Below are 57,671 nucleotides of genomic sequence, written 5' to 3'. Positions count from 1 at the left end.
GTTGCGAGAGTAGTTGGCAGCCGTCGTCGCGTAATACTGTGCTGTAGAAATGCGCATGTTCTACGGCTCCTTAAAGGGCATTGATCAGAGTGCTGAAAATTTCCTGCGCAGTCTTGATGATCTGCGAAGACGCCGTGTAGTACTGCTGATACTTGGTCAGGTTACCGGCCTCTTCATCGAGATCGACCCCCGATACCGAGTCACGGGCGTTTCGTGCCCCGGTCAGGATGGTGTCAGTGGCCGTGCCGTCCATCTGAGCCTGCTTGGTCCGGGAGCCGACGCTCGACACCAGGCCACCATAAGCCTCGGTAAAACTCACACCCGGGCTAGTGGCAGTGGCTCCCACCGTTGCCTTGGTTTGCAGACCGAGCAAGGCCGCAGCGTTGCGGTTGTCGGTGCTGCCGGCCGCGGTCATGGAAATGTTGAAACTGTCGCCCGAAGCCGGGCTGCCGCTGACGGTCATCCCTACACTGAAGGTTTTGGCATTGCCGCCGGCATCGGTGTAAGGCACGGAAATGTTCAGGTCGTTGTTCTGGCCCGGGACGATGTTGCCGGTACCGATGCTGTTGCCCTTGGCATCGAACACTTCATAGGCCGATGCGCTGGTCATGAGCATGCGAACCGGCATCGATGTCTTGACCGCCGTCTGCACTTCCAGACGCTGGACCGGATCGTAGATATCCAGGGCAGTGTTCAGTGTCGGCTGGCTGACAGCACCCGTGCCGTCATTGCCCGAGGTCTTGGAAGAGGTCAGCGGAGCAGCCGTGGCCAGGGTTTTGGCGTCGGTCATGACCGTGGTCATGTCCGCGGCGGAGCTACGCGTCGGGGTAATCTTGAAGCTGTCACCGGCGGTAACCGAGCCAGCGTTGAGGCTCAGGCTGAAGCCATCGATGACCGGATCAGCAGCAGGAGGCGTAGCGAAAGCGAAGTTGCCCATGTCGGTGTTATCCGACAAGCGACGCACGTTGTAGCCCGTGGCTGTGACATTCACCTGATAGTCACTGGCCTGCAGCTTGCTGGTGTCCTTGATGGTGACGTTCAGGTTGCCGGAGGCCGGGTTGTTGTTCGCATTGGCGATGCTGCGCTGACTGATGGCCGCCGCGCTGTTGATGTTGTTGAACAGTGCCGCGCCGAAGTTGCCGTTCTGGTCCAGGCCCTGCCCCAGCTGTTTGTTGACCTGATCCGCCACAACCATGGCGATGCGACCCAGGCTATTGGCCGCCGGCGTCAGCACTTCAGAGCGATAGCGCAACAATCCACCCATCTGGCCGCCGCTCATCACGCTCGTGATGTCGATCGACGAACTACCACGGTCCATGATGATCGAGGAACGGGTTGGGTCGCTCGGGTCGGCCGCCACGCGCAATTTATTGACCGTGTCACCGACAACCAATGGTTGGCCGCTACCCAGGTAGATATCCAGCCGACCTTCAGTTTCGGTGACCTGAGTGCCGACCAGCTCGTTGAGTTGGCGAATGGTTTCGTTGCGCTGGTCCAGCAGTTCGTTGGGCGCGCCACTCGAATTGCTGACTTCACTGATTCTCTTGTTGTACGCCGCGACAGTCGACGCCAGCTTGTTGACCTGTTCGGCCATCGAGCCCAACTGATCGTTGATGTAGGTGTTCTGCTGCGTCAACTGCTGGGACATGGCGTTGAAGCGGCTGCTCAAGCCCTGGGCATTGGTCAACAGCGCCTGGCGTGCAGCGTTGTCGTTGGAGCTGGCGGAGAGCGTCTGCAACGACGAGAAGAACGACTGCAGTGTTTTGCTGATGCCGGTGCCACTGTCGGACAGCAGTTTGTCCACCTGAGTGGCCTGCCCCAGATAAGCCTGCGCGTCACCGTTGAGCGAAGTGGTGGTCTGCAGCTGTGCATCGAGGTAGCTGTTGTACACCCGACGCACATCGGCCAGCGTCGTGCCGGTCCCGATGAACACATTGCCGTACTGAATAGAGCCTTTGCTGCCCTGTACAGTTTGTTGGCGCGAGTACCCGGCGGTATCGACGTTGGAAATGTTATTACCGGTAGTCACCAACGAAGCGTGGCTAGCGGACAGCCCCGACATCCCGATATTGAGCAAACTCATGATTCGACCTTATACCTTGTGCCTATAAAGGCGTGGTGGAAACGCCCGCCGCAGCGTAGTTCTGGTAACTCGTCATCTGCTTGGCTATCTGCGAAATCTTGCTTGCGTAGTCCGGGTCGGTTGCGTAACCGGCCTTCTGCAACTCGCGTACAAACTGTTCTGGGTTATCGGCCGACTTCACGACATCTTGATAGCGATTGTTGGTCTGCAGCAAAGTCACAAGGTCATGGAAACTGTCCTTGTAGGAGTCGTAGGAACGGAACTCGGCCGTCTCCTTGACCATCTGCCCGTTCCTGAATTCGCTGGTGATCGCCCGCGCCGAATTGCCCTGCCAGCTGGTGCCGGCCTTGATGCCGAACAGGTTGTGGCTGCTGCTGCCGTCCTGGGCACGCATGACCGACTTGCCCCAGCCGGTTTCCAGGGCCGCCTGGGCCACCAGGTAACGTGGATCGACACCGATCCGGGCGGCCGCTTCTTTGGCCATCGGCAACATGGTGTTGACGAACTGATCGGCGGAACTGAAGGCTTTTTTCGCCGGCGCCAGCGGAATCTGCGCCATGGCGCGACCGTAGATCTGCATGCCGCCCGTGGAGGATTGTTGCGCGCTCGCCAGCCAGTCGCCGTTGTACAGCGGTCCTGTGCCGGTGGTCGTTGTGCGCTCTGGCAATTGCGTTTTGTTGACCGTCGCAGCCGTAGTCGTCGCCGAAGGCACTAGCCCTGCCAACAGCCGATCAGCCAGCTTCGGCGGCAATGCCAGGCGTCGCTGGTTGATCAGCGCCATGTCATTGCGGTGCGTGCCCTCGCCCGCCTCTTGCGGCGTATGGACCGATCGCGAAGCCCACAATGGACGCTGGCCATTGACCCGCGACAACGGGCCATTGATCGCCACCGTGCCTGCCGCTACCGGCGTTTGCACGGCGGCTTTGGCGGCCTCCTGCTTGGCGAGCGACGCAGCGGCCGCTTCGCCCGGCGCCATGGGCTTGTTTTTTGACATCTGGCGCATCAGCACGTCCGCCAGGCCAATACCGCCGCCTTCGCGGGACATGGAAACGGCCAGTTGCTGGTCGTACATTTCCTGGTACTGCTTGGCCGCCGGCGTGTTCATCGGATTGTCCTGGCCAAGCGCTTCAGTGGCCGAGCGCATGGACTTGAGCATTTCCCCGAGGAACAGCGATTCGAACTCCTGCGCGACCTTGCGCATATTGCCGTCACTGTTCTTGTCGCCGACCTTGAGCTGATTCAGACGATTGAGGTCCGAGTAGGAGCCCGAATCGCTGCTGCTGACCAGACCGCTCTTGCGCATATCCACGATGGCCGTCCTCAGATCACGATCAGGTCGGCTTGCAGGGCGCCGGCCTGCTTCAGCGCTTCAAGAATGGCCATCAAGTCACCCGGTGCCGCGCCGACCTGGTTCACCGCCCGCACGATCTCGTCGAGGGTGGTGCCAGGGCCGAACTTGAACATCGGCTTGGCTTCCTGCTGGGCATTGACCTTCGAACGCGGTACGACAGCCGTCGTGCCATTGGACAGAGGGCCGGGCTGGCTGACGATCGGGTCTTCGGTGATGGTCACGGTCAGGCTGCCGTGGGTCACGGCGGCCGGAGAAACCTTGACGTTCTGGCCGATCACGATGGTGCCGGTACGGGAGTTGATGATGACTTTCGCCACCGCCTGGCCCGGATCGATCTCAAGGTTTTCCAGGATCGACAGGTAGTCCACCCGCTGGCTCGGATCGAGCGGCGCGGTGACGCGAATCGAACCGCCGTCGATGGCCTGGGCCACGCCAGGGCCGAGCATGTTGTTGATCTTGTCGACGATGCGCTTGGCGGTGGTGAAGTCGAATCGGTTGAGGTTCAGCGTCAGGCTGTTGCCCTGGTTGAAACCGCTCGGCACCGCGCGCTCCACCGATGCACCACCGGGGATGCGGCCGGCCGACGGAACGTTGACGGTGATCTTCGAGCCGTCGCGACCTTCCGCATCGAAACCACCAACCACCAGGTTGCCTTGGGCCACCGCATAGACGTTGCCGTCGATACCCTTGAGTGGCGTCAGCAGCAAGGTGCCTCCACGCAGACTCTTGGAGTTGCCGATGGACGATACGGTGATGTCGACCTGCTGACCCGGCTTGGCGAACGCCGGCAGATCGGCACTGATCGACACCGCCGCAACGTTCTTCAACTGCACGTTGCCCGAGCCCGGCGGCACCTTGATGCCGAACTGAGAAAGCATGTTGTTGAAGGTCTGCAGGGTGAACGGGGTTTGCGTCGTCTGGTCACCGGTGCCGTTAAGCCCGACCACCAGGCCGTAGCCGATCAACTGGTTGGAACGCACGCCGGAAATGCTGGCGATGTCCTTCAGGCGCTCGGCTTGAGCGTTGAAAGCCGCGGACAGCATCAGAGCGGCAACGATGAGACTTCTGAAATTCAACGTAGCCACCTAGAAAGGGAACAGCGGGCTGAGGAAGAAACGGTCGAACCAGCCTGGCTGACTCGCATCGGCAAACGAACCGGTGCCCGAGTAGGTGATGCGCGCATCGGCGACACGGGTCGACGACACGGTGTTGTCGGTAGAGATGTCATCGGCGCGAACCAGGCCGGCAATCCGCACCAACTCATCGCCGGTGTTGAGCGTCATCCACTTCTCGCCGCGCACCGCGATGATGCCGTTGGGCAACACATCGGCAACGGTCACGGTGATCGAGCCGGTCAGGGTATTGCCCTGCGCCGCCTTGCTGTCACCCTTGGTCGCACGGTCGCCTTCATAGCTGGCGTCCAGGCTCAGGTCACCACTGCCAAACGGATTGTTGGTGTTGGGGGTGGAGCCGAACAGCGAGGTCAGGCCGATGCTGGTCTTGCTGTTCTTGCCAATTTGCGAGTTGGCGTTTTTGCTGGCCTGGGTCTTTTCGTTCAGGGTGATGGTGATGATGTCACCGATCCGGAACGCCTTGCGGTCGCTGTAGAGGTTCTGTTCGAAACCGGCCTGATAGATCGAGCCATTGTTCGCCGCCGCCGGCAACGGCGTGCGCGGCAACACCGGAGCGTAGTAGGGATCATTAGGCTTGGGCGTCGCAGGGACGCAACCTGCGAGCGCGGTGATCCCACTCAGTGCCAGAACAGATACAAAGCGATTCATGACCCTACCTCATGGTGTAGCAGGCGGCCTCATGGCCGCCCCATAGACTTGATTACAGATTCTGCGTTACGAACGAGAGCATCTGGTCGGCGGTGGAGATCACCTTGGAGTTCATCTCGTAGGCGCGCTGGGTGGTGATCATGTTGACCATCTCCTCAACGGTGCTGACGTTGGAGGTTTCCAGGGTGTTCTGCAGCGTGGTGCCGAAACCGTTCAGGCCCGGTGTGCCGACTTGCGGCGCGCCACTGGCAGCGGTTTCCAGGAACAGGTTGTTGCCCACGGCCTGCAGGCCGGCCGGGTTGATGAAGTCGGCGGTTTGCAGGTTGCCGATCACCTGGGCAGCCGGGTTGCCGGCAATGGTGATGGACACGGTGCCGTCGCGGCCGACCGTGAAGGTCTGCGCGTCGTTCGGAATGACAATGGCCGGCTCCAGGGCAAAGCCGCTGGCGTTGACGATCTGGCCGTTGGAGTCCAGGTGGAAGGTACCGTCACGGGTATAGGACGTGGTGCCGTCCGGTTGCAGGATCTGGAAGAAACCGCGACCGTCGATGGCCATGTCCAGTGGCTGCTCGGTGGTTTGCAGGCTGCCGGCGGTGAAGTTTTTCTGGGTGCCGACGATGCGCACACCGGTACCCAGTTGCAGGCCCGACGGCAGTTCGCTGTCCTGGGTCGACTGGGCGCCTGGTTGACGCTTGATCTGGTAGAGCAAGTCCTGGAACTCGGCGCGGTCACGTTTGAAACCCGTGGTCGACACGTTCGCCAGGTTGTTGGAAATGGTGGTCAGGTTGGTGTCCTGGGCGGACAGGCCTGTTTTGGCAACCCATAGAGCCGGAAGCATTCGATTCTCCTCGTGCGCCTGTTTTACGGCGCGACGTTCTGGTAATTAGCTGATCTGCAAGACCCGAGCCATGGCCTGGTCATCGTCTTTGGCGGTGTTCATCATCTTGATGTGCAGCTCGAACTGCTTGGACAAGGCCAGCACCGAGGTCATCTCTTCCACGGCATTGACGTTGCTCGACTCGAGGAACCCGGACACCAGCTTGACGCCTGCATCAGCCTGCGCCGGCTGGCCGTCCTTGGTGTGGATCGAACCATCCAGGCCCTTGGTCATGTTCTTGAGGTCCGGGTTGACCAGCTTGATGCGGTCGACTTCAGCCATCACCCGGGGACCTTCGCCCATCGCGCGGATGCTGATGGTGCCGTCTTCACCGACTTCGATCTGCTGCTCCGGCGGCACGGCAATCGGCCCGCCATTGCCCATGACCGGCATGCCGTTGCCGGCGCGCAACACGCCCAGGGCGTCAACGTTCAGGCTGCCGGTGCGCACGTAGCTTTCAGCGCCATCGGGATTCTGCACGGCAATCCAGCCGCTGCCTTGCACGGCAACGTCGAGGTCGCGGCCGGTTTCCACTAGCGAGCCAGGGGAGAAATCGGTGGCCGGGCGTTCGGACATGGCAAACGCACGCGCCGGAAAGCTGTCACCGAACACCGGCATCGAACGGGCCTGCTCCAGGTCTTTCTGGAAGCCGTTGGTGGAGATGTTCGCGAGGTTGTTGGCATGAGCCTTTTGCGCCAGTGCATTCTGGCTGGCGCCGGTCATTGCCACATAAAGGTACTTGTCCACACTCTTTCCTCTGCCTGCCGGACGTTTGCCGTCCACTGCTGTACTGCGCAGGCTGTAGCAAATTGCAGACCAACTTGCTTGCAGAGCTATGAAGCCCCTTTAAACATGGGACTTGAGGACAATCAGGAGCCTCTGGGGGATTGTGTCAAAGACGAAAAACCGGCGCGATCATGCCGCTTGGCGGCAACACCGCAAACGACTGGCCGGATCGGCTACCAGCCTTTGACTCCGCTCATGTCGGGCAACTTGTGGGCAATGCCTTTATGGCAGTCGATACAGGTCGCCTGACCGCTGGCCAGTGACGTGGAGTGCATGTTGGCAGCGCGCTTGCCCTGGCGGGTGAAATCCATGAATTCGAAGTTATGGCAATTGCGGCACTCTCGGGAGTCATTGGCCTTGAGCCTTGACCATTCGTGCTCGGCCAGTTCGCGCCGCATGTCGAGAAACTTGTCGCGGGTGTCGATGGTTCCGAAGACTTTGCCCCAGACCTCTTTTGAAGCCTGCATCTTGCGGGCAATCTTGTGCGTCCATTCGTGGGGTACGTGACAGTCCGGGCAGGTCGCCCGTACGCCCGAGCGATTGGTGTAGTGGATGGTTTCCTGTAACTCGACGAACACGTTGTCACGCATCTCATGACATGAAGTGCAGAATTTCTCGGTATTGGTCGCTTCCAGCGCGGTATTGAAACCACCCCAGAAAATCACCCCGGCGATGAACCCGCCGAGGGTCAGAAAACCCAGGCTGTAATGCACGCTGGGTCGACGCAGCACACTCCAATAATCCTTGAGCAGGACAAGCAAAGATTTCATGGCCTCTCCTTAACGTTTCTGCTGGCCGTCGATTTCGTCTTGCAGCACCTGGTCAATATTCTTGAAGCTGTTTTCCACCAGCGGCTTCACGTCTTTCTGTGGCACATGACACTGGTTGCAGAAGTAACGACGCGGTGAAACAGCAGCCAGCGCCTGGCCATCGCGATCCATGTAATGGGTAATGCTGATCATCGGTGCCTGCGTGCGAGCGCTGTTGGCGCGACTATGACAGGACAGGCATTTGTTACTGTTCTTGTCGATTTGATAGCCGCGAATACTGTGGGGGATGGTAGGCGGTTGCTCGGGATAATTGCGCTCGCGCTTGAGGTCTTTGTTTTCGTCTTCGGCAATCGGCGGTGCCGGCAATTCCTGGGTCAGGGTGCCACCGGCTCGCCGACCATCCGGCGCTGGCGCATCCAGAGGATAAGCAGGCTCTGCCGCCAGGGCCGCCGGCAACCACATCAGCAAAATGGCCAGCAAGGACAGCGATCGACCATTCATCAAAGCTCTCCTTATGCCGTCTTGATCAGCTCGATCCGGATTGCACACTTCTTGTAATCAGTCTGCTTGGAGATCGGGTCCGTCGCATCGAGCGTGACCTTGTTGATCAGCCTGTTGGCATCGAAGAACGGCACGAACACCAAACCTTGCGGTGGCTTGTTGCGCCCGCGGGTTTCGATGCGCGCACGCATTTCACCGCGTCGACTGATCAGCTTCACTTCGCTGCCTCGGCGGGCATTCAAAGCCTTGGCATCGGCGGGGTGCATATAGACCAGCGCATCAGGGACTGCCTTGTAGAGTTCTTCGACGCGCTGGGTCATGGTCCCGGTGTGCCAATGCTCAAGCACCCGGCCGGTGCTCAACCAGAACGGGAAGTCCGCGTCCGGAGATTCCGCCGGTGGTTCATACGGCAAGGCGAAAATGATCGCCTTCTTGTCGGGGTAGCCGTAAAACTGCACACCACTGCCCTTCTCGACATACGGGTCATAGCCCTCACGGAAACGCCAGCGCGTCTCCTTGCCCTCGACCACGGGCCAACGCAACCCGCGTTCGGTGTGATAAAGATCAAAGGGGGCAAGGTCATGACCATGGCCACGGCCGAACTGGGCATATTCTTCGAACAGGCCTTTTTGCAGATAAAAACCGAAATCCCGGGCCTCGTCGTTCTGATAACCCGCCGCCAGTTGATCTGTCGGGAATTGATCGACCTGACCATTTTTGAACAGCACTTCATACAGGGTTTTGCCCTTGTATTGGGGTGCCGAGGCCAGCAACTCCGCCGGCCAGGCCTCATCCGTGGTGAAGCGCTTGGAAAATTCGACCAACTGCCAGAGATCCGACTTGGCCTCACCCGGCGCCGAGACCAGTTGATGCCAGAACTGCGTACGCCGTTCGGCATTGCCATAAGCGCCCTCTTTCTCGACCCACATCGCGGTGGGCAGAATCAGATCGGCGGCCTGCGCCGAGACCGTAGGGTACACATCCGACACCACCACGAAGTTCTCGGGGTTGCGCCAGCCGGGCAACACTTCCTGCATGATGTTCGGCCCGGCCTGCATGTTGTTGCTGGCCATCGTCCAATACACATTGAGCACGCCATCCTTGAGCATGCGACTCTGCTGCACGGCATGGAACCCGACCTTTTCCTTGATGGTACCCGGCGGGAGCTTCCAGATTTTTTCCGCCGTGGCGCGATGCGCCGGATTGGTGACCACGAGGTCGGCAGGCAAACGATGGGAAAACGTCCCGACTTCCCGCGCTGTCCCACAGGCTGATGGCTGGCCCGTCAGCGAGAACGGGCTGTTGCCCGGTTCACTGATTTTCCCGGTCAGCAGGTGAATGTTGTAAATCAGGTTGTTCGCCCACACTCCCCGAGTGTGCTGGTTGAAGCCCATGGTCCAGAACGAGACCACCTTGCGCTTGGGGTCGGCATACAGTTCGGCCAATGCCTTGAGGCGCTCGGCCGGAACCCCGGTTTCCTTCGCGGTACGTTCCAGGGTGTAAGGTTTCACGAAAGCGGCAAATTGATCGAAGTCGATATCGCTCCAGGTGTTCGCCTTGTCGGCATTGCGCGCGTTCTTCTCCAGCGGATTATCCGCGCGCAAACCGTATCCGATGTCTTCCGCCCCCTTGGCGAACCGTGTGTGTTTGCTGACAAAATCCTTGTTGACCGAGCCGCTTTCAATGATGTGGTTGGCGATGTAGTTGAGAATCAGCAGGTCAGTCTGCGGCTTGAACACCATCGGAATATCGGCCAGCTCGAAACTGCGATGCTCGAAAGTCGAGAGCACGGCAACTTTCACGCTGGGTTGGCTTAAACGGCGATCGGTCACCCGACTCCAGAGAATCGGGTGCATCTCGGCCATGTTTGAACCCCACAGGACGAACGCGTCGGTGACTTCAATGTCGTCATAACAGCCCATCGGCTCATCCATGCCGAAAGTCCGCATGAAGCCCATGACCGCAGAGGCCATGCAATGGCGCGCATTGGGGTCAATGTTGTTCGAGCGAAAACCGGCCTTCATCAACTTGTTGGCCGCGTACCCTTCCCAGACTGTCCACTGCCCTGAACCAAACATCGCAATTGAATCGGAGCCTTTGTTCTTCAGCGCTTCCTTGAACTTTGACTCCATGACATCAAACGCCTGGTTCCACGACACGGGGTGAAACTCGCCCTGTTTGTCGTATTGCCCGTTCGTCATACGCAACAGAGGCTGAGTCAGGCGATCAACGCCGTACATGATCTTTGACAGGAAGTAACCTTTGACGCAGTTCAACCCCCGATTGACTTCGGCTTTCACGTCGCCATGGGTCGCGACCACCCGATTGTCCTTGGTCGCCACCATCACACTGCACCCGGTACCGCAAAAGCGACAGGGTGCCTTGTTCCAGTCCAGAGCAACCCGGTCTTCCTCGGTGATCAGATTGCTCGCGGAGGTAAATACCGGCAGCCCCGCAGCCGCCGCCGCAATCCCGGCAGCCTGGGCTTTGACAAACTCACGCCGCGTCATAGGCATGCGCTTTCTCCCGTCACATCGAGAATTTCGTGATAAACCAGGGCTGCATTGAGCACGCCGGGCAGGCGGTTGATCTGATCGATGCGCTGAAGAATCTGGCTTTCGTGCTCGGTTTCCAACACCACCACCAGTTTGCCGGCGGGACTTTCCTGGTGAAGTTCAACGCCCGTTAACAGACGCAAGTTAGCCTTCACCGCTTCGAAAAGGGCAGGACGAGCAAGGACTACGAGACTGGCAATATGCAGCGTCTTTTCCATGACCAGCACTCCGCGCATGTCAGAAAGAAGCAGCGATCAGTGAGGTGGCCCGGGGGGACCGAGCAACATTTGCAGGAACCAGACAATAAAACCGTACCCGCCCACTACCGCTACCGATAGCGCAGGAAACAGAACGACAATCAGAAAATAGAACAGGCGAGTTTCTTTACGAACTCGCTGGGAGGCGTCATCCGCTGAAGGCATGGTTCTCGCTCCTGCCAAACTTTGAACTGAGCTTAGATGGCTTGTTTGGCAAGCTCTCTGATTCAGATCAACGGCGCGAGTAACAAGCACTTCAAACAAGGTGAAGAAGTGCCAGGAACAACCATCACCTACGAACCATTTTTGTTTGAATTCGGCGAAACAGCATTAACGCTCAAGTTTGCCTATTTCGTATTCACGCAATTTATTGGCAATTGTTGTGTGAGAAACGCCCAGGCGCTTGCCCAATAGTCGACTGCTGGAATGCTCCGAGTAGAGGCGCTCCAGTACTGCTTTTTCGAAACGCCCGACAATCTCGTCCAGCCCGCCCTCCAGCGAAAAATCGCCAAGCGGCTGACGCACGCCATAATCCGGCAGGCGAATATGCTCGGCCTTGACCGTGCCGCCGTCGCACAGGGAGACCGCCTGGAACAGCACGTTCTCCAGTTGCCGCACGTTACCCGGCCAATGGTAGTGACTGAGCCGCTCCATGGCCGCCGGCGCCAGCTTTGGCAACGGGCAGCCGATCTGCCGACTGGCCTGATCGAGGAAGTGTTCCACCAGTGGCGTCAAACCGTCGAGACATTCGCGTAGCGGCGGGATGTGCAGCGACAACACGTTCAAGCGGTGATAGAGGTCCTGACGGAACTCGCCGCGAGCACACAATTCGGACAGGTCGACCTGGGTCGCGCAGATCACTCGCACGTCGAGGTAGACCTCTTCATCGCTGCCCACACGACGGAAGCAACCGTCCTGCAGGAAGCGCAGCAATTTCACCTGTAAGCGTGGGCTCATTTCCCCAACGCCATCGAGAAACAGCGTACCGCCCGCCGTCAGCTCCAGCAGCCCGAGCTTGCCTTCGGCCCGCGCCCCTTCAAAGGCACCCGGGCCGTAACCGAACAGTTCCGTCTCGGCCATGGACTCCGGCAGGCCGGCACAATTGAGCGCCATCAACGGCGACTGCCCACGCGGGCTGGCCAGATGGCAGGCCCGCGCGAGCAACTCTTTGCCGGTGCCGGTTTCCCCTTCGATCAAAAGCGGCGCATCCAGCGGCGCCATGCGCCGTGCTTCACGCACCACCGCGGCCATCACTTTCGAACTTTGAAAGATGCTGTCGAAGCCCCGCAGTTCCTGCTTGCGCACGTTGTAGATGCGCTCGCCCACCCGGTCGGCGCGGTGCAACGTCAACACGGCACCGGCCATGGCCTCGCTGTCGTCGTGCTCCGATTGCAAGGGCGCGATGTCGGCCAGAAACACATCCCCCTTGACCTTGACCCGCAGCCCGTTGATCCGCGATTTGTTGGCGCGCACCAGTTCCGGCAAATCGAAGTCTTCGGCGTAGCGCGACAGGGGAATACCCGGCACCTCGTCGACCCGCACGCCGAGCAGCTGCGCCGCTGCCCGGTTGGCCGCGACAATGGAACCGCCCATGTCGATCGACAGCACCGGAAACTCCAGTGCACCGAGCAGTGCATTGAGCTCCATGTGCCGACGCTCGCTGGGCATCAGGCCTACACGCTTGACGCCAAAGACCCCGGCAATCGCTTCGAATTTCGGGCGCAAGGCCTGGAACTGAATGTTGATCAGGTTCGGGCAATGCAGGTAGATGGCGTTGCCATGCTCACCGCCCACCTCACCGCGGGCCACGTTGATCCCGTACTCCACCAACAGGTTGAGAATGTCGCGCAGGATGCCGATGCGGTTCTGGCAGTGGACTTTGATACGCATATATAAGGCCCGAAAAACGATGAATGGGGTGCGCAACCTGTAGGAGCGAGCCTGCTCGCGATCGACGTTAACGAAAACGCGTTGTTCCTGAATAAACGCGTTGCGCTCGAGTCCATCGCGAGCAAGCTTGCTCCTACAGGGATAATTTTCTGCTGAGGTGCACAGATAGTCGTCAAGATTATGTGACAGGCACGATGCTTTTCAAACTCGAAAAACTCAACACCTGCGCCATAGAGACCAATCTGTAACGAATATTATACGAAAAGCAGCAGGTTTTCCTGCGCTTCACTGGAATCACCTGCTGCAACGCTGCAATTGATGGGGTATTTCTAGGTCCATAGCAGTACATAACAAGAACGAATTCCCCTAGCAGGAGAGCAGCATGAAGCAGACGCAATACGTGGCTCGCGAGCCCGATGCGCAAGGTTTTATCGACTACCCCGCCGAAGAACACGCGGTGTGGAACACGCTGATCACTCGTCAACTGAAAGTGATCGAAGGGCGTGCGTGCCAGGAGTACCTGGACGGTATCGAAAAACTCGGTCTGCCCCACGACCGCATTCCTCAACTCGGCGAAATCAACAAGGTCCTCGGTGAAACCACCGGCTGGCAGGTTGCCCGGGTTCCGGCACTGATTCCCTTCCAGACCTTTTTCGAATTGCTGGCCAGCAAGCAGTTTCCAGTGGCGACCTTCATTCGCACCCGCGAAGAGCTTGACTACTTGCAGGAGCCGGACATTTTCCACGAGATCTTTGGCCACTGCCCGCTGCTGACCAACCCCTGGTTCGCTGAATTCACCCACACCTACGGCAAGCTCGGCCTCAAGGCGACCAAGGAAGAACGCGTATACCTGGCGCGCCTGTACTGGATGACCATCGAATTCGGCCTGCTCGACACCCCGCAAGGCCAGCGCATCTACGGCGGCGGCATTCTGTCTTCGCCGAAGGAAACTGTTTACTGCCTGTCGAACGAGCCTGAACACCAAGCCTTCGACCCACTGGAATGCATGCGCACGCCGTACCGCATCGACATCCTGCAACCGCTGTATTTCGTTCTGCCGAACCTCAAGCGCCTGTTCGACCTGGCCCACGAAGACATCATGGGCATGGTCAAGCAAGCGATGCAGATGGGTCTGCACACTCCGAAATTTCCGCCAAAACCAAAAGCTGCGTGAACCGCGACTTTTGCTGACAAGTGAGTCTGTCAGTCACCGTCGCTTTGGTTTAGCGTGACGGAACTGTCGACCGATATAAAAACACTCGATTTCAGGAACCACACCATGTCCACTTTGAACCAAGCCCATTGCGAAGCCTGCCGCGCCGACGCCCCACAAGTCAGCGATGAAGAACTGCCGATCCTGATCAAGCAGATCCCGGACTGGAACATCGAAGTACGCGACAGCATCATGCAGCTGGAAAAGGTCTTCCTGTTCAAGAACTTCAAACATGCCCTGGCCTTCACCAACGCCGTCGGTGAAATCTCCGAAGCCGAAGGCCACCACCCGGGCCTGCTGACCGAGTGGGGCAAAGTCACCGTGACCTGGTGGAGCCACTCGATCAAGGGCCTGCACCGCAATGACTTCATCATGGCCGCGCGCACCGACGAAGTGGCGAAGGACGCCGAGGGCCGCAAATAATGCACTTCGACGCCATCGGTCGAGTACCTGGCGACCCGATTCTGGGCCTGATGGAGGCCTATGCGCAGGACCCGAACCCGCGCAAGTTCGATTTGGGCGTGGGCGTCTACAAGGACGCCCAGGGCCTGACGCCGATTCTTGAATCGGTGAAACTTGCCGAGCAACGCCTGGTGGAGCGTCAGGCCACCAAGACCTACATCGGTGGCCATGGCGAGCCGGCGTTCGGCAAGGCCATCAATGAACTGGTGCTGGGCGCCGATTCGAATCTGATCGGCGCACAACGCGCTGGCGCCACCCAGACGCCCGGCGGCACCGGTGCGCTGCGCCTGAGCGCGGACTTCATCGCCCAGTGCCTGCCAGGGCGCGGCGTGTGGTTGAGCAACCCGACCTGGCCGATCCACGAAAGCATTTTCGCGGCCGCCAAGGTCAAGGTCAGCCATTACCCCTACGTTGGCAGTGACAACCGTCTCGACGTCGATGGCATGCTGGCGGCGCTCAATCAAGCCCCCAAGGGTGACGTGGTCTTGCTGCACGCCTGCTGCCACAACCCGACCGGTTTCGACCTGTCCCACGACGACTGGCACCGGGTGCTGGAGGTCGTACGCAAGCGCGAATTGCTGCCACTGATCGACTTCGCGTATCAGGGGTTCGGCGATGGCCTGGAACAGGATGCCTGGTCGACCCGGCTGTTCGCCGCCGAGTTACCGGAACTGCTGATCACCAGCTCCTGCTCGAAGAACTTCGGCCTGTACCGCGACCGCACCGGCGCGCTGATTGTCTGCGCGAAAACCGCCGACAAACTCACCGACATCCGCAGCCAGCTGGCCAACATCGCCCGCAACCTGTGGTCGACGCCGCCGGATCACGGTGCGGCCGTGGTCGCGACCATCCTCGGCGACCCGGAGCTGAAAAGCCTCTGGGCTGACGAAGTGGAAAGCATGCGCCTGCGCATCGCCCAACTGCGCAGCGGTCTGGTGGAGGCGCTGGAACCTCACGGTTTGCGCGAGCGCTTTGCGCACATTGGCGTGCAACGCGGGATGTTCTCCTACACCGGTCTGTCGCCGGATCAGGTCAGGCAATTGCGCGAGCACCACAGCGTGTACATGGTCAACTCCGGCCGGGCCAACGTGGCTGGCATTGATGCCACGCGCCTGGACCTGCTGGCCGAAGCTATCGCCCAAGTCTGCAAATAGTAGATCCCTTGTGGGAGCGAGCCTGCTCGCGAAAGCGGTGTATCAGTCGACACTATCTCGACAGTTACGGCCTCTTCGCGAGCAGGCTCGCTCCCACATTTGTTTTGCGTCACCCATACAAACCTGTCTAGACAATCCCATCCGTCGAAACAAATGGATATAAAAGTCTGTTTGTCATTTTCAGTGCTGTATCCTGCCAAGGCTTTTTTAAAGCGCGGATCTACCAGATCTATCAACAGACTTAGCGAGGAGCGCAACCATGCACGAGATTCCCAATCTCCCCTTCCCAAGCCTGCACGTACCTGAGCAGACGCCCACGCAGCAAGCCGGAGCCCGACAGCCCGAGCCGAAAGAAGCCACTGACAGCCGCAAGGCTGACCGCAAAGACTGAAACACCCGCCGTACAGACCGTGTGGAAAGCGCTAACATGCGCTTTCCACACTGCCTGAAAGAACCTGACCATGACCGACGAATTCAGCGAAGCACAGGCCAGCGTCCTGATCGGCACTGCCGAGAAAATGATCGAAATCTGGAATCGCCTCTCCCCCGAGAAACAAGCCGCTTTGCTCGCCCGCTTCGGCAGCGAAGAAAATGCGCTGGCCGCCCTGGTCACCACGCAACTGGTCGCTCCCGTCAAACCTGAGTGACATCTCCCGGCAAATAGTTTTACTTTTTCATAACCTGCGACCGTCCACACCGCTATCATAAGCAGCCTATCTATCCTGCTTTACCGTGGACCTTTACCCATGCCTGAAAACCAGCGCCCCCTGGCGGTCACGCTGCAAGTTGTTTCCATCGTCCTTTTCACCTTCATCGGCTACCTGAACATCGGCATTCCCCTGGCCGTATTGCCCGGTTACGTCCACAGCGACCTGGGCTTCGGCGCGGTGATCGCGGGCCTGGTGATCAGCGTGCAATACCTGGCCACTCTGCTCAGCCGCCCCTATGCCGGGAAGATCATCGACAACAAGGGCAGCAAACTGGCAGTGATGTATGGCCTGGCCGGTTGCGGCCTGAGCGGTGTGTTCATGTTGATCTCGGCCTGGACCCAGAGCCTGCCGACCTTGAGTCTGATCAGCCTGTTGATCGGCCGCCTGGTGCTCGGCAGCGCGGAAAGCCTGGTGGGCTCGGGCTCGATCGGCTGGGGTATCGGCCGGGTCGGTGCAGCGAACACCGCCAAGGTCATCTCCTGGAACGGTATCGCCAGCTACGGCGCACTGGCCGTCGGCGCGCCTCTGGGCGTGTTGATCGTCCATCAACTGGGCTTGTGGAGCATGGGCGTCAGCATTGTCTTGCTGGCCGTGCTCGGCCTGCTGCTGGCCTGGCCGAAAACCGCCGCGCCGATCGTTGCCGGTGAGCGCCTGCCGTTCATGCACGTGCTCGGGCGAGTCTTCCCCCACGGCTGTGGCCTGGCCCTCGGCTCCATCGGTTTTGGCACCATCGCCACCTTCATCACCCTGTATTACGCCACGCGACACTGGGATAACGCCGTGCTGTGCCTGAGCCTGTTCGGTGCCTGTTTCATCGGCGCGCGCCTGCTGTTCGGCAACCTGATCAACCGCCTCGGCGGCTTTCGCGTCGCCATTGCCTGCCTGTCAGTGGAAACCCTGGGATTGCTGTTGCTGTGGCTGGCACCGGACGCGCATTGGGCGCTGGCGGGTGCGGCGCTGAGCGGCTTCGGTTTTTCGCTGGTGTTTCCGGCACTCGGAGTGGAAGCGGTCAACCTGGTACCGGCCTCCAGCCGTGGCGCAGCCGTTGGCGCCTATTCGCTGTTCATCGACCTGTCGCTAGGGATCACCGGACCGGTCGCCGGGGCCATTGCGGCCGGGTTCGGTTTCGCTTCGATTTTCCTGTTCGCCGCCCTTGCCGCGTTGAGCGGATTGACGCTGAGCGTTTACCTGTACCGGCAGGCACCGAAGCAACGCGAGGCACGGGACGCCGGTTAAAAGTCGACCTTGCCGCGCCCAGCCTTGATGTTGCCGCGCTTGCTCTTGGATTCGAGGCGACGGGTCTTCGAGCCGAGGGTCGGCTTGGTCGGACGGCGCTTCTTCTCGACCTTGGTGGCACTGAGGATCAACTCGGTCAGCCGCAACAGCGCATCGGCGCGGTTCTGCTCCTGCGTCCGGTACTGCTGGGCCTTGATGATCAACACACCGTCACTGGTGATGCGGCTGTCGCGCAGTGCCAGCAGCCGCTCCTTGTAGAACTCGGGCAAGGACGACGCCGGAATGTCGAAGCGCAGGTGCACGGCACTGGAGACTTTGTTGACGTTCTGCCCACCCGCCCCTTGGGCGCGAATGGCCGTCAATTCGATCTCGGCATCCGGCAGATGCACGTTGTTGGAAATCACCAGCATGGAAAAGCGTCCGTGTTCAGAGTGTGCAGGATACCGCGAAAGGGGTAATCCACATGCGCTCCCACAGGGATTTGTGTGGGCCATGAAAACAACAAACCCGGCACATGGCCGGGTTTGTTGTTACTGCGCTCTGCGTTTACTTCACCGAAGCGCCGGCAGCGTGCATGACCTGTTGCGCACTGCGCTTGTTCTTGATGCCGTAGCACACCCACATGAACACGATCCACACCGGAATCGCGTACACCGATTGATTGATCCCGGGAATCAACAGCATCACGCCGAGGATGAACACCACGAACGCCAGGCAGATGAAGTTGCCGTACGGATACCACAAGGCCTTGAACAGCGGCGTCTGGTTGGTCTTGTTCATGTGCTGGCGGAACTTGAAGTGCGAGAAGCTGATCATCGCCCAGTTGATCACCAGGGTGGCCACCACCAGCGACATCAGCAGTTCCAGCGCATTTTGCGGCATCAGGTAGTTCAGCAGTACCGCGATCAGGGTCACTGCCGCCGAAGCCAGGATCGAACGCACCGGCACGCCGCGCTTGTCGATCTTCGCCAGGCCTTTGGGCGCATCGCCCTGCTCGGCCATGCCCAGCAGCATGCGGCTGTTGCAGTAGGTGCCGCTGTTGTACACCGACAGGGCAGCGGTCAGGACCACGAAGTTGAGGATGTGCGCAGCGGTGTTGCTGCCCAGCATCGAGAACACCTGCACGAACGGGCTGCCGCTGTAGGAATCACCGGAAGCGTTCAGGGTCGTCAGCAGGCTGTCCCACGGGGTCAACGACAGCAGGATGACCAGTGCACCGATGTAGAAAATCAGGATCCGATAAATCACCTGGTTGATGGCTTTCGGGATCACGGTTTTCGGCTTGTCGGCCTCGGCTGCGGTGAAACCGAGCATTTCCAGGCCGCCGAAGGAAAACATGATGAAGGCCATGGCCATTACCAGACCGCTGACGCCGTTCGGGAAGAAGCCGCCATGGGACCACAGGTTGCTCACCGCTGCTTGCGGGCCGCCATTGCCGCTGACCAGCAGATAGCTGCCCAGGGCAATCATGCCGACGATTGCCACGACCTTGATGATCGCGAACCAGAACTCGGCCTCTCCGAACACCTTGACGTTAGCCAGGTTGATCGCGTTGATCAGCACGAAGAAGGCAGCGGCAGATACCCAGGTCGGGATGTCCGGCGCCCAGTAGTGGATGTACTTGCCGACGGCCGTCAGCTCGGACATGCCTACCAGAATGTACAGGATCCAGCAGTTCCAGCCCGACAGGAAACCGGCAAAGCCGCCCCAGTAGGTGTGCGCGAAGTGACTGAAGGAGCCGGCCACCGGGTCTTCGACGATCATTTCGCCCAGTTGGCGCATGATCAGGAACGCAATGAAGCCGCAGATGGCGTAGCCGAGGATCATCGACGGACCGGCGGACTTCAGTACCCCGGCCGAGCCGAGGAACAAGCCGGTACCGATCGCGCCACCGAGGGCGATCAATTGAATGTGGCGATTTTTCAGGCCGCGTTTCAGCTCGCCTGATTGCGGGTGTTGTCCACTCATGAAAAGGGTCTCACGCAAGGTTTGATAATGTTCAGTAGACGTTGCTGCTCAGGAAATCCGTTAAGCGGCACCGATCAAACCCCAGCGCAAGCACCAGGAGTTCAGCGTATTTACAACGGTCATGCGTCACCTGTTTGTTTTTATCTGTGACGAAATCGGACCCGACACGCTCGTGACGTGGCGGAGTGAACAAGGCGGATAGCCTTGAGGTTTGCGCAGATGCGCAGGAGGTCACAGGTAAAACGCGGCGCATTGTACACCTGTAACCCCCTGCTGCCAGACCCGCTGGACAAGCGTGTCTATGGCCGGGATTGCCTGTGTCCGCCCCGAGAGGTTCGGGCGGCTGCAAAAAATGGGTCAGATCCTTGCGGATCATCGACGGGAAAGGCAGGAAAACCGCCTCTCGCAGAGAGATGGAAACGGATTGTGGCGTTCATTGCGCCTCCTTTTTGTTATGCACCTGCACGACAGGCATGGCGCGCATAACACCCTGCATGGAGCAGTGAAACAAGCGGGCCAGAGCGTTGAGAGCAGGAGCGAAAGACAACTGAGCGGAAGAATTTTCTTACAGTTGCCGAGAGATAACGAATCCACAGGGTTAATCGATGGATTTCGTCAGGTTTTCTTTACGCGGCGTAATTCTGGCTTTCCACTTCGGACATCCCGGTGCAGCGACTGACGCCTTCGCGAGCAGGCTCGCTCCCACTTACTGCGAAACAACCCGATCTCCTGTGGGAGCGAGCCTGCTCGCGAAGGCGGCCCCCAAAACGACACAGACATAAAGCCCGGCAAAAAAAAACGCCAACCCTAAGGTTGGCGTTTTTATGAAGCGCTCAGCCGATTATTCCGGCTTGCGCCGACCAAAGCCAGGACGCTGGCCGGAACCGGCCGGTGCGCCACGGCGCTTGCCCGATGGCGTGTCACCGTCGACCAGCTTGATCCCCGGACGCTTCGGCGCAGGTTTGGCCGGACGCTTGGTGTCGACCGGACGATCGGCTACCGGCGTACCACGACCTTCGCCACGCTCAGTACGGCCATTGGCCGGACGTGGCGTACGCGGACCGCGTTCGCCGTCCTGACGCGCTGCAGGCTTGCGACCTGGACGCTCGCCTTCGATCTGCGGCTCGCGGTTTTCACGCGGGGCTGCAGGTCCACCATTCGCTGGACGCAGGGTGCGTACACGTTCGGTCCTGGCCATCGGCCGCGAAGACTTGCGCTGCATCCGGTCGAGCTTGTCCTTGCTCTTGGCGTTCAGTTGCGGCATGGCCACCGGGGTCAGGCCGACTTCCGCGCTGAGGACGTCGACTTCGTACTGGCTCATTTCGCGCCAGCGGCCCATCGGCAGGTCAGAGTTGAGGAACACCGGACCGAAACGCACGCGCTTCAGACGGCTGACCACCAGGCCCTGGGATTCCCACAGGCGACGGACTTCGCGGTTACGACCTTCCATCACCACGCAGTGGTACCAGTGGTTGAAACCTTCGCCGCCCGGTGCCTGCTGGATGTCGGTGAAACGCGCCGGGCCGTCTTCGAGGACAACACCGGCCTTCAGGCGCTCGATCATCTCGTCATCGACTTCACCGCGCACACGCACGGCGTACTCGCGATCCATCTCGAAGGACGGGTGCATCAAGCGGTTGGCCAGTTCACCGTCGGTGGTGAACATCAGCAAACCGGTGGTGTTGATGTCGAGGCGGCCAATGTTGATCCAGCGACCTTCCTTCGGCTTCGGCAATTTGTCGAACACGGTTGGCCGGCCTTCCGGGTCAACACGGGTGCAGATCTCGCCATCGGGCTTGTTGTACATGATCACGCGGCGGACCGATTCGGCGGCCTCTTCGCGCTTGATCACCTTGCCATCGATGGTGATGGCGTCGTGCATGTCGACGCGCTGGCCAAGGGTGGCGTCTTTGCCGTTGACCTTGATGCGGCCATGGCTGATCCAGGCTTCCACGTCACGGCGCGAGCCGACGCCGATACGGGCGAGGACTTTCTGCAGTTTTTCGCCTGCTGGGCCGATTGGCTGGTCGTCTTGCTGGTCTTTGATACTCATCTGGGCACCTCCCGGTGTGGTCTGAAAACGGGGTACTTTGGCGAAGGGATCGCCGAAGGGTCGCGAATCATACGCGCATGAGGGCGTTTGCGCATCAGAGACTAGCTGATCGATGCAAGGTTATTTGCTTTTCCGCCGGCCGGTGGTTCGCAGCTGGCTTGCAAACACAAAACCCTGTGGGAGCGAGCCTGCTCGCGAATGCAGTGGATCAGGCAGCAAGGATGTTGACTGACACTCCGTCTTCGCGAGCAGGCTCGCTCCCACAGGGGGTCTCACAGTTATCAGGATTCGTATCAGTCTTCGAACTGGCGGCGTTCTGCTTCGATGGCTTCCGCCAGGGCCTGGGCCTCGGCCTCTTCGTCCGACAGCTCTGGCTCAGGCTTCGGCTGTTCGAGGGCTGCCACGGCGGCCAAGAGCTTTTCCCGGGCTTCGGCAACGCCGAGGATGTCGTCTTCCTGCTCCGGCTCGTCTTCAGGCTCGGGCTCCGGCTCGGTCTGCGCAACGCCGGATTCCGGCTCATTCGGCTCCGGTGCCAAGTCGGTCGGGAACTCGGCCCCATCACGCAACAAATCGTCGAAGTCGGTCTTGAGCCCCTCCTCCATGCTGTCCAGCTCCAGCAACAGCGTGTGGAAACTGGTTTCTTCCTTCGGCTCTTCCGGCTCGGCGCTGGCGTCGGCCAACGCTTGCAGACCGGCGGGTACGGGGGCGTCGTCGAAATCGAGTACCGGGTCCGGTTCCAGCTCGCGCAGTTCCGCCAGCGGCGGCAGGTCGTCGAGGTTTTTCAGGTTGAAGTGATCGAGAAATGCCTTGGTGGTGGCGAACATCGCCGGTTTGCCGGGTACGTCACGGTAGCCGACGATGCGGATCCACTCGCGCTCCATCAGCGTCTTGACGATGTTGCTGTTGACCGCCACGCCCCGCACGTCTTCGATTTCGCCCCGGGTGATCGGCTGGCGATAGGCGATCAAGGCCATGGTTTCCAGCATGGCACGGGAATACCGCTGCGGGCGCTCTTCCCACAGACGCCCGACCCACGGCGCAAATTTCTCGCGAATTTGCAGGCGATAGCCCGAAGCCACTTCCTTCAGTTCAAAGGCGCGGCCGTCGCAGGACTTCTCCAGAATCGCCAGGGCCTTCTTGAAGACCGGCGGCTCGGGGCGCTCGCCTTCTTCGAAGAGTTCGAACAGGCTTTCCAGAGATTGCGGCTTTCCCGAGGCCAACAGAAAGGCTTCAAGCAATGGTGCCAGCTCGCGGGGTTCAGTCAGGTTCATGATTCAACTCGTTATTCGGCTCGGGCTCGCACGTGGATCGCGGCAAATGGCTCATTCTGCACCAGCTCGACCAGGGATTCCTTGACCAATTCAAGGATCGCCATAAAGGTCACCACCACGCCCAGGCGCCCTTCTTCAGCGGTAAACAGCTCGACAAACGGCACGAAACCACCGCCCTTGAGGCGTTCCAGCACATCGCTCATGCGTTCGCGGGTCGACAACGCCTCGCGGCTGACCTGATGGCTTTCGAACATGTCGCCTCGACGCAACACCTCGGCCATGGACAGCAGCAACTCGGACAGGCGCACGTCCGGCAGCAGCTTGCGTGCACGGGCTTCCGGGGCGTCAAGCTTGGGCACCACCACATCGCGACCGACGCGACTCAGGCCATCGATGCCTTCGGCGGCAGCCTTGAAACGCTCGTATTCCTGCAAGCGACGGATCAGTTCGGCGCGCGGGTCTTCCTCTTCGTCTTCGACGGTTTCGGCCCGAGGCAACAGCATCCGCGACTTGATCTCCGCGAGCATCGCGGCCATCACCAGGTACTCGGCGGCCAATTCCAGACGCACCGACTGCATCAACTCGACGTAGCCCATGTACTGGCGAGTGATTTCCGCCACCGGGATATCGAGGATGTTGATGTTCTGTTTGCGGATCAGGTACAGCAGCAGGTCAAGCGGGCCTTCGAACGCCTCGAGGAAGACCTCGAGGGCATCCGGCGGGATGTACAGGTCCAGCGGCATTTCCATGACCGCCTGGCCATAGACCATGGCGAAGGGCAGCTCCTGCTGGGCTCCGGCCTGACTGTCGACGGGTTCTACTGCGGACATCTAGGCCTCGATCATGAACGGCGCAGGGTCGCCGCAACCAACGCGAATGACTTCCGGCTCGCCGTCGGCGAGGTTGATCACGGTGGACGCCTTGATCCCGCCGAAACCACCGTCGATGATCAGATCGACCTGGTGTTCGAGCAGTTGGCGCATTTCGTAAGGGTCGGTCATCGGGTCGGTGTCGGGCGGGATGATCAGGGTCACGCTCATCAGCGGCTCGCCCAGTTCTTCGAGCAGCGCAAGGGCGATCGGATGGCTGGGTACCCGCAGGCCGATGGTGCGTTTTTTCGGGTGCAGCAACAGCCGCGGCACTTCACGGGTGGCATTGAGAATAAACGTATAGGGCCCCGGCAGATGGGCCTTGAGCAAACGAAACAGTCCAGTGTCGATCTTGGCGAACAGGCCCAGTTGCGACAGATCGCTGCAAATCAGCGCGAAGTTGTGCTTTTCGTCCAGCCCGCGCAAACGTCGCACACGCTCCACAGCCACTTTGTCGCCGATCTGGCAACCAATGGCGTAGGAAGAGTCCGTGGGATAAATCACCACCCCGCCCTTGCGGATGATCTCGACCGCCTGTTTGATCAGGCGCGCTTGCGGGTTTTCCGGATGAATCTGGAAAAATTGACTCACATTCTCTACCTGTTCAGACGGCGGCAATAACTGGGTCATGTTTGAATCGACACCATAGTGGTGGCAGATCCTCAGGGAGTGGCCGGTATTCACCGATTTCCGACCAGCCTCCCGGGCCATGAAAATCACTGCCGGCACTGACCAGCAGACCGAATTCGCGGGCCAGAATGGCCAGGCTGCCCACTTGCTCGGCAGGCTGATAACCATTGACCACTTCGATGGCGTGGCCCCCTGCTTGAATATAGTCGGCAATCAGGCGACGACGTTTGCTTCGGGTGAATTCGTAGTGCCAGGGGTGTGCCAGGCTGACCCAGGCCTGGGCCGCGCGCAGGGTTTCGACGGTTTCTTCCAGGGTCGGCCAGTGCTGCTTGACGTCGCCCAGCTTGCCGGCACCCAACCATTTGCGGAACGCCTCGGCGCGGTCTTTGACGAAACCTTCACGCACCATCCAGTCGGCAAAATGTGGGCGGGCCGGCGCATTACCGCTGTCGCCCAGCTCCTGCTGGATCTCGCGGGCGCCTTCCAGCGCCCCCGGCATGCCCTTCAATGCCAGTTTGCGGCTGATTTCCTCGGAGCGCAGCCAACGGCCATCATGCAATTTGGCGATCGCCTCGACCAACGGCGCGGCGTTCACGTCAAAACCGTAGCCCAGGACATGAATGGTTGCGCCGCCCCAGGTGCAGGACAATTCGACGCCATTGACCAGTTGCATCCCCAGCGCGGTAGCCGCGTGCCGGGCCTCGTCGAGGCCTTCAAGGGTGTCGTGATCGGTCAAGGCCAGGACTTGCACGCCCTTCTCGAACGCCCGCGCCACCAGAACCGCAGGCGCCAGGGCGCCATCGGAGGCCGTGCTATGGCAGTGCAAATCAACATTCACAGGGCTTTGTAACCTCAAATCAGCTGGCGCTATCGCGCGCCCATATGTTTGTTATTATGCCGCCACATCCTGCTTCTGGCTGCCACTGTGAAACAATTCATCGATTTCATCCCGCTCCTGCTGTTTTTCATCGTCTTCAAAACCGATCCACGGGTCGTCGACTTCGCCGGCCATGAGTTCACTGTAGGCGGAATTTACAGCGCCACCGCGATGTTGATCGTCAGCTCCCTGGTGGTCTACGGCGCTCTGTTCATCAAACAGCGCAAGCTGGAGAAGAGCCAGTGGCTGACCCTGATCGCCTGCCTGGTCTTCGGCAGCCTGACCCTGGCGTTCCATAGCGAGACGTTCCTGAAGTGGAAAGCTCCGGTGGTCAACTGGCTGTTCGCCCTGGCGTTCATCGGCAGCCACTTCGTCGGTGACAGCCTGCTGATCAAGCGCATCATGGGCCACGCGCTGACCTTGCCGGAGCCGGTCTGGACGCGCCTGAACATCGCCTGGATCGTCTTCTTCCTGTTTTGCGGCGCCGCCAACCTGTTTGTCGCGTTCACCTTCCAGAGCTACTGGGTCGACTTCAAGGTCTTCGGCAGCCTGGGCATGACTTTGCTGTTCCTGGTCGGCCAGGGCATCTACCTGTCCCGCCATCTGCACGATGCCGACACCACTACGCCAAAAACCGAGGACTGACATGCTTTACGCAATCATTGCCACAGACGTCGCCAACTCCCTGGAAGCCCGCCTGGCCGCACGGCCTGCGCACCTGGAGCGCCTGCAAGCGCTCAAGGGCGAAGGTCGCATCGTATTGGCCGGCCCGCACCCGGCGGTCGACAGCAATGATCCGGGCGCGGCGGGTTTCACCGGCAGCCTGATCGTTGCCGAGTTCGACTCCCTGAGCGCCGCCCAGGCCTGGGCAGACGCTGATCCGTACATCGCCGCGGGCGTCTACGCCAACGTTCTGGTGAAGCCGTTCAAGCAAGTCCTGCCGTAAATTTTTCCCCGTAATGCCCCCACGCGATGAACCTTGTCGGTTCATCGCGTTCTCAATCGCTCATTATTCTCGTTTGCCGGCCGACAACCTGCCCAATACTCGTATTGGAATCAGGAGTCGCGATGCGCAAGGGTCCGTTGTGTCTGATGTTGGTCACGTTGTCGGTCGTGGCGCCCGCCCACGGTGAAGAAAACGCCGAGGGTGGAAACTCGACCCCGCTTTCCTTGAGCGCCGGCAGCCAGATCACCGAGTTGCAGCAACGCTTGAAAGAAAGCGAACGGCAACGGGAAGAACTGAACAAACAACTGCAAACTGCCGATGGCGAACGCGAAAGCCCGCTACTGGCCCGGTTGCGCCAGGAGAACCAGCGTTTGAAGCTGCAACTCAAGGAAGCCCAGGCCAGCAGTCCGCTGCCGCGCCTGCTGACTGACCAGCAACAATGGTTTGTCGTTGGCGCCGGGGTAGCGCTATTGGCTCTGCTCTGCGGTATCTTCGCCAGTGGAGCAAGTCGAAAACGTCGACAATGGCTAAATTGAGTGAGTCATGAGCGAGCTGTTACTGATTGATGATGACCAGGAGCTGTGTGAGCTCCTGAGCAGTTGGCTGAGCCAGGAAGGGTTTCAGGTGCGCGCCTGTCACGACGGTCAGAGCGCACGCCGCGCGCTGGCCGAAACCGCGCCCGCAGCCGTGGTGCTGGATGTGATGCTGCCCGATGGCAGCGGGCTGGAACTGCTCAAGCAGTTGCGCAGCGATCACCCGGATTTGCCGGTGCTGATGCTTTCGGCACGGGGCGAGCCCCTGGACCGGATCCTCGGCCTGGAACTGGGCGCCGACGATTACCTGGCCAAGCCCTGCGATCCACGGGAACTGACCGCCCGCCTGCGCGCGGTCTTGCGTCGCAGCCACCCGGCTGCGGTGTCCAGCCAGATGGAACTGGGGGACCTGTGTTTCAGCCCGGTGCGCGGGGTGGTCAGCATCGACGAGCAGGAGTTCACCCTCACCATTTCCGAAAGCCGCCTGCTCGAAGCCCTGCTCAAGCAACCCGGCGAGCCCCTGGACAAACAGGAACTGGCGCAGATCGCCCTCGGCCGCAAGCTGACCCTGTACGACCGCAGCCTGGACATGCACGTCAGTAACCTGCGCAAGAAGATCGGCCCACACCCCGATGGCCGCCCGCGCATCGTCGCCCTGCGCAGCCGCGGTTATTACTACAGCTTGTAGGAGCAGCCGGTCGACGCTCGATCGCTCGCGATGGACTCACAGTCAGCGCGTTTTTCCAGACAGCACGCGTAATCGTTCAACTCCATCGCGAGCGAGCTCGCTCCTACAGTCAATCAGCCATTCGCCCGGACGTTTTGTCAGGATCGCTGAAAACCGTCTTTACCCAAGCTTTACGCTCCGCTGACCGCCGCTGACCTTGACCTGCGTAATCTGTACTCATCCGGAACGTACCGGGAACGAGACAAGGAGATACACCATGCGCAAGACTCTTATCGCTCTGATGTTCGCTGCTGCCCTGCCGACCGTTGCCATGGCCATGCCTGAAGGCACAGGCCCGATGGACGGACCGATGGACGGATCGCGTCACGGCGGTCAGATGCACGGCATGCACGGCAAGGGCCCGTACAGTCAACTGGACCTGAGCCGCGAACAGCGCGAGCAGATCCGCAAGATCATGGGCGAGCAGATGCACGAACGTAAGCAACTGGTCGAGAAGTACCTGGAGAAACTCTCGCCAGCCGACCAGAAAGCCTTGAAAGATGAAATGATGGCCAAGCACCAGAAAGCCGAAGCTGACGTGCGCGCCGTACTGAAACCGGATCAACAGAAGAAATTCGACGAGATCCAGAAAAAACAGGCTGAACGTCGCGCCGAATGGGCTGAGTTCAAAGCCTGGAAAGCGCAACAACCGCAAAAAGCGCAATAATGTGCTGACCCAGGACCCGACGGCTGAACACCGTCGGTGTCTGACACCACACCAATCCTGTAGGAGCGAGCTTGCTCGCGATTGACGTCAACGATAACGCGCGGCATCAGGCGGCACGTGTCGTCCATTCGTTTTTCGCGAGCAAGCTCGCTCCTACATAGAGGGTTACGTTCGCTTGAGGATTTTCCGTGCGTTCATTGTTCTGGCGTATCCTGGCCAGCTTCTGGCTGGCCATCGCTCTGGTTGCAGGGCTTTCCATTCTGCTCGGACACATGCTCAACCAGGACGCATGGATTCTCAGCCGTCACCCGGGCCTCAACACGCTGGCCGAAGAGTGGACGCAAACCTACGAAAGCCAGGGCGAAGACGCCGCCCAGGACATTCTCCAGCAACGTAAACGCCAGTATCACATCGACGTTCAGGTGCTTAACGAAAGCGGCGATCCAGTCGTACGCGGCACCTTCCCGAAACGTGCGGCAGCCTTTGAGGCGCGCCAGAACAACGAAGACCGGCGCCTGCCATGGCGGCGTCTGACCGATGAATTCACCAGCGAAAAAACCGGCGACACCTACCTGTTCATCTACCGCATTCCACACCCGGAACTGAACGCCTGGCACCGCGAGAGCCTGCTCTGGCCACTCAGCGCACTGGGGATCGCCCTGGTGGTACTGACCCTGTTCAGCCTGCTGGTGACCTTTTCCATCACCCGCCCGCTCCGCCGCCTGCGCGGAGCGGTGCACGACCTGGGACAAACCGCTTATCAACAGAACAGCCTGGTCAAACTGTCCAACCGTCGCGACGAGTTTGGCGTGCTGGCCAACGACTTCAACCGCATGGGCGCGCGCCTGCAGAGCCTGATTGGCAGTCAGCGGCAATTGCTGCGGGATGTGTCCCACGAACTGCGTTCGCCCCTCGCCCGCCTGCGTATCGCGCTGGCGCTGGCCGAACGGGCCACCCCGCAGGAGCGGGAACAGCTCTGGCCGCGCCTGACCCGTGAGTGCGACCGGCTGGAGGCGCTGATCAGCGAAATCCTGGTGCTGGCCCGGGTCGACTCCGATAACGCCAGTGCCGAAGAGGTGGATCTGAATGCCTTGCTCAATACCCTGCAAAAGGATGCGCAACTCGGCTCACCCGAGCAACTCGTCCACCTCGAAGCCGAGTCGCAATTGAACCTGAAGGGCTGGCCGACCATGATCGAGCGGGCCGTCGACAATTTGCTGCGCAATGCCCAGCGCTTCAATCCGGAGGGAGGCCTGCCGATCGAAATGCAGGCGCTACGTCAGGGGGAGCGGATCGTCGTGACCGTGCGCGACCACGGGCCTGGGGTCAGTGCCGAACATTTGAACCAGCTCGGTGAGCCGTTCTATCGGGCACCGGGGCAGACAGCGGCCGGACACGGCCTGGGCCTGGCCATCGCCCGCCGCGCGGCGGAGCGACATGGCGGTAGCCTGGTGCTGGCCAATCACCCGGAGGGCGGGTTCATTGCCAGCCTTGAATTGCCGTTGGTGCCAGGGGCTGTCGTACAACCCTGACCCCTGTAGGAGCGAGCCTGCTCGCGAAAGCGGTAGGTCTGATACATCAATGCCGGATGTGTTGACCGCTTCGCGAGCAGGCTCGCTCCCACAGGAGAATGAGGGTGTCAGATCTTGCCAGGCCAGGCACTGACGAATTCGGCAAGGTCGACTTTCTCGGCCACGCGCGGCTCTTTCAGCGGCGTGCCCAGATACAGGAAAGCAATCACCTCTTCCCCCTCCGCCAGGCCAAGACCCTTGGCCACATGCGCCGAGTAAGCCAGGTCACCGGTACGCCACACCGCGCCAATGCCCTGCGCATAGGCCGCCAGCAAAATCCCGTGGGCCGCACAGCCCGCCGCCAGCAACTGCTCGGACTTCGGATACTTGACGTGATCCTGCAACCGCGCAATCACCACCACCACCAACGGTGCCCGCAGCGGACCATTGCGCGCCTTGTCGATGGCCGCTTCGCTGACTTCACTGTCCTGCAATTTCGCAGCTTCGGCCAGTAACTCGCCCATTTGCTCGCGCGCCGCGCCTTCCACCGTCAGGAAACGCCAAGGCTGCAGGTGACCGTGATCCGGGGCGCGCATGGCGGCGCCGAACAACACCTCGCGCTGCTCGGCAGTGGGTGCAGGGTCAATCAGTCGTGGAACGGAAACACGGTTGAGCAAAGCGTCGAGAGCCTGCATCGGCCACCTCCTGAAAAATTTGTGCGGCTATTCTAGCTGTAACTGCCGCAGCAGTGCCGGTTTACATGCCCTGTCTCGCGGGTAGAATGGCGCCCTTTCCCCTATCAGCCGAGCGGACCTCATGGCGTTGCCGACCTTACGGATCATTGGTTTCATCATCGGCATCTTCCTGATCACGCTGGCGATATCCATGGTCGTGCCCATGGCCACGCTGGTCATTTTCGACCGCACCGGCGACCTGCCGTCGTTCCTCTGGGCCAGCATGATCACCTTTGTCGCCGGTTTGGCCCTGGTGATTCCCGGTCGCCCGGAACACATTCACCTGCGCCCGCGGGACATGTACCTGCTGACCGTCAGCAGTTGGCTGGTGGTGTGCATCTTCGCCGCATTGCCGTTCCTGCTGACCCAGCACATCAGTTACACCGACTCGTTTTTCGAAAGCATGTCCGGCATCACCGCCACTGGTGCAACCGTGCTCAGCGGCCTGGACACCATGTCCCCCGGCATCCTGATGTGGCGCTCGTTGCTGCACTGGCTCGGCGGCATCGGCTTTATCGGCATGGCGGTGGCGATCCTGCCGCTGTTACGCATCGGTGGCATGCGGCTGTTCCAGACCGAATCGTCGGACCGCTCGGAAAAAGTCATGCCCCGCTCGCACATGGTGGCGCGGCTGATCGTGGCGACCTACGTCGGCATTACCATTGTCGGCAGCCTGGCATTCTGGTGGGCCGGGATGAGCCTGTTCGACGCCATCAACCATGCGATGTCGGCGATTTCCACCGGTGGTTTCTCCACCTCCGACCAGTCTTTGGCCAAGTGGCCGGAGCCTGCGGTGCATTGGGTCGCGATCGTCATCATGATTCTCGGTGCCCTGCCGTTCACCCTGTATGTCGCCACGTTGCGTGGTAACCGTCGGGCGCTGATCAAGGACGAACAGGTTCAAGGCCTGCTCGGCATGCTGTTGGTGACCTGGCTGGTGCTCGGCACCTGGTATTGGTGGACTACCCAGTTGCATTGGCTGGAGGCGTTGCGGCATGTGGCACTGAACGTGACGTCGGTCGTAACGACGACCGGTTTCGCACTGGGGGACTACAGCCTGTGGGGCAATTTCTCGCTGATGCTGTTCTTCTATCTGGGGTTTGTCGGCGGCTGTTCCGGCTCGACCGCAGGCGGCATCAAGATTTTCCGCTTCCAGGTGGCCTATATCCTGCTCAAGGCCAACCTTAACCAGCTGATTCACCCACGGGCGGTGATCAAACAGAAGTACAACGGTCACCGCCTCGACGAAGAAATCGTACGTTCGATCCTGACCTTTTCGTTCTTCTTTGCAATCACCATCTGCGTGATTGCGCTGCTGCTGTCGCTACTCGGCGTGGACTGGATGACCGCCCTCACCGGTGCCGCCAGTACCGTGTCCGGTGTCGGCCCGGGACTTGGCGAGACCATTGGCCCGGCGGGCAACTTCGCCACCCTGCCGGACGCCGCCAAGTGGATTCTCTCGTTCGGCATGTTGCTGGGCCGACTGGAGATCATTACGGTGTTTGTGCTGTGTATTCCGGCATTCTGGCGTCATTGACCGCTTCAGATGGCTGCAGCAGCCGCATCCTGTACTCGCCGGGTGTGGCAGCGAACCAGCGGCGGAAAGCGCGGAAGAAGTTGCTCGGATCGGCAAACCCCAACAAGTAGGCAATTTCCAGCAAGGTCATGGTCGGTTGCGCCAGGTACTGCTCGGCCAGCTCACGCCGTGTGTCGTCAAGCAACGCCTGAAAACTCGTGCCCTCCTCCTGCAAGCGCCGTTGCAAGGTGCGCTGGGAAAGGTGCAAGGCCTGCGCCACGGTGTCGCGCTTGGGCTCGCCCTGGGGCAACAGGCGGCACAACACCTGCCGTGCCTTGTGGGTCACGCGGCTTTCGGAAAAACGCGCCAGGTACTCGCCGGCAAAGCGGTCATGCAGCAATGCCATGGCCTCGTTGGCCGTTGGCAGTGGCGCTTCCATGTCAGCGCATTCGAATATCAGCGCATCGTATGGCGCATTGAACACCAGCGGTGCATGGAAGGCTTGCTTATAGGGTTCCAGATCGACCGGCTCGGCGCCTTGCAACAACACTTTGCGTGGATGCAGCGTACGCCCGGTCAACCAGCCGCACAGTGCCAGGGCACAGGCCATTGAAGCTTCGGCGCTTTGCCGGGTCGGCGGCAGATGGTCGCCATGTACCGTCAGAATCAGCGCGTAGCCTTCTTCCAGCAGCTTGAAACTCAGGTCGGCACTTTCGGCGATGATTCGCTGATAGCGCACCAGTCGCTGAAAGCCTTCGCCCAGGGTCTGGCTGGACATCAAGGCGTAACCCGCCACATGAAACTGCGCCGGGCGCACCACCTTGCCCATGTTCAGGCCGATGGCCGGGTTGCCGGACAGCTCGACCGCACGTTGCCACAGCCGTGTCATGGAATCCTGCGCAAAGCGCGCATCCGGATCATCCAGTGCCGCGTAGTCGAGCCCCAGCTGTTTGAACATTGCCCGGCAATCCAGGCCGTCCATCTCCAGCGCTTTGACAATCCCCATCGCCCAGCTTGCAGAAGTCGTTCGTTCGCTCATGGCGTTTTCTTACATGGTGAGCCGCGTGCTGCGACTATTGACCGAAGGATATTAAAGTGGCGCCTATTGTCACTGCCTGATGCCATTGATCACTCTAGACTCAAATAAGCTACCCGCAGCACAACTTGCCGTCAGAACAATAACCACAGAGATCGCAGTCGTGGAAAACATCAAACGCTTCAACAGCTTTGCCGAGTTTTACCCCTACTACCTCAGCGAGCACAGCAACATTACCTGCCGCCGCTTACACTTTATCGGCACGACACTGGTTATCTTGATTCTGGCTCTGACCATTGGTCGCGGGGCATGGATGCTGTTGTGGGCCTTGCCTGTGGCGGGCTACAGCTTTGCCTGGGCCGGGCATTTCTTCTTCGAGAAGAACCGCCCGGCAACGTTCCAACACCCCTTCTATAGCCTGCTCGGCGATTTTGTCATGTACCGGGACATGGTTCTGGGGCGCGTTCCGTTCTAGCCAACATCCGTCACAAGAGAAGTTGCCCATGAATGCCAATGCCCGCTTCACCCACATGAAGGACGGCACGCAGGAAGACTGGGCGATCATCGCCGCGGACTTCAGTGCCTACGCGCGACAATTGCCGACAAGGATCGTGTCGCACCTGAAGTTGCTGGAGGGTGATTTCGGTGGATTCCCGGTGGATCGCCTGACCCACTCCCTGCAAACCGCCACCCGCGCCTGGCGCGATGGTCGCGACGAAGAATACGTGGTCTGCGCCCTGCTCCATGACATCGGCGACACCCTGGGCTCCTACAACCACCCGGACATTGCGGCGGCGATCCTCAAGCCGTTCGTCAACGCCGAGAACTTGTGGATGGTGGAAAAGCACGGGATTTTCCAGGGCTACTACTTTTTCCATCACCTGGGCATGGATCGGCATCTGCGTGAGCAATTCCGCGACCATCCGCAGTACCACGCGACCGTCGAGTTCTGTGCCAGGTACGATGCGGCGGCGTTTGACCCGGCGTACGACACCCTGCCATTGAGCTTTTTCGAGCCGATGATGGAGCGGTTGTTTGCGCAACCAAGGAACTCGATCTACAAGGCGGCGATGGAAGATCACGCGTCGGCCTGAGTCATGTCGGGACCGCTGTGCGGTCCATCGCGAGCAGGCTCGCTCCCACAGGTTTTGCGGCATCCACAGATATTGTGTTCACCACAAATCTATTGTGGGAGCGAGCCTGCTCGCGAAGAGGCCAGCACAAACAGCGAATGACTCAGGCCAACTCGGCAACCCTGGCCGCCTTCAACTGCGCCTCACGGGCCTGGGCATCGGCCAGGCGATACAACTCGATCGAACCATCCCAGTGCTCGATCAGCGCGGTGCACGACTCCACCCAGTCGCCGCAATTGAGGTAGTCCACTTCGCCGACCTTGCGAATCTCGGCATGGTGAATGTGCCCGCACACCACGCCGTGCAGCTCGCGCTTGACGCATTCATGGGCGATGGCTTCTTCGAAGTCGCTGATGAAGCTGACCGCGGTTTTCACCTTGTGCTTGAGGTAGGCCGACAGCGACCAATAGCCGTAGCCATAGCGCGCGCGCCAATGATTGAGCCAGCGGTTGAGGGTCAGGGTGAATTCGTAGGCCGAGTCCCCCAGAAAGGCCAGCCAGCGATGGTAACGGGTGATCACATCGAACTGGTCGCCGTGAATAACCAGCAGGTGCCGACCGTCGGCAGTGACGTGCACGGCTTCGTCCACCAGATGGATATTGCCCAGAATCAGCTTCGAATAGCGGCGCAGGAATTCGTCGTGGTTGCCGGTGACGTAGATCACCTCGGTGCCGCGCTTGCTCATGGTCAACAGACGACGGATCACGTTGGTATGCGCTTGCGGCCAATACATGCCGCCGCGCAGTTTCCAGCCGTCGATGATGTCGCCGACCAGGTAGATCTTGTCTGCGTGGTAGCTCTTGAGAAACTGCGACAGGTGTTCAGCCTGACAATCCCGGGTGCCCAAATGCACGTCGGAAATCCATAAAGTCCGTACGCGTTGCTTACGGGTGGGTTTGGCGAGCTCGGCGCTGGTCATGGGCAACCCTCTGGCAAGTTTTGCCAAGTCTGGCCCGGTCCGGTTAATGCTCCATGACAGCGTCAAGTCAGTCCTGTGACAGCGCTGGCAGGCCCGCTCGGTGTAGACTGACGCCCTGAACCGGGAGACCTGCGATGAGACCGATCCTCACGCTTCGCCAATACAGCCACGACCTGATCGTCCACAGCCACGACCACGCGCAATTGGTGTTCGGGCTTTCGGGCGCCCTGGATTTCGAGGTCGATGGCCATGGCAGCCAGGTGGTCCAGCAGAGTTTCGTGGTGGTGCCCTCCGGAGCGCATCACGCTTGTGGCAGCGCCAATGGCAGCCGCTGCCTTGTGCTGGACGTACCGGACGAGCAATGGGTTGCCCAGTCATTGGGCGATCACGCCGAGTCCAGCCGACGCTTGCTCGACAATGCCGGCCGCCTGCCCCTGGACTCCGGGCAAAGCCAATTGGTCAGTTGGCTGGCGAACAGTCCGGTCGATGATCCGCTGATCGCACAACAAGGCGCGGTACTGCTACTGGCCAGTCTCAACAACGCCAGGCCTGACGCTATCGGCGGTCGGCGCCTGCCCTACGCCGCGCTGAATGCACACATCGATCAGTACGCGGCGTACCCGCTGCAAGTGGCCGACCTGGCCCGGGTGGCCGGCCTTTCCAGTGCCCGCTTGCATGCACGGTTCGTGGCCGAATGCGGGCAGACGCCGATGGACTACATCCGCAGCCGACGCCTGCACATCGCGGTGAGCTTGCTGCGCCAATCGGCACTGCCCATTGGCGAGATTGCCAGCCGCGTCGGCTACAGCTCCCAGAGTGCCTTCGCGGCGGCGGTATTGCGTGAGTTCGGGGCATCGCCCGGGAAACTGCGGCGCGAGGCTGGCGACAAAAAACGCTAGTTTGCCGACAGACTTCAGGGGCGATTACGCGCTTCAATGACGCCTCTGTTCGTTTGCCGTTAAGGATTGCGATGACTCCCCGTACTGCCCTTGGCGCCTTGCATATCGGCGCATTGATGTTTGGCCTGACCGGCGTGTTCGGCAAACTGGCTGTTGCGTCACCGGCGATCATCGTTTTCGGCCGGGCCGCTTTTGCCGTGCTCGCGCTGGCGTTTTTCGCACGGTTCGCCAGCCAGACGCGCTGGCAGAAACTCGAGGTCGTGGACTGGCGTCGACTGTTGCTCAGCGGCTTGTTGCTGGCCGGGCACTGGGTGAGTTTCTTCATTGCGGTGAAAGTCGCGGGCGTGGCGATTGCAACGCTCGGCTTCGCCAGCTTCCCGGCATTTACCGTGATCCTTGAAGGGTTGATCTTCCGCGAGCGCATTCGCGCCAATGAAATTGTGCTGGTGCTGCTGGTCAGTGTCGGGCTGGTACTGGTCACACCTGACTTCGATCTGGCCAGCGGCGCCACCACCGGCCTGCTGTGGGCCGTGAGTTCCGGGTTGCTGTTCGCCCTGCTGTCACTGACCAACCGTGCCAGCTCCGGGCGCGTCCCGCCCGTGCAGGCGGCGCTGTGTCAGAACGTGGTGGTTGCCCTGTGCCTGCTGCCGGTGGCGGCACCTCAATTGAGCGAAGTGCGCACCATCGACTGGCTGTGGATCGGTCTGCTCGGAGTGTTCTGTACCGGTGTCGCCCACAGCCTGTTCGTCGCCAGCCTCGCGGTGATCAAGGCACGCACTGCCGCCGTGGTGTTCGCCCTGGAGCCGGTCTACGGCATCACTGTCGCGTGGCTGCTGTTCAACGAAAACCCGACCCTGCGCATGTTGCTGGGTGGCGTGCTGATCATTGTGGCGATCGTGGTATCCAGCAGGTTCTCAAGCGGTTCAAGCAAGAAAGCCGTTACCGCCGAGGTTGCGTCTCACTGAGTGCGGTCGTTGTGCCCCAGGTCGCGGTCCGGGTCGATCTGGTCGCGGACCCGCTGCTTGAGTACTTTGGCCTCGGGGAAACCGCCGTCCGCCTTGCGCTCCCAGATCTGCACTGCGTCACAGTAGATATGAAAGACCCCGCCGGTGCCTGGCACCAGGGAGACTTTGCCCAGGTCATCACCAAAGGTGCTGAGCAGTTCCTGGGCCAGCCAGGCCGCGCGCAACAGCCATTGGCATTGCGTGCAATAAGTTATGACGATTTCCGGTTTGCCGGCGCTCATGATGGGACTTGACTCCAGAATTTGACGACGCCGCTATGATAGCCCGGCCGATGGCTGCCGAGTCGGCGGAACAGATAACGCCTCCAACTCGAACACAGGCTCGATCATGGCCAGGGCAGCCGACTGCTTGTTCTCGTTTGGGCTGATCACCTCCCAACTCGACGCCAGGGACAGCTCCTCCAGGTTGAGTTGGTACCCATCGTCAGTGGCGACCGGGATGCCATTATCGCTATCGACTCGCTCAAGCCCATCGCTGGCTGGCACCTTGTCGCGATGCACAGCGGGCGGTTGCGCGACGGGGGCCCACATCACTGGCTCGGTGAAGAGCTCAGCCAACGGCTCATGTGGCGACGGCAGCGCCTCTGACGTTGTCATCTGTTGCTGCTGGCGCCGGCGAACAAACCAGCCCGCCGCCAGTAACGCCACCAACGCTGACACGCCGGCAATCGGCAGCCAGCCAACACCTGGGGTTTCGACTATAGCCGGGGCTGGTGCCACTGCGTCGGAAACCATTGGTTGCGCCTTTACCTTCCTGAGCTCCGCAAGCTGGGTTTGCAGCTCGGCCAACTGTTTTTTCTGGCCGGCGATCAGCTCATCCTGGCGTTGAAGCTTCGTGTTGAGCTCATCGACAGTGGTTTGCAATGGATCGTTTTGCAGGGTACTGGCGGCCAGTTGTTCGACAGCCGGATCAGCCACGGGGACATCCGCTTCTGCCGTTGCCCTTGCCACGGGTGACTGAGGTACGGCCGGTTGTACACGGGGGAATGCAGACGCAGGGGAACTGAAAAGCGGTTCATCGCTGGCCGGAACGACGCCCGGCGAGCCTGGCGGATCGATCAGTACCGTGTACTCGCGCAACAATCGACCGTTGGGCCGATTGAGCTGCACAAGGAAATTGAGGAACGGTTCACTGACCGGCTTGCTGGACGTCACCTGGATCAAGCGGCGGCTACCGCGCAGGATCGGAGTGAACCTCAGGTTGTCGAGAAAAACTGCCCGGTCGACTCCGGCACGACTGAACTCGTCTGCCGTTGCCAGGCTCACCGATAGCTCGTTCTCCTCAAGGCCAGTCGCATCCACCAGTGCGATATCGGCACGCAGCGGTTGATTCAGCGCCGAATGCAGGGTGATTTCACCCAGACCCAGCGCGGGTGTCCATGCCGAGTAAGTGACCGCGGCCCCGGCCAGCAACCACTTTGAACCACCGCGTAAAACCAGTCGCCAACACTTGAGCATGAGCATCCTTGAGATCTACAGAAACCATCCGCACGGGTTCGTACATCCGTTACGAACACGATATTGCCGAGTAGTTCTTATAGTTCGCCCAATGCACTATCTCAAAAAAACTGGCAGTCGGTTATGCCTCAGGATTTTTCAAGGTTGCCCAGGATGTGCCCGTGAACGCGCATGCACACCTTCAAGTCTGCCTCATCGACGCCTTCGAACAGTTCGTGACGCAGTTGCGTGGCAATGGTTTCAATTTGTTCGATCAAGGGGCGCGCCGGCGCGCAGAGAACGATTTTCTTCGCCCGGCGGTCTTCCAGCACGGCCTGACGTTGCACCAGCCCCTGGCTTTCCAGGCTGTCGAGCAAACGGGCCAGGGTCGGGCCTTCGACGCCGACGCTTTGTGCCAGCTCACGCTGGGTGGGTGCTTCATCGAAACGCGCCAGGTGCAGCAACACCAGCCAGCGCGCCTGGGACAAGCCCATACCCGCCAGCCGGCGGTCCAGTTCGGCACGCCAGCCGCGGGACATCTGGGCCAACTGCATGCCAAAGCGGTGTTGATCGGTTAACGGCATAAAACACTCATGATCAGACTGAAATAAATTAAAACTAATTATTAGTCAGCTAAGCATGAGCCTCGACTTGAGGCAAGACCTGATCTGTAGTGAATCGTTACATCAGCACTACAGATGTCTCAAATCTCGAATTCCGACTGCAGGGCAGCCCGAACGCAGTACAAAACCCCTTCCGGTACCCGACCCGCGAACAGCGCAGCGATCTCGGAAACCGGCGGCAACTCGCCTTCGCCGTCGAGGAAAGCGTCCTGGACTTCCCCCATCAGATCTTCAGGCAGATCCAGCGCCTGTTCCAACGACAGCTGCTGCTTGCCGATTGCCTCGGCCAGCATGGTGTAGACGTTCTTTTCCGAGCACTGCAACTGACCGGCGATCTGCACCGGCGTCATGCCGGCCCGCGCCAGAGTGATCAGTTCGTGACGCACGTCGGCCACCACTTTCGGCGCCTCGACCTGGCCGCCGAGCACTTCGAGGAAGGCCTCGCCATAACGCTCCAGCTTGCGCGCGCCGACGCCGCTGACCCGGGCCATTTCCGCCAGCGAGGTCGGCTGGCTGCGGAGCATTTCCAGCAAGGTCGAGTCGGGAAAAATGACGTACGGCGGCACACCATGTTCCTCGGCGAGCTTGCGCCGCAGGGCACGCAAGGCCTCCCATTGCTCGCGCTCTTCGCCGCGGACCAGTTGGCTTGCCTGGCTCTTGCTGCTTTTCGCCACGGTTTGCGCCTTGAGATCGCGACGCAGTTCCAGGGTCACCTCGCCCTTGAGCAGCGGCCGGCAACTGTCGCTCAGGCGCAGGCCGCCGTAGCCTTCGAGATCGATGTCAGCCAGACCACGGGCCACCAGCTGGCGAAACAACGAACGCCATTCGCCCTCAGCCATCGCCTTGCCGACACCAAACACCGAGAGGTGCTGATGGCCGATGTTGCGGATTTTTTCGTTGTCCTTGCCCAGCAACACATCCACCAGGTGTCCGACGCCATAGCGCTGACCGGTGCGGTAGATCGCCGACAGCGCCTGACGCGCAGGCTCGGTGGCATCCCAGGTCTGCACTCCGTCGACGCAGTTGTCGCAATGACCGCATGGCTCGGGCATGTCTTCGTCGAAATAGGCCAGCAGCGTTTGCCGGCGACAGCGGGTTTCTTCACAGAGTGAGAGCATGGCATCGAGCTTGTGTTGCTCCAGGCGCTTGTGTCGCTCATCACCTTCGGAGTTCTGCAGCATCTGCTTGAGCATCACCACGTCTTGCAGCCCGTAGGCCATCCAGGCGTCTGCCGGCAGGCCGTCACGGCCGCCACGACCGGTTTCCTGGTAGTAAGCCTCAAGGGATTTCGGCAAATCGAGGTGCGCGACAAAACGCACGTTGGGCTTGTCGATGCCCATGCCGAACGCCACCGTCGCAACCATGATCAGGCCTTCCTCGTTGAGGAAACGCTTCTGATGGTAGGCCCGCAGATCGTTGGGCAGGCCGGCGTGGTACGGCAGCGCCGGGAAACCTTGCTCGCTGAGGAATGCGGCGACTTCCTCGACTTTCTTGCGCGACAGGCAATACACGATGCCCGCATCGCTACGGCGTTCGGCCAGGAACGCCAGCAACTGCTTGCGCGGCTGCTCCTTGGGCACGATGCGATAAAAGATGTTCGGCCGGTCGAAACTCGACAGGAAGCGCTCGGCGTCTTGCAGGTGCAGCCGGGTGACGATTTCTTCGCGGGTACGCTTGTCGGCCGTGGCGGTCAGGGCGATGCGCGGCACGTCGGGGAACATTTCCGCCAACTGGCCCAGTTGCAGGTATTCCGGACGGAAATCGTGGCCCCATTGCGACACGCAGTGTGCTTCGTCGATGGCGAACAAGGCGATGTTCAGCCCTTGCAGAAATGACAGCATGCGCGGCTGGACCAGGCGTTCCGGCGCCAGGTAGAGCATTTTCACTTCACCACGACGGATGCGGGCGGCGAGGTCGCGCTGCTGCTCGGCGCTGAGGGTGGAGTTCAATGCGGCGGCCGCTACACCCAGCTCTTCGAGGGTGGCGACCTGATCGTCCATCAGCGCGATCAGCGGCGAGACCACCACCGCCAGGCCTTCGCGCAGCAGCGCCGGAACCTGGAAGCACAGGGATTTGCCACCACCGGTAGGCATCAGGACCAGGGCATCGCCGCCACTGGCCACGCGCTCAATGATTGCACCCTGGCGGCCACGGAAACTGTCGTAGCCGAAGATGTCCTTGAGGACGCGTTGAGCCTGTTCGAGCATAAAAACTCCAAAAATCACCGAAACATCCCTGCAAGGCTGGTTCAGAACCCGCAATGCTGCACCAACAAATCGTAAGTGCGCATTGCATGTCGCTTCACATTTCAGCCGTGACGCCAGCAGGGCATCACAAAACGCGCGAGTATACCCGAGCCCTGTCCGGCAAAGGGTGCCGCTGATAAGACACGCAATCCAACCCCACATTTGCCATGCGGCTGGCCCAAGCGCTCAAGAAGGCCTAGAATTCCCGCATCGAACATTCCCCAAGGTAGTCCTTTAATGTCCTTCGCTGAGCAACTAACCCGCCTGCAAGTCTTCCTCGACGCTGATGAACTGCATGACGAGGCGCTGGACTACGTGGCCGCCCATGGCTACCTCACCGCGCTGTCGATCTGTTCCGAAGCGGTTCCCGAGCGTGAATGGATCGACGCACTGTTCGCCGAAGAGCCGCATTACAGCAGCGAGGCCCAGCGCGAAGAGATCGAAGCCACGCTGATCGGCCTCAAGGCCCACATCGCCCGCCAACTGGCCTCCGACGAAGAGTTCGAGTTGCCGTGCGACCTGGATCTGGGCGATGAGCCGGACGATTCCGAACTGCGCGGCTGGTGCATCGGCTTCATGGAAGGCGTGTTCCTGCGCGAAGAAGCCTGGTTCGAAACCGCCGAAGACGAAGTCAGCGAAATGCTGCTGCCGATCATGGTCGGTTCGGGCCTGTTCGACGAGCAGCCGGAGTTCTCCGACATTGCCGCCGATGCCAACCTGATGGACGACATGATCGTGCAGATCCCGGAAGCCCTGACCGCCCTGTACCTGCTGTGCAATGCACCAGACGAAAAACCGGCGATTCTCAAGCCCCGTCACCACTAAGGTTTTGCCTATGGACAACCCCATAGGCAACCGCCCCCTGATGTTGCGCTACGTACTGCTGGCCATCGGCTGGCTGAGCGTGGCGCTGGGGGTGCTCGGGATTTTCCTGCCGGTATTGCCCACCACCCCTTTCCTGCTACTGGCGGCCGCCTGCTTCGCCCGCAGTTCCCCGCGCTTCTATCATTGGCTGGTTGAGCATCCACGACTTGGCCCATGGATCCGCGACTACCTCGACGGCAACGGCATCCCGCTCAAGGGCAAGGTCTACGCCATCGGCCTGATGTGGGCGAGCATTCTGTTCTCCTGCTATCTGGTGCCGCTTCCCTGGGCACGGGGGTTCATGCTCACCAGTGCGGTGCTGGTGACGGTCTATATCCTCAGGCAAAAAACCCTGCGCAATCCCTGAAGCCTCCCTCGCCACAGCTGTTTGGGCCCGTCCGACGACCTGCCCTGTCCCGGCAAAAACTCCACCTAAACTTCACCCATCCCTATTCGAGCAGCCAGACATGGCCCGCAGTCTGCGTAGTCCAGGATGGCCAGCGCTCCGACTTCGGCTCGGCGGCTGGTTGCTGCTGGCTGGTTTGCTACTGATCTTATTCAATGGGGTCCGGGCCGACTGGGATTTTGCGCAAGTTCTGCAAACCGTTGAAAAACGCTACGGCCCGCCGGGACCGGCAAAAAACCGGATCGAGGCGTGGAGTCAAATGTTGCAAAGTGCACGCGGCGCGCCCGAACGCGAACAACTCAATGCGGTGAACCGCTTCTTCAATCAGCAATTGAATTTCCAGGACGACACGCGCATCTGGCAACAGGCCGATTACTGGGCCACACCCGTCGAAGCCCTGATCAAGGGCGCCGGCGATTGCGAGGACTACGCGCTGGCGAAATATTTCAGCCTGCGCCGACTCGGCATTCCCAGTGAAAAACTGCGCATCACCTACGTCAAGGCCCTGAGCCAGAACCAGGCGCATATGGTGCTGACGTTCTACAGCTCGCCCACGGCCGATCCACTGGTGCTGGACAATCTGATCGGCGAGATCCGCCCCGCGTCCCAACGCAAAGACTTGCTGCCGGTGTACGCCTTCAACGCCGAAGGCCTGTACCTGCCGGGCAAAAACGGCGGCCAGCGCAGCAGCGACTCGAAAAAGCTGTCGCGCTGGCAGGACGTGCTGAAAAAGATGCAGGCCGAAGGGTTCGACATAGGCGAAGGCTAGCCGCCATGGCAAGGAGCGATGCATGACACTGCGTAAACAGTTGTTTCTGGCCATCTGCCTGTTCCTGCTGGTGGCGTTCAGCGGCAGTTTTTTTGCCAGCCTGGAAAGCTCCCGCGAGCAAACGCTCAGTCAGTTGCGCGCCCACGCCCAGGACGCAGCCACCGCGCTGGGGCTGACACTGACGGCACAGGTCGATGACCCGGCAATGATGGAGCTGATGGTCAGTTCGATTTTCGACAGCGGCTATTTCAGCGGCATCCGCGTCATCAGGCTCAAGGATCAGCAAACCCTGGTCGAACGCAGCGCAGCGCCGAAAATCGACGGCGTGCCTGACTGGTTCGTCAACCTGGTCAACCTGCGCCCGGAAGGTGGCGACGCCTTGGTCATGCGCGGCTGGGAACAACAGGCCCGGGTCGAAGTGCTGAGCAATCCGCAATTCGCCCTGGCCAAGCTTTGGGACAGCACCCTCGGCAGCCTGATCTGGTTGCTGTTATGCGGGCTGTTCAGTGCAGTGATTGGCGGGTGGATGCTGCGCCGGCAATTTCGTCCCCTCGACAGCATGGTCCGACAAGCTGAAGCCATCAGTAAACGCGAGTTCCTCAGCCTGCCGAAACTGCCACGGACACCGGAACTGAAACGGGTGGTGCAGGCCATGAACCAGATGGTCGAGAAGCTCAAGGCCCTGTTCAGCGAAGAAGCTGCGCGCAGCGAACAACTGCGGGCCGAATCCTATCTGGACAGCCTCACCGGCCTGGCCAACCGGCGCCTGCTCGACGAACAACTGGCCGACCATTTACGCGAATGCGAACAGAGCCGCGATGGCCATTTGCTGATGTTACGGATCAACGACCTGAACGGGCTCAACCAGCGCTTGGGCGGCCAACGCACTGACGCGCTGATCAGTGCCGTAGGCGAATTGCTCAAGCGTCTGACTCAATTGCCGGAGCGTCGCACCTGGCTGGCGGCACGCAATCGTGGTGGCGAATTCAGCCTGCTGACACCGGGTCTGGACGCTGAACATGCCGCGCGCCTGGCCGCCGACGTCAGCGGGAGCCTGGAGAACCTGCGCCTGACTGGTGCCAGCGATTGCATGCCCGTCGCCCACCTGGGCGTTGTCACCTACCGCCCCGGTGAGCCGATGGGCGCCGTGCTCCTGCGCCTGGATCAGGCACTGACTGAATCCCGGCAACATCCCGAGCGCCCCTGGGTGCACTTGAGTCATCGTGATACCGCGCCGAATTGCACCCAGCACGACTGGCGCACCTGGATCGACGATGCCCTGAACCAAGGCAAAATGCAGCTGTATTTCCAGCCCGTCGTGCAATGCGCCGACCCCGGCCAGGTGCTGCATCACAAAGTGCTCGCACGCCTGCTCGACCCGCAGGGCGAGGCGATAGCCGCCGGGCATTTTTTGCCGTGGATCGAGCGTCTTGGCTGGTCGGCACGGTTCGACCTGGCGATGCTCGAGGCCACGCTGGACGACCTGGTGGCCAACCGCAGGCCCTTGGCACTGAGCCTGTCCGGGAGCACCCTGCGCGACCCGGTGCAATGGCGAACAATCCTCGACCTGCTCGACTCCCTGCCGGAACTGGCGCCGCTGCTGACCCTGGAAATCGACGAGCATCAACTGCCGTCCCCCGAGGAACTGCAGCGTTTGAGTCACAGCCTGCTTGAAAGCGGTTATCGAATAGGCCTGCAACACTTTGGCGGGCGCTTCAGCCAGATCGGCAATCTGACCCAATTGGGGTTGGCGTACCTGAAAATCGATGGGGCCTACATTCGCAATATCGACGAGCAGACTGACAAGCGACTGTTCATCGACGCGATCTTTCGCGCGACCCACAGCATTGATTTGCCGCTGATTGCCGAGAGGGTCGAAACATCGGGGGAGTTGGTGGCTATCACGGAACTGGGTGTTTTCGGCGCGATGGGGCGGTTGATCGGGCCGCCGGAGCCAAACTTGCCAGGCAGCCAATGCCACCTTGATCATTGACTGGAAGCAAACTTTTCCTGTTACTTATGACAGCAGGCAACCTGTCAGACGAGGTTTTAAATCACTCCGGCACCCAAACTTTTTTCAACACCCGGAGTCATCATCATGACCGCCAACCCCCCGAATACCTCGGCAATCACGCCAAACACACAATGTGAAGCAACAGCGACAGTAACCTTCGATGAAATCCGAGACAGCAGCGGAAATCTCGTTGGCAAAAACGGCGTTACTTTTGACAAGACCCTGACCTTCAAGGGTACGTCCGGCGCAAATACGGAGCTCTGGATTCGCAATGGCGTGACCAGAATCACTGACGTGACCAGCAATGGTGCGGGAGACTGGGTCAAACAGTTCACACTGCCGGACTTCAAGCGCTACAGCCTTAATGCTCTGGAAAAATACCCGCCTCAAGATTTTTCCTCGCCGTACATTTTCGTTCTGGCGACCGAGACGCCGATCATCGACAAAGTCACTGGCAAGGATGGCCCGATCGAAAATGGCGATACCTACGAAGGCAAATCGCTGGAGTTTTCCGGCTACGCACCTCCCGATATGGAAGTAGAGGCGTTCAACCGCAACACCGCCACGGGCAAGAAAGCCACTGTCGAGCGTGACGGGCTGTTCAAACTCACTTTCGACGGGCTTACCGCTGGCAACTACAGCATCAAGATCAGGGCAGCCAATGGCAAAGAGTCCAGCGCCTTCACCTTCCGCGCCGCACTGGATGTGGAATTGAGCCTGGATGATGTCCTCGAATCCGAAGGCGGCCCTTCTGTTCCTGAAGATGGCACCACCGACAAGAACCAGTTGATCATCAAGGGGCATGCCAGGCCCGGTGAGAGCATTCAGCTACTCAATGGCGGCACCCCGATAAAGGATGCCAGCGCAACGGCCGATCCCGGCGATGGCGCCTGGAAAATCCTGCTCGATGTAACAGACGGCTTCTACCGCCTCGCCGCCAAGGCGAACTATGGCGATGGGGAAATCACCGCGCCGCCCCGCACCTTTACCGTGGCGTCCATCATCAAGCCACACAACACCCGCGTGTTCGATTCGGACGGCCTGATCGAGAACAACGGTAGCACCAGATACAACCAGGTATTTGTCAGGGGGGAGGCGGCCCCGTCAGCGCAGATCAAGCTAAAGATCAATGGCGTCATCGACCCGAAGCCGGAACCGACCGACGATACTGGTAAATGGGTCAGATTCGTTCCAAATCTGAGTTACGAAACCACTTATCAATTCATCGCGGTGGCAGACTATGGTGATAATGCCGAGTCTAATTCATGGACGATTACTACCCGGATACCGGACGTCAAACCAGTCATTGAAAGTGTTAAAGATTCCAATGGCAATCCTGTCCTGCCTGGTTCCACCACCAGGGACGTTTATCTGACCGTCAGCGGCAAGGCTACGCCTGGGAAGAAAGTCCGGTTGCTCAAAGGTACTGACTCATTGGGAGAGCCTGAGGCCGATGGTGACGGAAATTGGGTACAACCAATAACGGCTTTTACCGAGTTCGTTAGCCTTACCGCAAAGGCCCTGTATGGGGCGGGCGAAACATCCTCCCCACCCTACACGTTTACGGTTACACCATTCGGGGAAATAACGAACATCCTCGACTCCAAAAACAACCCCATCCTGGAAGGTGGATATACCGCTGACAAAAGCTTAACGTTTATCGGTAAGGCCAGCCCTCACCATACAGTTGAAGTTTGGAATGGCAATCAACAATTGTCTGGAACAACCGCCGATGAAAAAGGCGATTGGCGTCGCCAGTACGGATTATTGCTTGGACACCATAGCATCACTATCAAGGTCAAGGATGTCGTCTCCAGTCCGCCTCGGACATTCAAATTGGTCGAGAGCCTCAAGCTGACTATTCTTAGTGTCACAGACCGCGGTGGGAACCTAATTCCAAATTACGGAAGTGTGTCTCAAGATGAAGTGATAACTTTCAACGGTTACGGTGCCTCGCCAAACGAGGAAGTCAATCTGTATCTTGGTAACGTTTGGGCAGGTAGACGTAAAGCAGATGCGACAGGAGGATTTCAAGTAAACACTGGCTCACACTCTCCGGGAGGACCTTACAAATTTCAGGTGAGAAGTACGGATGACCAGATTTCGCAAGACTGGTACATTTCTATAACACGTTCATAAACAGTAAGACTTGGTTGTTTACCTGACAAACGAAAAAAACCGCTTAACGCGGTTTTTTTCTTCCCCCTCGATATCCCTTAAAACCCGTAACTCACGCCCAGCGTCACCGACTTCGCGCCATTGATGAGCAACCTGACAAGCGACTGTTTATAGATGCCATTTTTCGCGCGACCCACAGCATTGATTTGCCGCTGATTGCGGAGATGGTCGAGACGCGAGGGGAACTGGAGGTGATCAGGCAGTTGGGCATATTCAGGGCGATGGGAAGATTGATCGGGGCGCCGGAGCGGATGTGAATGAAAAGAGTCAAGTAGCAGAAAAAACGTTGCCACCACTGGTCGCCACTGTCAGTTCTGACAGTAGCCATCCCCGACACATTTCCGCTGTGATAGCCCTTGCCACCGGGCCTCAGCGCCAGGCTGTCGCCCAACAAAAGGAGTGTTCACATGCCCTCGCCATCCACCACCCCTGAAAACCAGACCATTGCCCTACAGGCACGCCTTGAGACGCTCCCCCCGCCGCGCGTGGACCTTGCCCCTGATGACGTGCTGGATCCGGAAGCCGTGCCCTCCCGCGGTTTTCCGTTGTTTGTCCCGTACCTCGGGACCCTGGACAAGGATCGGGTCACGTATCGCTGGCGCAGTTCGGTCGCGGGTGGCAGCGACATGGATTTCAGGAACCTGACCGCCGACACGGCCGGCAAGGAAGTCGAGTTCACGGTCCTTAAACAGTTCGTCACCGCCAGCCGCTACCGCAGCGTGACGGTGGATTACTACATCACCCGGGGCGGTCTGATCCTTGGATACTCCGAGCCGTTGGTATTGCTCATTGGCGATGCCACGCTGGATTTCAATCCGCCCAGGCTCGATGGTGCCGTCGGCGAATTCATGGACCTGGCGGTTACGCCGCGCGAACTGGAGGCGTGTCTGGCGACTGACGAATATCAGTTGCAGATCGGTGATACCGGCGAGATCCGCGTGACCGGTGCGCCCGGAGACGGCACTGTCAGCGTGCCCTTCGTGGTCGAGGAGGGTCAGGCAGGTCGTGACAAATGGGTCGCCCTGCCCCGGGCGGTGTTTTTGGCAAACGTCGGCCGCGAAGTCCGACTCGACTGCACGGTATGGCGTGTGGATGGCACCCGTAAGGTCTCGAGGCTCGCCGCGTATGACGTGCGCCACTCCATCGGGATCGGGCGCTTGCAGGTGATGGGCGCGCGCTCGCGTGGGGGCTGTCATCTGATTTCGGGGGGCGCCTATTGGCTGACAGCGCTGGACGCCAATACCTTGCAACCAATCGAGGCCCGCTGGCGCTATAACCACCAAACGGATGTCATCAGCGGCTCGAGGTTTCGTGATACGCAACAGGATCGCCCGCTGCATGTGCAGGTGGACGATGACTGGGTGACGATTCGTCAGCGCAACCTGGTGGGTAACGGCAATCTGGTTTCTGTCATGCAGGACAATAATGCGGCGTTTGCGGCACGAGCGGACTTGGGCAACCTGGTGGCTTGGGGGAGAGCCGGCCGTGGCGGTGACCTCGGCGCGACACTGCCAGCATTGACTGATGTGGTCGCGCTTAGCCTTTGCGGCTATGCCTTTGCAGCTCGCCGGACCAATGACAGCATCGTGGCTTGGGGGTATGCGAACAACGGTGGCGTGGTGCCGGAGCCCATCCTCCAACACAAGGATATCGTGTTGGTAACGGGCAATGGTTATGCCTTTGCGGCACGACGAAGCGATGGGAGTATGGTGGCTTGGGGGAGTCCCGGTATGGGGGGGGGCATTCCTGAACCGGTTGCGGCACTGAAAGATATCGTCACGATAACCGGCAGCCTGCATAGCTTTGTGGCACTAAGGGCTGGTGGCTCCGTTGTGGGCTGGGGCAATGCCGCTTCAGGTGCCGTCATTCCCGATGATATTGCGGCGCTGAACGATATTGTGGAGGTCACGGGAAGTGACGCCACCTTCGCTGCACGCCGGGCGAATGGGGCCGTGGTGGCATGGGGGCATATCAATAATGGGGGAGTAGTCCCGAAAGCCATTGCGGAGCTGACCGACATCGTGGAGGTTTGCAGTACGCGGTATGCCTTTGCAGCCCGTCGGGACGATGGAACAGTAGTGGCTTGGGGAAGCAAGGCTTATGGAGGCGACCTGCCCAATCCAATCAGGGGACTGACTGATATCGTAGCGGTCACAGGCAACAGTTACGCCTTCGCTGCGCAACGCGCGGATGGACGTGTGGTGGCATGGGGGAGCGACATCAGAGGAGGTGCCCTACCTGAGCCCATCGCAGCAAGAACCGACATCGTTCAAGTGGTGCCCGCTTCATCCGCCTTTGCCGCACTGTGCACCGACGGGTCCGTGGTGGCATGGGGAAATGCCACTTATGGCGGTGAAATTCCCGCCGAAGTTGCCCCACAATTGACCGACGTACGGGCCATCTGCGGCAACACCCATGCCTTCGCCGCCTTGACCACCGATGGCCGCGTGGTCACCTGGGGCAGTGCCGCGGCAGGTGGCGACAGTGATGCCGTGGCCGATCAGTTGAACGGGAAAATTTCTTACGAAATCAAACCACTTGAACCGACGACGGCCGAAAAACCGGCGAAAGCCGGTACCCCATCGACAAGTCGTTCTGTCACTGCTGCCAAGTAAACGGTCAGTGCAGTGCGCACCTGGCAAATGCCTGACGCACAAAAGCCAACGCCCCGAACTCGTCGGGGCGTTGGCTTGCCGGTGAATTGGGTTTGTGTTCACCCGATGTGCAATGGCTGCCCTCGCCTTTCAGACGCTCCTAAAACCCGTAACTCATCCCCAACGTCACCGCCCAAGGCTGCTCGAACTTTTCACTCTTGCCATAATCGACGCCCGCGTCCACACGCAGATTTTTGCCGAAGGAAACCGCCGCCCCCACTCCGGTTTCGAAACCGCTGCCCTTCAGGCTGGTGTTGAGCTGGTTGCCGTTGACCTGTGCGTTGTCATTGCTGGCGAACTCATGCACGAAGGCCACACGCCCATAGGGCTGCACGACGGTATCGCGGTCGATGGCAAAGTTGCGCCCGGAGGCCACACCCAGTTTGCCGCGTAACGAGCGCGTACGATCGCCATCGGCTTGCATGCCATTGTCCAAATGGTAGTCCGCGCCCTGGATCACGGCCGCAGAGACTTGGGCGGAAGGTTTGACGAACCAGTCATTGGTCAGCTTGATGTTGCGGCCGACTTCCACCAATGCACTCACGCCCGAATTGCTGTAATCGCCCTTGGTCCGGGTGCCGTCACTCAGATTGACTTTGGAGTCATTGCGGAAATGGTTGAACTTTAACGCCCCATCCACGTAGTAATTACTGTCCGGATTCTGCCAGCTGAAGTAGGGACCGACGTAGTAGCTGTCGACATTGCCCGACGTTCCGCCATCCAGATTCAGATCGGATTGGCTGTAACCCGCCAGCACACCCAGTCGCCATTGGCTGTCTCCCAGACGGGTATCGGCACCCAGGGAAATACCCTGCTGGCGCTGGCGATAACCGACGCCCGAGTCTTCATCGACGTTGTACTTGTTGCCATACGGCCGGACCCATATGCCATGCAGATTGCCGTCCGATTGCAGCTCACCCATACGGGTTTCGAGTGACTTCAACTCGCCATAGGAAATGGTGGTCGCCGTCTGGAACAGTGCCAATACCGACTGAGCGCCGGGGCTGACCGTTTTGGTGGTGGGGTCCAGGAACCATTCGGCGCCACCGGCGCCACCGGCGCCATCGGTGCTGCTGGCCAGATCGTAGGACCAGGTCCCCACATCGACCCGACCGCCCACCAGCGAAAACTGTGCTGTACCGGCGGCAGTGTGGACCAAGGTCAGTTGCTGAGGAGAAACCGCATCCTTGCCGGAAGCACTGACGGCCAGGCCGAACTCGCCATTGGCTTCACCGGTTACATTCAGCCGGTCTGCACCGCCGGTGGCGAAATCCCCCGACATGGCAAAGGTGCCGCTGCCATTGAGGCTCTCGACAGTGAGTTCGCGGAAAGCGCCGGGAGCAATGCCGAAATCGACCGTACCGCCGGCCATTGTCAGGCTGCCAATACTGTCGCTGCCAGTCATGGTCCAGGTGGAGGTGTCGAGCGTCACGCTGTTGACCTTGTCCAGACGCCCGATGAGCTGCGAGTTGTTTTGCAGGGTGACGTTGGCGCTGGAGCCCTCCTCGACCACCATATCGCCGGTCATGTGACCTTGGTTGAACGAGAGTTCGGCGGTGCTGTTTTGACTCACCTGCACATCGCCGGTCAGGACACTTTGATTGAACAAGAGATCAGCAGTGCTGTTTTCACTCAGCAGCACATTGCCGGTCATGTGACCTTGGCTGAACGAGAGATCGGCGGTGCTGTTTTGACTCACCCGCACATCGCCGGTCAGGACACTTTCATTGAACAAGAGATCGGCAGTGCTGTTTTCATTCAGCAGCACATTGCCGGTCATGCGAGCTTGATTGAACGAGAGATCGGCGGTGCTGTTTTGACTCGCCTGCACATCGCCGGTCAGGACACTTTCATTGAACAAGAGATTGGCAGTGCTGCCTTCACTCAGCAGCACATTGCCGGTCATGTGACCTTGGCTGAACGAGAGATCGGCGATGCTGTTTTGACTCACCTGCACATCGCCGGTCAGGACACTTTCATTGAACAAGAGATTGGCAGTGCTGCCTTCACTCAGCAGCACATTGCCGGTCATGTGACTTTGGCTGAACGAGAGATCGGCGGTGCTGTTTTGACTCACCTGCACATCGCCGGTCAGGACACTTTCATTGAACAAGAGATTGGCAGTGCTGTTTTCACTCAGCAGCACATTGCCGGTCATGCGAGCTTGATTGAACGAGAGATCGGCGGTGCTGTTTTGACTCACCTGCACGTTGCCTTGCAGGGCGCTGTTGGCCACAGACATGGCGACCGTCGAGGCTCCCAACACCTCGAGTACAATCCCGTTGCCGCCTTGCAACGTGGAGTTGTTCAACACCTCGATACTGGCGGCGATCCCGCCTTGCACCTGAATCGCCGGGCCAGTGCGGCCCACTACACTGGAATTATCCAGCTTCAGCGAGTTGGCACCGACGCTGGCGGGGTCCCGATCCATCAATACGCCTGCCGCATCCCCATTGATACGAGAGCCCGCCGAGGCCTGCACCGTGCCGCCCCGAAGGCTCAAACCCACGCTACCTGAAGCAGTGCCGGTCAGACCGGTATTCACCAGCTCAAGGGTACTCAACCCCGTCACCTCGGCACCGGTGTCACCGCCATTGAACTGGCTGTTCGAGACAAATGCAGTCGAACCTTGTGCCGCGCCTGGCGTGCGGTTCACGGTCAAGGCGAGATTGTCACTGGTGACCGTAGTCTGGTTGATGTTCGCCAGGCTGCCACCGGTGACCGAAATACCTTCAGTGCCACGGTTGGCGTTAACGGTTGCACCGTTGAGGTTCAGTGTCGAACCGGACTCGACGAACAGGCTTTGGGTTACGCCGTCCACCACGTTCAACGTGCCGTTGTTGCGCACCAGATAGTCGATCGGTTTCGTAGACGAACCGACTTCATGGGTTCTGTTATCGACAATAACCGCCGCCAGCGTCGACGGGGGTCAGCAAAAAAAATGCCGGCACCACTGCCAGCATCCTGAAAATACCCATGTGCACAGCTACGTGTAACGGTGTCTTTTCTAGAGTCATATCCTGTCTCCTGTTCGTCATCTCGCCTCCGTTCAGCAGAGGCGCCGGGAGACTTGTGAGGGGCGCGAACGATAGCTTTTCGTCCTACAGAAAAATGTAGGATTAATCTGATTGCGCCTGAGAACTCTCCACACCTAACAAACATGCACAAGCAAAAAGGGGCGCCCAAAGGCGCCCCTGCTCGATCACGGTAACGGGTTGAAGTTGCAACTGGAGCCATCCCCCTCTCTCATCAGTACTCGTACAAGATGCCGCTCTGAAGTTGCCAGGTGCCCATCAACCACAACGGTGTACCAGATCGCCCCAAAGGCGCTGCCAGTTTCATCGAAAACTTTATAAGGCATGTTGATGTAGGCGCCATCTACGCTTTCCTGTTCATCAACCGTATAGGCAACGCTGTCCCTGATCGGTAGCTCTACAACTCCTTGGTCATCTGAATAGGCCTGATACTCGAGCCGGACGACCCGATCTTTGAAATTGGGCTCAGGTGGTACAAACACCACTACGACCTTTTCCCCTCCGGGACCGGTTTGCAAGGAGCCGCAGTTCAAATAATCAAAGTCAGGATCCAGATGTTGAACAACAGGCGCTGGCACCACGATATCGTGTATATGCACAAAAACAGTTTGCGGGCCTGACACCGCATAGTTATCACTCACCGCATCCTTGGCGTGGTAATGCAGAAGCGTTTTAGCATTATTCCCTTGCGCAGCAACAAACCCCCACGTCACGGTGAATGTCACCGTAAAATCATCCCCTTCGTCGCCGATCACGGTATAAACCCCACCCTCGGCATCAGGTACTTCAACGTCGTTCCAGAAAAGCTGTAGTCGCTCACCGGCTACCGCCCCCTCATACAAGGGAACGATCAAGGACACTGGCTTATCTTCGTCAGCCTTTACAATAAAGTTGGGTTCAATAGATACCGCACCCTGCGCCGTCAACAGTGGCAGAAAGGCATCCGGCGGACCTGGTTCTTCCGGATCAATGATGCCGGGTCTTCTCAAGTCTTTTTTTACTGACGTAATCAGCGGGCTTTCAGGATAGAGACGATCTCCGCGTCGGATCTGCATGCCGACCGGAACGTTTTCCTGGTAAGCGACGTTGTTGTAGACATCTTTGAACGGTACGTCGATGAAAAATGGGAAGCCGTCAATCAACTGCTCTACTTGCTTAATGCCATCCCAGGTAATTTGCAACCAATCCCTACCCTCGACATGGTTTTCGTAATCGACACGGATTCCAACGCCCAAACCCGGACGCGTTTGCGCGTCTATCAGGCTAATGACGCCATCATCTTCGAACAGTGGAACAGAAGCCGGCACGAGTACCGGCGGCAGGGTCAAGACCACATCCAGCCTTAACTTTTCCGAGGCTGGGCTCTGGTTGCCTTTTCGGTCACAGTGGTCAGTCCAGATTTCGTGCAGGCCTTCTTCACCACCCAACATTGCCTCAGTCAACTCAAACACAGGGGCGGTAATGGGGGAGGTGAGAGTCTGGGTGCCAATCAGAACTTTACCGGGGTCTGCTTCCGACTTGCCATACCAGGCCCTGATAACGTCACCAATTCTGTTGTCACTCGTCAGCGGACAGGTCACCGGGACATGACCGTTGTCATCCAGATACTCCTTGGTAATCTCCGTCACCGGAACCGTCGGCTTTAATGCCGCCGGAAAATCCGTATCGATATTGATGATCAAGGACTTAACCAACGCGCCGGTATTGCCACCATGGTTGATGCGGTAACTCAGTTCATACGTGCCTTTTTCCGCGGTAAATTCCGCCGGCAAGTCGAGTTCAAAAGGGAAGGCAGCAATGGGCACCGGGGTTTTATAGGCATAAGCCTCGCCCACTAATGTTCCATTCCAGCGCAATTGGATAAAACCATTTGTAGGCACGGGATCTTGCGACTGGTCGAACTGATTAACATGAACCCTTATTACTGTTCCTTGATAACGTGTGTGAAGTTGGTTTATCTCGTCATCCGGCTCATTCGTTAACAGCGGATTTCTTTTCGAGTCAAGTTCAGGTGGATCGGCCAAAAGTATTTCGGCGGAATACCTTAACTTACGGTAGGCGAGCGCCTTTTCTTCAACTGATGTTAATTGACTGAACCTGGTATACCTGGACATTTAATGACTCCTTCCATCAGTTGAAAATAAATCCAAAGCACGCGACCTGATACTGAACAAAACTGGAATGAGTTGATTTAAAGGCAGTTACATAACGCTGGCTACTGTCAGAAATAACAGGTATTGCTACCACTTATCGGAAAATCGACCGGGCAATAAAAAACCCGCCATCCCTTGCACCGGGATGGCGGGTTTTTTCGTTGTGTTGTCAGATCAGACGGTATCCACCTTCAACGAATGATCACTGAGCATGCCGTTGATAATGGTCGCCGTGTCATGCCCGCCCGCGATCACTCCGCCCGCCCCCGGTGTTACACCGTAATGACTGGCGAGGTTGACGCCAGCCAGGTCGATGGTCTGGTTTGGTGCGGCGCCGGCCATGGCGCTGACGTCGATACTGGTCACCGTCGATGCCCCGCTGCCGGTGACGGTGAAGTGCAGGTAGTCATCCAGCGAAGCCGTGGTGCCGTTTTCCCCTTGCAGCAGTTGCGACAGGTCGAGCTTGTCGGTGCCGGGCGTGAAGTCGGTGATCACATCATGGCCACTGTTGCCCTTGAGCCACTGGAAGGTGTCAGCCCCCGCCCCGCCGGTGAGTGTGTTGTTGCCCAGGCCACCGATCAGCAAATCATCGCCGCCCCCGCCATTGAGGATGTCGTTGCCCAGGCCGCCGTTGATCACGTTGTTATTGTTGTCGCCGGTCAGGGTGTCGTTGAAGTTCGACCCGACCAGGTTTTCGATACCGGTCAGGGTATCCGTGCCCGCGCCGAGGGTATTTTGCGCAGCGAGCAGGCTGAGGTCGACCGTCACCCCGGCAGTGGCGTGGGCGTAACTGGCCGTGTCGATGCCCGTGCCGCCGTCGAGGATGTCATTGCCCGGGCCGCTGAAGAGCAAATCATTGCCGGCCCCGCCGTGCAGTTCGTTGTTGCCGGAGCCGGCGGTGAGCACATCGTTGCCGTCGCCGGCATTGATGATGTTGTTGCCCGTGCCCGCCACCAGTATGTCATCCCCGCTGGTGCCGGTGAGGGTGTGGCCATCCTGGTAGCTGATGGTCAGGTTGGCCGAGTCGCTGCCGCCATGGTTGTCGTTGGCGGTGTAGGTGCCGTGGTAGTCCGCGGTGACATCGTGTGCCCCGGCGTAGTTGACGGTCATGGTCAGCTCGTAGTTTTCCGCCCCATTCTTGTTGCCGCCACTGGTGTTGGCGATGTTGGTCACGTGGATCTGGTAGGTGCCATCCGCGACTGCGGTGATGAGGCCGCCATCGGCGATGCTTACGAATGCCCCACCGTTGAGTGAATACTCCATCGTGATGTGCCCGGCATCCAGGTTGTGATTGAGGTTGAGCGTCTCACCCTGGTTCAGCTTGACCGTGATGAAGTCTTCATTGTTGCCATTGGAGTTGTTCACTGCGCCAAGATAGCCACTGACCACCAGCGCCGCCGTCATGGTCGCCGCGTTGGCCGCAAAGGCGTTGCGCACGTTGGCCAGATTCTGGTTGGCAGCGATGTTGTCGGTGTTGGCGAAGTTGATCGCACCAGTACCGGTAAAGTCTGCGCCTTTCACGACCCAGCCGGTGTTGAACGAGGTGGGGGTCGCCGAAAGTTGGTCGCCATTAGGGTCGGTATCGTTGGCCAGCAAGAGTTCGCCCGGTACCACGATGTTGCTCGACAGCACGTTGGTGATGACGTGGTCGTCCATCGCCACCGGAGGCCCGTTGGGGATCACCTTCACGGTCAGCGTCGAGCTGACGAGGTCGCCATCGTTGTCGCTGACGGTGAATCCGATGTTTTCGGTGATCAACACCGACGTGGTTTTCTGCGAGGTGTAGTTGTAGTCGCCAGTGTCGAGGTTGATCACCAGCGTGCCGCCGTTATTGGTGGCGATGCTTACCGTGTTGTCCACGGTGTTGAAGGTACCGTGGTTGGTGCCACCGCTTGCCGTCAACGAACCCTGGCCGCTGAGGGCTTTTGGATCGTAAGTGTAGGTGGTGCCGTCGACCACGATGGATTTGATGAAACCGCCATCAGCGCCGAACGTACCGCCCTCACCCAGCAACGAACCGGTGACCGGTGCGCCGACCACGGTGCCAGACAGCACCGAGTTGAGTTGGTTGAGGTCGGTGACCACCACCCCATTGGTGTTGGTGTGGCTGATGCCGTCGTAGGCCAGCGGATCGAGGTTGGCGTTGCTCACGCCGCTACCCAGGCCGATCGCATAGTTCTTGATGTTGTTGGCATCGAGGAAGGCTTTGAGCGCGGTTTCGTCGGCGGTACCGATTTCCTGGCCGGCGGTGGGCTTGCCGTCGGAGAAGAAGTAACCGACGTTTTGCGCACCGGTCAGTTTGCCCGAGGTGTTGAACGCGGTCTGCATGGTCGCCACGGCCGCGTCGTAGTTG

53 protein-coding genes and 1 pseudogene (2 of these 54 cut by a window edge) are annotated in these 57,671 nt (G+C 59.6%); 24 read left to right on the top strand and 30 right to left on the bottom strand.

Translation table 11 applies throughout. The annotated features are described in order from the left end of the window. The 13 genes from ACEN8E_RS07235 to ACEN8E_RS07175 form a co-directional block, all read right to left on the bottom strand. A protein-coding gene (locus ACEN8E_RS07235) for a flagellar hook-associated protein 3 (RefSeq protein ID WP_495592016.1) crosses the window boundary here: on the bottom strand, positions 1–57 show its 5' portion. The gene continues 1,527 nt to the left of window position 1, outside the view; 57 of the gene's 1,584 nt are visible here — the first part of the coding sequence; its start codon is at positions 55–57; its stop codon lies off the left edge, out of view. A gap of 13 nt (positions 58–70) precedes the next feature. Next, positions 71–2,083, bottom strand: coding sequence for a flagellar hook-associated protein FlgK (gene flgK / locus ACEN8E_RS07230; protein ID WP_495592015.1), 2,013 nt, complete (start codon positions 2,081–2,083; stop codon positions 71–73). Between the two features lie 22 nt (positions 2,084–2,105). Next, on the bottom strand, positions 2,106–3,392 hold the full coding sequence (gene flgJ / locus ACEN8E_RS07225) for a flagellar assembly peptidoglycan hydrolase FlgJ (protein WP_495592014.1): 1,287 nt from the start codon (positions 3,390–3,392) through the stop codon (positions 2,106–2,108). A gap of 11 nt (positions 3,393–3,403) precedes the next feature. Further along, on the bottom strand, positions 3,404–4,477 hold the full coding sequence (locus ACEN8E_RS07220) for a flagellar basal body P-ring protein FlgI (RefSeq protein WP_495593284.1): 1,074 nt from the start codon (positions 4,475–4,477) through the stop codon (positions 3,404–3,406). Between the two features lie 42 nt (positions 4,478–4,519). Next, a complete protein-coding gene (gene flgH / locus ACEN8E_RS07215; protein WP_495592013.1) occupies positions 4,520–5,215 on the bottom strand; it encodes a flagellar basal body L-ring protein FlgH in 696 nt (231 codons plus the stop codon). 52 nt (positions 5,216–5,267) lie between these two features. After that, positions 5,268–6,053, bottom strand: coding sequence for a flagellar basal-body rod protein FlgG (gene flgG, locus ACEN8E_RS07210; protein ID WP_015096282.1), 786 nt, complete (start codon positions 6,051–6,053; stop codon positions 5,268–5,270). Positions 6,054–6,098: 45 nt separating this feature from the next. Then, the gene (locus ACEN8E_RS07205; RefSeq protein WP_495592012.1) at positions 6,099–6,839 is read right to left on the bottom strand and encodes a flagellar basal body rod protein FlgF; all 741 of its coding nucleotides are present in this window, start codon (positions 6,837–6,839) and stop codon (positions 6,099–6,101) included. A 212-nt stretch (positions 6,840–7,051) separates the two neighbouring features. Continuing rightward, the gene (locus ACEN8E_RS07200; protein WP_495592011.1) at positions 7,052–7,648 is read right to left on the bottom strand and encodes a cytochrome c3 family protein; all 597 of its coding nucleotides are present in this window, start codon (positions 7,646–7,648) and stop codon (positions 7,052–7,054) included. Positions 7,649–7,657: 9 nt separating this feature from the next. Then, on the bottom strand, positions 7,658–8,110 hold the full coding sequence (locus ACEN8E_RS07195) for a nitrate reductase cytochrome c-type subunit (RefSeq protein WP_495593283.1): 453 nt from the start codon (positions 8,108–8,110) through the stop codon (positions 7,658–7,660). Positions 8,111–8,160: 50 nt separating this feature from the next. Beyond that, positions 8,161–10,665 carry a nitrate reductase catalytic subunit NapA gene (gene napA, locus ACEN8E_RS07190; RefSeq protein ID WP_495592010.1) on the bottom strand — a complete coding sequence of 835 codons (2,505 nt, stop codon included), beginning with the start codon at positions 10,663–10,665 and terminating at the stop codon, positions 8,161–8,163. Beyond that, a complete protein-coding gene (locus tag ACEN8E_RS07185) occupies positions 10,656–10,922 on the bottom strand; it encodes a chaperone NapD (protein ID WP_495592009.1) in 267 nt (88 codons plus the stop codon). The genes napA and ACEN8E_RS07185 overlap by 10 nt, the downstream gene beginning before the upstream one ends. A 36-nt stretch (positions 10,923–10,958) precedes the next feature. Next, entirely contained in the window at positions 10,959–11,126 is a 168-nt protein-coding gene (locus ACEN8E_RS07180) for a periplasmic nitrate reductase, NapE protein (protein WP_495592008.1), read from the bottom strand. 165 nt (positions 11,127–11,291) lie between these two features. Further along, positions 11,292–12,851, bottom strand: a complete 1,560-nt coding sequence (locus tag ACEN8E_RS07175; protein ID WP_495592007.1) for a sigma-54-dependent transcriptional regulator — start codon at positions 12,849–12,851, stop codon at positions 11,292–11,294. 382 nt (positions 12,852–13,233) lie between these two features. Between ACEN8E_RS07175 and phhA the strand changes: the two genes are divergently transcribed. From phhA to ACEN8E_RS07145, 6 genes are all read left to right on the top strand, one after another. After that, positions 13,234–14,025, top strand: a complete 792-nt coding sequence (phhA, locus tag ACEN8E_RS07170; protein WP_495592006.1) for a phenylalanine 4-monooxygenase — start codon at positions 13,234–13,236, stop codon at positions 14,023–14,025. Between the two features lie 105 nt (positions 14,026–14,130). After that, positions 14,131–14,487, top strand: a complete 357-nt coding sequence (locus ACEN8E_RS07165) for a 4a-hydroxytetrahydrobiopterin dehydratase (protein ID WP_007975310.1) — start codon at positions 14,131–14,133, stop codon at positions 14,485–14,487. Next, on the top strand, positions 14,487–15,680 hold the full coding sequence (locus ACEN8E_RS07160) for an amino acid aminotransferase (RefSeq protein WP_495592005.1): 1,194 nt from the start codon (positions 14,487–14,489) through the stop codon (positions 15,678–15,680). Before ACEN8E_RS07165 ends, ACEN8E_RS07160 begins: the two co-directional genes overlap by 1 nt. A gap of 259 nt (positions 15,681–15,939) precedes the next feature. Further along, positions 15,940–16,071, top strand: coding sequence for a hypothetical protein (locus ACEN8E_RS07155; protein WP_429370456.1), 132 nt, complete (start codon positions 15,940–15,942; stop codon positions 16,069–16,071). 70 nt (positions 16,072–16,141) lie between these two features. Continuing rightward, positions 16,142–16,327, top strand: a complete 186-nt coding sequence (locus ACEN8E_RS07150) for a hypothetical protein (RefSeq protein ID WP_495592004.1) — start codon at positions 16,142–16,144, stop codon at positions 16,325–16,327. A gap of 99 nt (positions 16,328–16,426) precedes the next feature. Further along, entirely contained in the window at positions 16,427–17,626 is a 1,200-nt protein-coding gene (locus tag ACEN8E_RS07145; protein WP_495592003.1) for an MFS transporter, read from the top strand. Here ACEN8E_RS07145 and arfB read toward each other — a convergent pair. The 7 genes from arfB to ACEN8E_RS07110 all read right to left on the bottom strand — a co-directional run bounded on the left by arfB (position 17,623) and on the right by ACEN8E_RS07110 (position 25,255). Beyond that, positions 17,623–18,036, bottom strand: a complete 414-nt coding sequence (arfB, locus tag ACEN8E_RS07140; protein ID WP_008021374.1) for an alternative ribosome rescue aminoacyl-tRNA hydrolase ArfB — start codon at positions 18,034–18,036, stop codon at positions 17,623–17,625. The genes ACEN8E_RS07145 and arfB overlap by 4 nt on opposite strands. Before the next feature lie 136 nt (positions 18,037–18,172). After that, on the bottom strand, positions 18,173–19,594 hold the full coding sequence (locus ACEN8E_RS07135; RefSeq protein WP_495592002.1) for an amino acid permease: 1,422 nt from the start codon (positions 19,592–19,594) through the stop codon (positions 18,173–18,175). Positions 19,595–20,435: 841 nt separating this feature from the next. Further along, a complete protein-coding gene (rluB, locus tag ACEN8E_RS07130) occupies positions 20,436–21,647 on the bottom strand; it encodes a 23S rRNA pseudouridine(2605) synthase RluB (protein ID WP_495592001.1) in 1,212 nt (403 codons plus the stop codon). Positions 21,648–21,940: 293 nt separating this feature from the next. Then, a complete protein-coding gene (scpB, locus tag ACEN8E_RS07125) occupies positions 21,941–22,918 on the bottom strand; it encodes an SMC-Scp complex subunit ScpB (RefSeq protein WP_495592000.1) in 978 nt (325 codons plus the stop codon). Between the two features lie 11 nt (positions 22,919–22,929). Continuing rightward, positions 22,930–23,748, bottom strand: coding sequence for a segregation and condensation protein A (locus tag ACEN8E_RS07120; RefSeq protein WP_007984128.1), 819 nt, complete (start codon positions 23,746–23,748; stop codon positions 22,930–22,932). Further along, a complete protein-coding gene (locus ACEN8E_RS07115) occupies positions 23,749–24,378 on the bottom strand; it encodes an L-threonylcarbamoyladenylate synthase (RefSeq protein WP_495591999.1) in 630 nt (209 codons plus the stop codon). 13 nt (positions 24,379–24,391) lie between these two features. Continuing rightward, positions 24,392–25,255: a PHP domain-containing protein gene (locus ACEN8E_RS07110; RefSeq protein WP_495591998.1), complete on the bottom strand. Its 864-nt coding sequence runs from the start codon at positions 25,253–25,255 to the stop codon at positions 24,392–24,394. An 87-nt stretch (positions 25,256–25,342) separates the two neighbouring features. Here ACEN8E_RS07110 and ACEN8E_RS07105 point away from each other — a divergent pair, with 87 nt between their 5' ends. The 6 genes from ACEN8E_RS07105 to ACEN8E_RS07080 all read left to right on the top strand — a co-directional run bounded on the left by ACEN8E_RS07105 (position 25,343) and on the right by ACEN8E_RS07080 (position 29,699). Then, positions 25,343–25,939, top strand: a complete 597-nt coding sequence (locus ACEN8E_RS07105) for a septation protein A (protein ID WP_495591997.1) — start codon at positions 25,343–25,345, stop codon at positions 25,937–25,939. Between the two features lies 1 nt (position 25,940). Next, positions 25,941–26,240: a YciI family protein gene (locus ACEN8E_RS07100; protein WP_008021382.1), complete on the top strand. Its 300-nt coding sequence runs from the start codon at positions 25,941–25,943 to the stop codon at positions 26,238–26,240. Between the two features lie 122 nt (positions 26,241–26,362). Then, entirely contained in the window at positions 26,363–26,776 is a 414-nt protein-coding gene (locus tag ACEN8E_RS07095) for an SH3 domain-containing protein (protein WP_495591996.1), read from the top strand. A gap of 7 nt (positions 26,777–26,783) precedes the next feature. After that, on the top strand, positions 26,784–27,461 hold the full coding sequence (locus tag ACEN8E_RS07090) for a response regulator transcription factor (RefSeq protein WP_495591995.1): 678 nt from the start codon (positions 26,784–26,786) through the stop codon (positions 27,459–27,461). A 256-nt stretch (positions 27,462–27,717) separates the two neighbouring features. Continuing rightward, on the top strand, positions 27,718–28,167 hold the full coding sequence (locus ACEN8E_RS07085; RefSeq protein ID WP_495591994.1) for a Spy/CpxP family protein refolding chaperone: 450 nt from the start codon (positions 27,718–27,720) through the stop codon (positions 28,165–28,167). A gap of 188 nt (positions 28,168–28,355) precedes the next feature. Beyond that, complete coding sequence (locus ACEN8E_RS07080; RefSeq protein ID WP_495591993.1) at positions 28,356–29,699, top strand: sensor histidine kinase; 1,344 nt, start codon at positions 28,356–28,358, stop codon at positions 29,697–29,699. Positions 29,700–29,806: 107 nt separating this feature from the next. On the opposite strand, the gene ACEN8E_RS07075 is transcribed toward ACEN8E_RS07080, so the two are convergent. After that, entirely contained in the window at positions 29,807–30,373 is a 567-nt protein-coding gene (locus tag ACEN8E_RS07075; RefSeq protein ID WP_495591992.1) for an NAD(P)H nitroreductase, read from the bottom strand. Between the two features lie 121 nt (positions 30,374–30,494). On the opposite strand from ACEN8E_RS07075, the gene ACEN8E_RS07070 reads away from it, so the two are divergent. After that, positions 30,495–31,949, top strand: a complete 1,455-nt coding sequence (locus tag ACEN8E_RS07070; RefSeq protein WP_429370481.1) for a TrkH family potassium uptake protein — start codon at positions 30,495–30,497, stop codon at positions 31,947–31,949. On the opposite strand, the gene ACEN8E_RS07065 is transcribed toward ACEN8E_RS07070, so the two are convergent. Then, complete coding sequence (locus ACEN8E_RS07065) at positions 31,906–32,967, bottom strand: AraC family transcriptional regulator (RefSeq protein ID WP_495591991.1); 1,062 nt, start codon at positions 32,965–32,967, stop codon at positions 31,906–31,908. The genes ACEN8E_RS07070 and ACEN8E_RS07065 overlap by 44 nt on opposite strands. Positions 32,968–33,127: 160 nt before the next feature. Between ACEN8E_RS07065 and ACEN8E_RS07060 the strand changes: the two genes are divergently transcribed. Together ACEN8E_RS07060 and ACEN8E_RS07055 are read left to right on the top strand one after the other, a co-directional pair. After that, positions 33,128–33,439, top strand: a complete 312-nt coding sequence (locus ACEN8E_RS07060; protein ID WP_495591990.1) for an Mpo1-like protein — start codon at positions 33,128–33,130, stop codon at positions 33,437–33,439. Positions 33,440–33,467: 28 nt separating this feature from the next. Continuing rightward, positions 33,468–34,058: an HD domain-containing protein gene (locus ACEN8E_RS07055; RefSeq protein ID WP_495591989.1), complete on the top strand. Its 591-nt coding sequence runs from the start codon at positions 33,468–33,470 to the stop codon at positions 34,056–34,058. Between the two features lie 142 nt (positions 34,059–34,200). On the opposite strand, the gene ACEN8E_RS07050 is transcribed toward ACEN8E_RS07055, so the two are convergent. Then, positions 34,201–35,016, bottom strand: a complete 816-nt coding sequence (locus ACEN8E_RS07050) for a UDP-2,3-diacylglucosamine diphosphatase (protein ID WP_495591988.1) — start codon at positions 35,014–35,016, stop codon at positions 34,201–34,203. A 134-nt stretch (positions 35,017–35,150) separates the two neighbouring features. Between ACEN8E_RS07050 and ACEN8E_RS07045 the strand changes: the two genes are divergently transcribed. Then, positions 35,151–35,915, top strand: a complete 765-nt coding sequence (locus tag ACEN8E_RS07045) for a helix-turn-helix transcriptional regulator (protein ID WP_495591987.1) — start codon at positions 35,151–35,153, stop codon at positions 35,913–35,915. 71 nt (positions 35,916–35,986) lie between these two features. After that, a complete protein-coding gene (locus ACEN8E_RS07040) occupies positions 35,987–36,880 on the top strand; it encodes a DMT family transporter (RefSeq protein WP_495591986.1) in 894 nt (297 codons plus the stop codon). On the opposite strand, the gene ACEN8E_RS07035 is transcribed toward ACEN8E_RS07040, so the two are convergent. From ACEN8E_RS07035 to recQ, 4 genes are all read right to left on the bottom strand, one after another. Then, positions 36,874–37,161, bottom strand: a complete 288-nt coding sequence (locus ACEN8E_RS07035; RefSeq protein WP_495591985.1) for an Rdx family protein — start codon at positions 37,159–37,161, stop codon at positions 36,874–36,876. The two genes, ACEN8E_RS07040 and ACEN8E_RS07035, sit on opposite strands and share 7 nt — an antisense overlap. A gap of 33 nt (positions 37,162–37,194) precedes the next feature. Next, the gene (locus ACEN8E_RS07030) at positions 37,195–38,397 is read right to left on the bottom strand and encodes a type IV pilus assembly protein FimV (RefSeq protein WP_495591984.1); all 1,203 of its coding nucleotides are present in this window, start codon (positions 38,395–38,397) and stop codon (positions 37,195–37,197) included. 128 nt (positions 38,398–38,525) lie between these two features. Next, the gene (locus tag ACEN8E_RS07025) at positions 38,526–38,960 is read right to left on the bottom strand and encodes a MarR family transcriptional regulator (RefSeq protein ID WP_150724407.1); all 435 of its coding nucleotides are present in this window, start codon (positions 38,958–38,960) and stop codon (positions 38,526–38,528) included. 119 nt (positions 38,961–39,079) lie between these two features. Further along, positions 39,080–41,206 (bottom strand): DNA helicase RecQ, encoded by a 2,127-nt coding sequence (gene recQ, locus ACEN8E_RS07020; protein ID WP_495591983.1) that lies wholly within the window; start codon positions 41,204–41,206, stop codon positions 39,080–39,082. Positions 41,207–41,482: 276 nt separating this feature from the next. Here recQ and ACEN8E_RS07015 point away from each other — a divergent pair, with 276 nt between their 5' ends. From ACEN8E_RS07015 to ACEN8E_RS06985, 7 genes and pseudogenes are all read left to right on the top strand, one after another. Beyond that, positions 41,483–42,070, top strand: coding sequence for a UPF0149 family protein (locus ACEN8E_RS07015; protein WP_008023664.1), 588 nt, complete (start codon positions 41,483–41,485; stop codon positions 42,068–42,070). Between the two features lie 10 nt (positions 42,071–42,080). Beyond that, positions 42,081–42,476, top strand: coding sequence for a YbaN family protein (locus ACEN8E_RS07010; RefSeq protein ID WP_495591982.1), 396 nt, complete (start codon positions 42,081–42,083; stop codon positions 42,474–42,476). 100 nt (positions 42,477–42,576) lie between these two features. Continuing rightward, positions 42,577–43,284 carry a cysteine protease LapG gene (lapG, locus tag ACEN8E_RS07005; RefSeq protein ID WP_495591981.1) on the top strand — a complete coding sequence of 236 codons (708 nt, stop codon included), beginning with the start codon at positions 42,577–42,579 and terminating at the stop codon, positions 43,282–43,284. Between the two features lie 22 nt (positions 43,285–43,306). Continuing rightward, on the top strand, positions 43,307–45,277 hold the full coding sequence (lapD, locus tag ACEN8E_RS07000) for a cyclic di-GMP receptor LapD (RefSeq protein ID WP_495591980.1): 1,971 nt from the start codon (positions 43,307–43,309) through the stop codon (positions 45,275–45,277). Between the two features lie 105 nt (positions 45,278–45,382). Beyond that, on the top strand, positions 45,383–47,437 hold the full coding sequence (locus tag ACEN8E_RS06995; protein WP_495591979.1) for a hypothetical protein: 2,055 nt from the start codon (positions 45,383–45,385) through the stop codon (positions 47,435–47,437). Between the two features lie 110 nt (positions 47,438–47,547). Continuing rightward, positions 47,548–47,733, top strand: a pseudogene (locus ACEN8E_RS06990) (EAL domain-containing protein); the annotation flags it as partial. A gap of 150 nt (positions 47,734–47,883) precedes the next feature. Beyond that, positions 47,884–50,091, top strand: a complete 2,208-nt coding sequence (locus tag ACEN8E_RS06985; RefSeq protein ID WP_495591978.1) for an RCC1 domain-containing protein — start codon at positions 47,884–47,886, stop codon at positions 50,089–50,091. Positions 50,092–50,230: 139 nt separating this feature from the next. On the opposite strand, the gene ACEN8E_RS06980 is transcribed toward ACEN8E_RS06985, so the two are convergent. The 3 genes from ACEN8E_RS06980 to ACEN8E_RS06970 all read right to left on the bottom strand — a co-directional run. Continuing rightward, positions 50,231–52,978, bottom strand: coding sequence for an autotransporter outer membrane beta-barrel domain-containing protein (locus ACEN8E_RS06980; RefSeq protein WP_495591977.1), 2,748 nt, complete (start codon positions 52,976–52,978; stop codon positions 50,231–50,233). A 354-nt stretch (positions 52,979–53,332) separates the two neighbouring features. Further along, the gene (locus ACEN8E_RS06975) at positions 53,333–55,279 is read right to left on the bottom strand and encodes a hypothetical protein (RefSeq protein WP_495591976.1); all 1,947 of its coding nucleotides are present in this window, start codon (positions 55,277–55,279) and stop codon (positions 53,333–53,335) included. A 213-nt stretch (positions 55,280–55,492) separates the two neighbouring features. Then, positions 55,493–57,671 carry the 3' end of a retention module-containing protein gene (locus ACEN8E_RS06970; RefSeq protein ID WP_495591975.1) on the bottom strand. 8,750 nt of this gene lie beyond the right edge of the window, so 2,179 of the gene's 10,929 nt are visible here — the last part of the coding sequence; its start codon lies beyond the right edge, outside the window; it ends in the stop codon at positions 55,493–55,495.

It is taken from the genome of Pseudomonas sp. Pseusp9, assembly GCF_059491265.1.
This window is presented reverse-complemented; position numbering and strand designations above follow the sequence as displayed.

Excerpts from the sequence above, each read along its gene's own strand:
- ACEN8E_RS07085 (WP_495591994.1), top strand. The coding sequence starts at position 27,718 with ATGCGCAAGACTCTTATCGCTCTGATGTTCGCTGCTGCCCTGCCGACC.
- ACEN8E_RS07180 (WP_495592008.1), bottom strand. The coding sequence starts at position 11,126 with ATGCCTTCAGCGGATGACGCCTCCCAGCGAGTTCGTAAAGAAACTCGC.
- ACEN8E_RS07035 (WP_495591985.1), bottom strand. The coding sequence starts at position 37,161 with ATGAGCGCCGGCAAACCGGAAATCGTCATAACTTATTGCACGCAATGC.
- ACEN8E_RS06985 (WP_495591978.1), top strand. The coding sequence starts at position 47,884 with ATGCCCTCGCCATCCACCACCCCTGAAAACCAGACCATTGCCCTACAG.
- lapD (WP_495591980.1), top strand. The coding sequence starts at position 43,307 with ATGACACTGCGTAAACAGTTGTTTCTGGCCATCTGCCTGTTCCTGCTG.
- ACEN8E_RS07160 (WP_495592005.1), top strand. The coding sequence starts at position 14,487 with ATGCACTTCGACGCCATCGGTCGAGTACCTGGCGACCCGATTCTGGGC.
- ACEN8E_RS07145 (WP_495592003.1), top strand. The coding sequence starts at position 16,427 with ATGCCTGAAAACCAGCGCCCCCTGGCGGTCACGCTGCAAGTTGTTTCC.
- ACEN8E_RS07010 (WP_495591982.1), top strand. The coding sequence starts at position 42,081 with ATGGACAACCCCATAGGCAACCGCCCCCTGATGTTGCGCTACGTACTG.
- ACEN8E_RS07070 (WP_429370481.1), top strand. The coding sequence starts at position 30,495 with ATGGCGTTGCCGACCTTACGGATCATTGGTTTCATCATCGGCATCTTC.
- ACEN8E_RS07155 (WP_429370456.1), top strand. The coding sequence starts at position 15,940 with ATGCACGAGATTCCCAATCTCCCCTTCCCAAGCCTGCACGTACCTGAG.
- ACEN8E_RS07165 (WP_007975310.1), top strand. The coding sequence starts at position 14,131 with ATGTCCACTTTGAACCAAGCCCATTGCGAAGCCTGCCGCGCCGACGCC.
- ACEN8E_RS07075 (WP_495591992.1), bottom strand. The coding sequence starts at position 30,373 with ATGCAGGCTCTCGACGCTTTGCTCAACCGTGTTTCCGTTCCACGACTG.
- ACEN8E_RS07040 (WP_495591986.1), top strand. The coding sequence starts at position 35,987 with ATGACTCCCCGTACTGCCCTTGGCGCCTTGCATATCGGCGCATTGATG.
- ACEN8E_RS07185 (WP_495592009.1), bottom strand. The coding sequence starts at position 10,922 with ATGGAAAAGACGCTGCATATTGCCAGTCTCGTAGTCCTTGCTCGTCCT.
- ACEN8E_RS07135 (WP_495592002.1), bottom strand. The coding sequence starts at position 19,594 with ATGAGTGGACAACACCCGCAATCAGGCGAGCTGAAACGCGGCCTGAAA.
- ACEN8E_RS07150 (WP_495592004.1), top strand. The coding sequence starts at position 16,142 with ATGACCGACGAATTCAGCGAAGCACAGGCCAGCGTCCTGATCGGCACT.
- ACEN8E_RS07065 (WP_495591991.1), bottom strand. The coding sequence starts at position 32,967 with ATGAGCGAACGAACGACTTCTGCAAGCTGGGCGATGGGGATTGTCAAA.
- ACEN8E_RS07195 (WP_495593283.1), bottom strand. The coding sequence starts at position 8,110 with ATGTGGTTGCCGGCGGCCCTGGCGGCAGAGCCTGCTTATCCTCTGGAT.
- ACEN8E_RS07095 (WP_495591996.1), top strand. The coding sequence starts at position 26,363 with ATGCGCAAGGGTCCGTTGTGTCTGATGTTGGTCACGTTGTCGGTCGTG.
- ACEN8E_RS07055 (WP_495591989.1), top strand. The coding sequence starts at position 33,468 with ATGAATGCCAATGCCCGCTTCACCCACATGAAGGACGGCACGCAGGAA.
- ACEN8E_RS07120 (WP_007984128.1), bottom strand. The coding sequence starts at position 23,748 with ATGTCCGCAGTAGAACCCGTCGACAGTCAGGCCGGAGCCCAGCAGGAG.
- ACEN8E_RS07030 (WP_495591984.1), bottom strand. The coding sequence starts at position 38,397 with ATGCTCAAGTGTTGGCGACTGGTTTTACGCGGTGGTTCAAAGTGGTTG.
- ACEN8E_RS07045 (WP_495591987.1), top strand. The coding sequence starts at position 35,151 with ATGAGACCGATCCTCACGCTTCGCCAATACAGCCACGACCTGATCGTC.
- flgG (WP_015096282.1), bottom strand. The coding sequence starts at position 6,053 with ATGCTTCCGGCTCTATGGGTTGCCAAAACAGGCCTGTCCGCCCAGGAC.
- ACEN8E_RS07200 (WP_495592011.1), bottom strand. The coding sequence starts at position 7,648 with ATGAAATCTTTGCTTGTCCTGCTCAAGGATTATTGGAGTGTGCTGCGT.
- phhA (WP_495592006.1), top strand. The coding sequence starts at position 13,234 with ATGAAGCAGACGCAATACGTGGCTCGCGAGCCCGATGCGCAAGGTTTT.
- flgH (WP_495592013.1), bottom strand. The coding sequence starts at position 5,215 with ATGAATCGCTTTGTATCTGTTCTGGCACTGAGTGGGATCACCGCGCTC.
- flgK (WP_495592015.1), bottom strand. The coding sequence starts at position 2,083 with ATGAGTTTGCTCAATATCGGGATGTCGGGGCTGTCCGCTAGCCACGCT.
- ACEN8E_RS07090 (WP_495591995.1), top strand. The coding sequence starts at position 26,784 with ATGAGCGAGCTGTTACTGATTGATGATGACCAGGAGCTGTGTGAGCTC.
- ACEN8E_RS06995 (WP_495591979.1), top strand. The coding sequence starts at position 45,383 with ATGACCGCCAACCCCCCGAATACCTCGGCAATCACGCCAAACACACAA.
- ACEN8E_RS07015 (WP_008023664.1), top strand. The coding sequence starts at position 41,483 with ATGTCCTTCGCTGAGCAACTAACCCGCCTGCAAGTCTTCCTCGACGCT.
- arfB (WP_008021374.1), bottom strand. The coding sequence starts at position 18,036 with ATGCTGGTGATTTCCAACAACGTGCATCTGCCGGATGCCGAGATCGAA.
- rluB (WP_495592001.1), bottom strand. The coding sequence starts at position 21,647 with ATGAGTATCAAAGACCAGCAAGACGACCAGCCAATCGGCCCAGCAGGC.
- recQ (WP_495591983.1), bottom strand. The coding sequence starts at position 41,206 with ATGCTCGAACAGGCTCAACGCGTCCTCAAGGACATCTTCGGCTACGAC.
- ACEN8E_RS07100 (WP_008021382.1), top strand. The coding sequence starts at position 25,941 with ATGCTTTACGCAATCATTGCCACAGACGTCGCCAACTCCCTGGAAGCC.
- scpB (WP_495592000.1), bottom strand. The coding sequence starts at position 22,918 with ATGAACCTGACTGAACCCCGCGAGCTGGCACCATTGCTTGAAGCCTTT.
- ACEN8E_RS07050 (WP_495591988.1), bottom strand. The coding sequence starts at position 35,016 with ATGACCAGCGCCGAGCTCGCCAAACCCACCCGTAAGCAACGCGTACGG.
- ACEN8E_RS07175 (WP_495592007.1), bottom strand. The coding sequence starts at position 12,851 with ATGCGTATCAAAGTCCACTGCCAGAACCGCATCGGCATCCTGCGCGAC.
- lapG (WP_495591981.1), top strand. The coding sequence starts at position 42,577 with ATGGCCCGCAGTCTGCGTAGTCCAGGATGGCCAGCGCTCCGACTTCGG.
- ACEN8E_RS06975 (WP_495591976.1), bottom strand. The coding sequence starts at position 55,279 with ATGTCCAGGTATACCAGGTTCAGTCAATTAACATCAGTTGAAGAAAAG.
- ACEN8E_RS07220 (WP_495593284.1), bottom strand. The coding sequence starts at position 4,477 with ATGCTGTCCGCGGCTTTCAACGCTCAAGCCGAGCGCCTGAAGGACATC.
- napA (WP_495592010.1), bottom strand. The coding sequence starts at position 10,665 with ATGCCTATGACGCGGCGTGAGTTTGTCAAAGCCCAGGCTGCCGGGATT.
- ACEN8E_RS07025 (WP_150724407.1), bottom strand. The coding sequence starts at position 38,960 with ATGCCGTTAACCGATCAACACCGCTTTGGCATGCAGTTGGCCCAGATG.